We start from the raw sequence: 57,671 nt of genomic DNA on the forward strand, positions 1-57,671 counted from the left end.
TACGGATTTTCATTGGCATCCAAAAAAATCATTTCTGCTGTATCAAAATCTTCAAACTCATCTCTCGCAGAAGAATAGGGTTTTAACGATTTTACGTTTTCTCTTGTTATTGTGTTTATATCGAATATGTTCATTTGTTGTTGTTTTTTTGGACTATTAGAAACAAGAAACAAGAGAAAAGACTTCTTATCTTACCCACTCAATATCTTTCTTCTTGCTTCTTTTCTCTTTCTTATTCTAAACTCTTTAATCTCAGCGTCACAGCATTCTTATGCGCTTGTAACCCTTCGGCTTCAGCCATTAATTCTATAGCTTTTCCAATGTTTTGAATTCCTTTTTCTGAAATTTTCTGGAATGTCATTGATTTCATAAAACTGTCTAGATTTACACCGCTGTAATTCTTCGCATAACCATTTGTTGGCAATGTGTGATTGGTTCCTGAAGCATAATCTCCAGCACTTTCAGGAGTATAATTCCCTATGAAGACAGAACCTGCATTTACAATTCCGTTGCAATAGAAATCATCATATTCTGAGCAGATTATAAAGTGTTCTGGGCCATATTCATTGATTAAATCTAAAGCGATTTGATCATTTTCGACATAAATCAATTTTGAATTTTCAATTGCTTTTTCTGCAATCGCTTTTCTAGGAAGAACTTCCAATTGTGATTGAACTTCTTTTTCTACTTCTGCAATTAGCTTTTTTGAAGTCGAAACTAAAATTACCTGACTGTCAGTTCCGTGTTCTGCTTGAGATAATAAATCTGAAGCTACAAAAGCTGGAACCGCAGTATCATCAGCAACAATTAACAGTTCTGAAGGCCCTGCAGGCATATCAATTGCAACGCCAAATTGAGTTGCCAATTGTTTCGCAACCGTTACAAATTGATTTCCTGGCCCAAAGATTTTATATACTTTCGGAATTGATTGTGTCCCGAAAGTCATTCCTGCAATAGCTTGGATTCCACCAACTTTTAGAATTTTAGTTACACCGCATAAATTCGCTGCGTATAAAATTGCGGGATTAATTTTTCCTTTTTTATCTGGTGGAGAACACAACACAATTTCTTTACAGCCTGCAATTTCAGCAGGAACAGCCAACATTAAAACAGTCGAAAACAAAGGCGCTGTTCCTCCTGGAATGTATAAGCCTATTTTCTGAATTGGTCTTTTTTCCTGCCAACAGTTTACTCCTTCAATAGTTTCAACAGAAACACGATCTGTTTTTTGAGCGTTGTGGAACTTATAAATATTGTCTTTCGCTAACTCAATTGCCTCTTTGAGTTCAGTTGGAATCAAACTAATCGCTTCTTGAATTTCTTCTTGAGCAACTTCATAATTACCTAAAGAAATTCCGTCAAAGATTGAAGTATATTTAGCAACAGCTTCATCTCCTTTTCTTTGAACTTCTTTGAAGATTTCTTTTACCGTAAGTTCTATATCGTCTACAGTTTTAGTCGGTCTTTTTAATATTTCTGACCAGATTTCTGGTTTTGGATTATCTATTTTATTCATGCCTTTATTTTTTTAACCGCAAAGGGCGCAAGGTTTTATTATTCTCTTTGTCTTGAAAAAACGCTAAGTTCGCAAAGCTGCATCCGCAACTTGGAATTTGGACCCGAGCGATAGCGAATAGGCGAAGCAATTTTCATATTGGAATTTCTATTTTTTATAGTACCATTTTCTCAATTGGACAAACTAAAATTCCTTCTGCTCCTACTTCTTTAAGCTGATCTATTACATCCCAAAAAGTATCTTTGTCGATTACAGAGTGAACACTGCTCCAGCCTTCTTGAGCCAACGGAAGAACCGTTAAACTTCTTAAAACTGGAAGGATTTTTCCAACTGCTTCAATTTTGTCATTTGGAACGTTCATTAGAATATATTTTGAATTTCTAGCTCTTAAAACAGCTTGAATTCTGAATTTTAAAGTATCAATGTGTTTCTGGATTTCCGGAGAAACTTTTGGCGAAACAGCCAGAACTGCTTCACTTTTCAAAATAACTTCAACTTCTTTTAAGTTGTTTTTGAACAAAGTGCTTCCGCTTGAAACAATATCTACAATGGCATCTGCAAGACCAATATTTGGCGCAATTTCTACAGAACCAGAGATTTGGTGAATATCTACAGTCAGACCAAATTTATTAAAATATTCGGTAACTGTATGGGGATAAGAGGTAGCAATACGAAGATTTGCTAAATCTTGTACCGAATTGTATTCGAAGGTTTTAGGGACAGCAACAGAAACCTTGCATTTTGAAAATCCTAATTTCTGAACTACTTCGATTCCTTTTCCTTTCTCTACCAAAAGATTATCGCCAACTATAGCTAAATCTACCACTCCATCGATTAAATATTGAGGAATATCTGAATTTCTTAGATATAAAACTTCAAGAGGAAAATTTGAAGCTTCGGCTTTTAACTGGTCGATTCCGTTGTTGATTGAAATACCGCAGTCCTTTAAGATTTGAATGCTGTCTTCGTTTAAACGTCCAGATTTTTGAATTGCAATTTTTAAAGTACTCATTTTTTTAGTTGTTTGTTGAATTAATAGTTTGAGTACAAAGAGAGCTTGAATTAAAAAACCCGTTTGATGTACTCAAACGGGTTTTAAAATATGATGATTTACATGCATACCATTAACACATCGCTTGAGAGCAATAATGTAAATGATGATGATGTAATTGAATTGAAATCATGATTTGTTTTGTTTTTTACTTCTTTGATTCGGTTGCAAATATACTAGATAAAATAATTAAAAAGCAATTTTTATTTTAACTTAACGATAGTTTATTGTTAAAAATCGTTTTGAAGGGCATTTTAGTTAATGATTTTAAATTACTTTAACGAATTATCATATTCATCAAAAACCAATAAAACTCGCGTGCCTATACCAATTTCGCTTTCAATTTTAAATTTAATTTTAAGCAAATCGGTCATTCGTTTTACAATAAACAAACCAAGCCCAGTTCCTTTTATTTCTGAATGATTTAAAGAATCTGATCTGAAGAAAGGATTCAAAATAGATTCTAAATCTTTTTTTGCGATTCCAATTCCTTGATCTGAAATATTGCAGATAATTTTCTCGTTTTCTCTCGATAAGGAAATTCGAACTTCACTATCGGGTTTTGAGTATTTTATGGCATTTGAGATGATATTTCGAAGAATTGTTACCGCTAAGTAATTATCGGAATAAATATAAAACTCTTCTGAAGCGTCTAAAATCACATTTACTTTTCCTACTTTAATTTTCTCTGTATTTAATTTCAGTACATCTAAAACGACAGCATTTAAATAAACTTTTTCTTTAAGAATATTCTGTTTTTGATTCTCAAATCGAGCCATCATAAGCAGCTGATCAACAAGAGAATTCAAATGGTCTACCTCATTAATACAATAATTAATTTTTTCTTCGTATTCTTTATTGTCACGGGGTTTACGTATAAGCACTTCAAGTGTTCCTTTAATAACAGTTAAAGGTGTTCTCAATTCATGAGAAGCATCAGAAGTGAATTGTTTTTCGCGCTCTATTGCGTCTTCAATTCGATTTAATAAATTATTAATAGTCTTAGAAAGCACAAATAATTCGTCTCTTGTTTTTGGAAGCGGAATACGTGCTTTCAGATTGTCTTTTGTAATAATCTTAGAAGTCTGAATAATATTATTTATCGGCTTTATGCTTCTTCCAGCATAAAATCTTGCTAAGAAAAAAAGAATTAAAAGAATGATTGGAAAAGTAATTAATAAGGTATCCATCAAATTATCCAATACTTTTGAAGAATCTGAAAGTGACATGGCAATAATCAAATATCCAACTTTTTTGGAGTGCACGTGAAGCGGAACTTGGATTTGGCGAATTTTATTGTCCAACAATTGTGCATCAAAAAGCTGAAAATGATCTTTATTCTCATGAAAAACGAGTTTTTCATTTTTTAAGTTCGGAGACTTTTCTATTATTTTTTTATTTAAATCTAAAAACTGGACAAATACAGGATTTACATCAACAGAATTATGCTCTCTTTCTTCCCATTCTTCCGCATCCATAAAAACGACCCTACCTTTTTCAATTTTAATTTCCCTAAGATGATCTTGAACTTCTATGTTTAAATTTTCATCTATATGATTGTAAACAGTCAGTTTTACAATAAAATAAATAGCAGAAAAAACCGCTAAAACCAAAAGTCCAGTTCCTACGATATAATTTAGTGCTATTCTGTCTTTAAAAGATAATGATGTCATTTGTTAATCATTAGCAATATATCCAATGCCTCGGATGGTTTTAATATAGTCTTCCTCGATTTTAAGGTTCAGTTTTTTTCTAATGGCATTCATGAAAACATCAATAACGCCTGTATCGTACTCAAAATTAATTTCCCAGACGTCTCGCAAAATCTGGTTTCTGGTACAGACTTTTCCTTTATGCTGTATTAAATAAGCTAGTAATTCAAATTCGCGTTGGGTCAACGAAATTTCTTCATCTCCTTTCAATACAATATGTCTGGACAAATCCATCGTAATATTTCCGAGATTTAGGGTTTCAGTTTGTTTTTTATTTCTAAAGTGAACTTTAATTCGCTCCACCAATTCTTCAAAACTAAAAGGCTTTTTGATATAATCGTTTGCGCCAGCTTTCAGCCCTTCAATAGTTTCTTGGACTGTGTCTTTTGCAGTTAAAAAAATAATTGGAGTAAAATGATCTTTAACTCTAATAGCTTTGCACAAATCTAGGCCGTTTATTTTTGGCAACATCCAATCTAAAAGAATCAAATCAAATTTTTGTTCCTGAACCAGTTCAAAACCTTTAGAACCATCAGCAGCTGTAGTAATTTGATACCCTTCTTCTTGCAAACCTTGTTTTAGAAATTGAACAATTCCTACTTCGTCTTCAACTATTAAAATATGCATTTATCGTATCTGATTAAATTTGAATTTCATTTTATCAATTCAAAGATAGATAATTTAGCTCTCAGAAATAATCCTTATCATTAATAAAAAAGGCAATCAACTTCTTAAGCAAACATTAAGTCAATGTTAAGTAAGGTAAAAGTGGAACTTAATCTGGCGTTAATCATTCGAAATTAATTTTGTAAAAAAATAAGTCCGATGAATTTTTACAAAAAACTTTCGCCTTTCTATTACCTTGCTCTACTATATTTTATTGTAAGTTTTACGCTTAGAATGGTATTGCTTTTTCATCCCATTACACAAAGTTCTTTTACTTTTGCAGAGAGTGTAAAAATATTCTCACTTGGCTTACTATCAGATACTTTTGTGTTCGTATTAGCTTCAGGCTTTTTGTGGCTTTATCTTATTTTTATTTCGAACTCTAAATATAACAAGCCTTACGGTTATATTATACTAGCAGGCTTTATAGGATTTCTAATCTATGTAGCCTCTGGAAAAAGCATTTTTGACGAATACGGTGGCGCTTTGCCAAAAATCGTTTTGATTTTTGTTTCTTTAAAAACACTTTTGTTTTCGCTTTTCCTTTTCCTTCCAAAATACAGAGATAAAATCAGATTTTGGCTTTTTGCTTTTGTGATTTTTCTATATGTTTTATTGATTCTTCAAAATGCAATCAGCGAATTTTTCTTCTGGAACGAATTTGGAGTAAAATACAATTTCATTGCTGTTAACTATCTCATTTACACTAATGAAGTTATCGGAAACATTATGCAGTCGTATCCTGTAATCCCGATATTTTCTGCTTTGTTCATTGTTACAGCAATTATCACTTATTTTATTATCAAGAAATCAAGAAATTATATAGATGAGATTCCGAGTTTTAATGAAAAAATAAAAATTACATCGCTTTATGCTGTTTTATTTATTGCTTCATTGTTGGCTGTTCCTGGATTAGCCAAAACTGAAAACTCTAAAAATGTCTTTGTTAATGAACTGCAATCAAATGGAATCTACAAATTCTATTTGGCTTTTCAGAACAACAAATTGGATTATTTTAAATTCTACAAAACAATTCCGAACGAAAAGGCATTTGCTTTGTTAAAACAGGATTTACCTGCTATTTCTGGTAAAAATACATTATACGAAATAAAAGACGATTCTCTTGAACAGCATAAAAATGTGGTATTAATTACTATTGAAAGCTTAAGCGCCGATTTTATGAAAATGTATGGAAACGAACAAAATATTACGCCATTTTTAGACAGTCTTGCACAAAAAAGTTTACTCTTTACAAATGTGTATGCAGCAGGAAACCGCACAGTTCGTGGACTTGAAGCTGTAACTTTATGCCTTCCTCCTACAGCTGGCGAAAGTGTGGTTAAAAGAGAAGACAACAAAAACAAGTTCTCGACTGGATCTGTATTCCTTAAAAAAGGGTATAATGTGAAATTCATGTACGGTGGAGATGCTTTTTTTGACAATATGCAGGATTTTTATACTGGAAACGGCTATCAAATTATTGACAAATCGAGTTTTGCTGAAAATGAAGTTACTTTTTCGAACGTGTGGGGAGTTTGCGATGAAGACATGTATAACAAAGCAATCAAAGTTATGAATGCTGAGGCTAAACAAAATAAGCCTTTCTTCAATCATATCATGACTGTTAGCAACCATAGACCTTTTACTTATCCAAACAATAAAATTGACATTCCCGGAAATATCAAATCACGAGACGGAGGCGTGAAATATACTGATTACGCACTTAAACAATTCTTTAAACAGGCAGAAAAACAGCCTTGGTTTAAAAATACTGTTTTTGTAATTGTAGCCGATCACTGTGCTTCTAGTGCAGGAAAAACAGAACTTCCGTTGGATAAATACAGAATTCCAGCTCTAATATACTCTTCAGATATAAAACCTGAAAAATACACCAAATTAATGTCGCAGATTGATCTCATGCCAACATTATTTGGACTTTTAAATTTTGACTACGAAAGCAAATTCTTTGGCCGTGATGTATTTAAACCAGATTATCAGCCTAGAGCTTTTATAGCAACTTATCAAGATCTTGGTTTAATAAAAGATAATGTTTTGACAATTTTATCTCCAAAGCAACAGATAAAACAGTTTCAATTGAAACTTAACGAAAGGGCCGGAATCTCTCCAGAATTTCAAATCCATTATGATGAAATTCCGCTGAAAACTGAAAACAAGAACTTGGTCGACGAAACTATTTCTTACTATCAATCAGCTTCATATGTTTTAAAAGAGAAAGAATATCAGTTTAAAGATTTAGCCGATAAGCATAAAAAATTATATGCAAACATTCATCATTAAAAAGAAAAACAAAAGCCTCAAAAACGTAAAGAATTTGAGGCTTTTGCTTATAGTTTCAGCTTAACTTGAAACATGAAACTTTAAAACTTGAAACAAAAATTAGTCGTTCTGATTTTTCATTCCAAATAAATTTCCTTTCTGGTATAATTTTAAATCATCCTGCAAAAATTGGTAGTTTCTTTGAGTAACAGCTGGCGAATCCAAATCGCTCAAATCTGGTTTTCCTGCATTTACCCAAGCAGTATACCAAAAACTTGCCGTTGCAGAAATTGCTTTTCTCATTTGACTTTCAACCATTCCGTTTAATTCTGCATGCAATTTCCCAGCATATTCATCAGAAAACTTAGAAGTATTGTATTTTGTTTTAGCAATTTTACCATCAGCATCCATTTCAAAAACTTTGTTTTCAGGAGTTGCAGTTCTTAGCTTTTTATCAATGTCCAATAAAGGCTGTGCAAAACTGTGAGTATCATTGATCATATCCCAAATGGCTTTATGAACATCGGCATAATACTGAGCTTCTGGAACATTTAATTTGTAATTCTTAACAAATAATTCTGGCAATCTACTTTCCCAAAGCGAATGAATTCCTTTTTGATCAGTCAATTGTCCATCGTGGTTTTTAGAAGTATGCAAAGGCATGTGTGCATCACCAATGTAATGACCTAAATCTGCTGCAAGAAATAAAATTTCAGCTCTATTTTTTTCTTTAAAAGCCTTTGTCAATTTTGCCATCATATCTTCAATATACCAAGGCAGAATTCCATTATCGCTCAAAAATTTAGCATCGTACTTTTGTTTTGCTTCTTCTAATGTTTGTGGATATGTGTCAGCAGATCCAAAGTTTTCCATATCGAAATAGTGCCTTGGGCCCTCTTCTTTATAATTTAAAGCATACTTACGGATATCTGGAACCGAAGCTTCTTGTGTAATAAAATCAATGTGGTTGTAAAAAAAGATCTGTAATTGTTTTGGTAAAGCCATTACAGCTGCTTTGTTAATACGCTCATGGCCAACATTTCCCCATGACAGCATAATAAACCCAATAACTAAAGCTCCGAAAGCTATTAATTTTGGTCTCATTTGGATTTTCTTCATTTGTTTTTTTATTAGAGGGAGCAAATTTAGCTTTAATTAAAGAATACGCAAAAAATACTGTAATTAAGATTTCCTAAATTTAGATTTTTGAGATTTTCCACTCCAAAAGCAACAGAAGTTTATATTAACAATAGTTTTCTTTATATATTTGTTTTTATAATTAATATACTTTTATGCGCCAGATTATCTTAAATCTCTTCTTGCTTACCTCCTCCTTCTGCTTGGCACAAGAAACTGACATTCAACTAAAAAATATCAGCGACACTATATTAAACCCAAAAAGGATTCTTAAAGTTTCTGAACCGCTTGATGGCATAAAAACAATGCAAAAGCTATTTCCTGGCAATCCCTATCATTTTGCCGATAAAAATAATTTTATTAGCTGGAAATGTAAAGCATGCAAACCAGCTCCTTTTTTGGACGTAAATGGTGTCGAAGGCGACCAATTATTTCCATATACCGAAGGTGTTGCAACAAGACTTTTAGCAAATATTGATTATAAAGATTCAAAAGGAAATCAATTTAAAATACTAGCTTTTAATCACTCTGTCCATGATGAAAACGGATTGCAGACTGGGCGTTTTTCTGGAGGATTGCTAGGTTTGGCAAAATTTGCAAAAAATGGCAATTTGTGGGAAATGCGATCTTTCCAGCCAGCAGTTGCTGCATTTGGAGCTTTTGCGCAATGCCCAACTCCAAAATTGATTGAAATTGGGGAGGATCAGTTTGCTTTTACATTGCTGCATGTTAATGGTGGCGCAGGCGGCCCTTTTGAAGGATGGCTATACTTGGTTGCTGGTTTTGACGGAAAATATCAGCCGATAATGGAAGTCGACAATTATCAACTTACAAACGTCCAAAGTATACAGTGGTCTGGAACATATACAGTTATGAATGATAATGCAAAAAAGCATTTTAGAGATATTATTGTCAAAACAACAGGCACGTTTAATAAAGCTTTAAAAGCTCAAGACGAATTCGAAACAAATGTTCCTGAAGAAATTGCAGTAATGGCTAAAACGAAAAAGTCATTTAATTTTGAGATTGAAAGACGTTATGCTTTCAAAGGAAAATTCTACAAAATGATTGACAAACCAATTGTAAAATTCTCCAATGTAAAATAATAGTTGAAAAACTTTGAGAATAGTTTTACCGCAAGGAACGCAAAGTTTTTTGCTTAAAATTTTGAATAAAACGCAAAGTTCGCAAAGCTTTGTTCAAAAAACTTTGCGAACTTTGCGTAACTCCTTGCGCTCTTTGCCGTTAAAAAAACACTAGCCCAAATAAAGAATTGACAACAAAGCTAAAACGGCTATAAAAATCCAAAGAAAAATTCCTTGAAGCAAAGGCTTTACTCCTACTGTTTTTAAAGTGGCAAAATTTAAAGTTGCTCCAATCAAAAACAAAGTTATGGTTAAACCAATTTTGGCAATCCCAACGAGATGACCAGTAAAAAAGGCTGTTGACGGAGCGTAAGTATTTACTAGCATCGCCACAACAAACAAACCGATAAAATAAGGTATTTTGATTTTTGAGTTCTTACTTTTAAAAAGAAAAGCAGTCAAAATTGAAATTGGAATAATCCATAAAGCTCTTGCTAATTTTACTGTTGTAGCAACTTGTAAGGCTTCTGCGCCATATTTATTTGCCGCTCCGACTACCGAACTTGTGTCATGAATGGCAATGGCGCACCATAAACCAAAATCTTTTTGCGATAAATCCAATTGATGTCCGATAAATGGAAAAATAAACAAGGCAATTGAATTGAGTATAAAAATAACACCCAAAGCAATTGAAGTTTGATTTTCGTTTGACTTGATTACTGGCGAAATTGCCGCGATAGCGCTTCCTCCGCAGATTGCTGTTCCACAAGAAATCAAATTAGAAGTTTTTTTCTCTGTTTTAAGCCATTTTCCTAACAGAAACCCGAAGAGTAAAGTACTAAAAATTGAAAAAACAGTTAAAACAAATCCTTCTTTTCCCGCAGAAACTGCATTATTGGCATTCATTCCGAATCCTAAACCAACCACAGAAAACTGCAATAAAAATGTAATGGCTTTATGATTGAATTCTACAAATGGATTTCCGAAAAGATTCACAATCAAAACACCTAACAAAAGTGCAATTGGCGGGGAAATAATTGAAAATAAACATAAAAGAATTACAGCGAGAAATAAAACTTGCTGCAATGACTGATTAATTTCAAATAATTGTGCTGTGCTTTGTTCTTTTGTTTTCAAAATAAATGGGTATTGATATTATGTCGCAAAGTTCTACCGTTTATATTAAAAACACCAATCGCAAATTACAATAGGCTATAACTTCAGGTTATAATGATTTGCTAAATTTTGAATAAATAATTCTGACAAAGCGTCTGATTTTCCTTGTAAAGTGGCAATATAAAAATATCTTTCTATTGACAACTTTTCTACATCTAAAACAATTAATTCTTTGTTTTTCAATTCCTTATTTACAGCATGAATAGACATAAAGGCAAAACAATCTGAATTTAATAAATACGATTTTATACTTTCTGTGCTCCCAAGCTGCATTTCGATTTGTAAATCTGAAAATTTTAAACCTGCTTTTTTCAAAGCAAATTCTATAACTTCAAGTGTTCCAGATCCACGCTCTCGAGTTATGAATTTCATTGATTTTAAATCATTTACTGAAATTTCGTTTTGTTTCGCTAAAGGATTATTGCTCTTGCAGACCAAAACCAATTCGTCTTTTAAAAACGGAATGTATTTTATGGATTGATTTTTTGATTGCCCTTCTACAATTCCAATTTCGATTTCTTTATTGATTAAAGCTGTTTCGATTTGTTCTGTATTTCCATTCAGCAGATTGACTTTTATGTCTTTTTGTTTCTGATGAAAACTAGCTAAAACTGGAGAGATAATATATTGCGAAATGGTTGTGCTTGCTCCTAGCCTAAGTAAACCCTGGCGTTCTGCATTAAACGAACTCATTTCAAAATCTATTTCGCGATAAATATCAAAAATACTTTTAGTATACTTTAGAAGTATTTTTCCCGCTGGGGTTAAAGCGATTTTAGAACCGTTTCGCTCGAAAAGTTTGGTTTTATAAGTTTCTTCTAATTCTTGAATATGCTTAGAAACGGCCGGCTGAGTAATATACAATTCTGTTGCCGCTTTAGTAAAATTAAGGCGGAGCGCAACTGTGTAGAAAACTTTTAGCCTGAAGTCCATTTTTATTTATTTAATATTTCCCAATCGCTTCAACAGCTGTTTCTGAAAATTTTAAAATTTCTGTCGTAATTGGATATCCCGAGTTATTATATTCATCAAGAACAACAGAACCTAGACGTTGAGAAAAATATTCAAAATCTTCTTCGGCAAAAATGTAACAAAAATCATTTACAGGAATTACAGCATAAAAAGGAAAACCAATATTATTTTCAACTAGATCTCTTATTTTTGAAGAAAAAAGACAAGAACTTTTAAGCGATACTTCTTCAAGATTAATCATTCCAAGTTTATGATTATCTATATCTTCAAATTCTATCTTTACTTTCTCCAATAAAATTCCTAAATTTAAATCGGCTTGTTTTTCTAATTCTGTAACGTCTATTTTCCAATCTGATAAATCGTCATTAGTTATAAACGAAAAACCATTATTAAGGTTTAATGCAAAGACTTTACTAAATTCATTAGTAATCTTTTCATTTATAATATTTTCAAATTCAAAGTCATTTGGAACAAATTGTAAATATATTTTGTCTTTTACTTGTTCCCAATCTTCAATTTTAAATGAATGTTGCACAATTACTTCTACTAAATCAGCAATATGTCTTTCATCAAAATCTCTTTCATAATTTCGTCTAACATTCTCTAAACTAACTTTCAGATCAGTTTCTCCGATATTGACATAAATAAATCCATCTGCATCAATTGACTCAATACTTAATCCGATTTTTTCAAGTTGCTTTTTAAATTTATTAAAAACAACATCTTCTTTCTGATTATTATTTGCGGAAAAGTTAGTCATATTATAAAATTATTTTAATTTAAAAAACTATAAAAGTCCATTATACTTCCTAACAAACCATTCTGTAGTCAGTAAAGCAACAATTAAAATTAACAACCAAACCCAGTCGATAATTGGAGTTTTACTTGAAACATTTTTCTCGATCGATTTGTATTCTTTGTTTTCCAAAAGTGTATTTATCAATTGATCGGCTTGATCTTCGAAGAAAGCTTTTCCGCCGGTCTGTTGCGCTAATTGCTGTAATTTTTGAACATCTGGATTTACGAATTGTTTTTCGATATCAAAATCTAAAATTTCAAAATGGCCTGCGTACGACGTATTTGAGTTTAATTCTTTTACTGTAAAATTATATTTTCCAGCTGGAAGTCCTTCCAAATTAGCTGAGAAAGAATTACTTCCTTTTAGTAAATCGTAATTTTTGGTTTGCTTGGTTGCTGCATTTACAACACTAATTGTAAGTCGCGCTTTTTCATCAAACTCGTAATTTTTATTGAAATACTGTGCATTGATGATAATTTCTTCTCCAGAATTATAAAAGCTTTCATGTGTTACTACCAAAGATTTTTTTGAAGCCGATGACGCTAGATATTGAACGATTTTATCAATAAAAACGTCATATTTTTCAAAAGACTGGTTGTCAACATGGCTTTGCAAACGCCATTTCCAGCTATTTTCTCCTAAAAGAAAAGCAGTTCTTTTGCCTTGGTTTTCGGCGAAAGCCAATAATGGAGCATTTGTAGAAACGTTTCTTATTTTTGATGAAAGCAAAACAGACACATTTCCATTTGTACTTATATTCCCAAACGGATTCTGTAAAGGCGGGAAATTTTCAAAACCAATATCATCAATTGCAAACAGATTAAAATCTGAATGGAATTCGTTAAGGAAATCTTCTCGCTGATTGCTCATTTTAAAAATCAGATTGTTTTGCTGCTGATTTAAAAAATTGAAATCGGTATTGTTTCCTGTTATAATAAAAGTGTTTGTGCCTTTTAATTTATTATTGTCAAATATCGGTTTGAAAGCCGTTGTTGGCTGGTATAAAACCAAAACAGAAACATCCTGTAAGTCGTTAATATGATTTGGCTTAACTAATATTACTTTACGCTGTGCATTAACTTCTATCGAGCGTTTTAAAGATGCAATATCTGGATGATTAATTGCTGAAACAATAGCAATTGTCGACTTTTGGTCGATAATTTCAACTGCAAAATTTTTGATATTGTTGTAGCTGTTTTTTTCTTTTGCCGAAGATTGAATACTCGCTTTATAAATCTGTAATCCTACTTTATCTGCAGGCAACAATAAATTTAAAGAAGCTGTTTTTTTAGAAGGCGAAAACGAAAGCTTTTCTTTTGCCACAACGGTATTTCCCTGCGAAATAGTAAATTCTGCATTGGCAGTTTTGGTGCCAGCATATTGCAGAAAAACTTCTACAGGAAATTTATTTTTATGAAACGCGTATTTATTTACGTTCAATTGATTGATTTTTAAATCAAAAAAAGTGGTTGTATCTCCCACAACCAAAGGATAAACTTTATTTACAGGATCGAATCTATACACATAGTCGTTTCCTGTAGTTTGATTTCCGTCAGTAATAATTACTGTCGGGAAAATCAGATTTTTGTTGATGCTTTTTAAATTCTTTGCTGCTTCGTCTAAATTGGTTTGATTTCCCTTAAAATCAAATTTATCTGAAGTTTTAAAATCGTTGTCAAACTGATAAGACTGAATTTCGAATTTTTCTTTTAACGCAGGATTTGAAACCAGTTTTTGATATAATTCTACCGCTTTTTTATCTGATTTTAAAGCTGCGATTGAGCTTGAGTTATCAACTACAATCGCCAAAGGCGTTTTAGTAATCTCTAAAGAATTTTTAGAAATTATCGGATTGATCAATAAAACTAATAATCCGAAAATGGCTAGAAAACGTAAAAAAGCCAAAAGTATAATCACGTTGGATTTACTTTTGGCTTTGAAAAAATATTGAAAGTACGATAAACCACCAGCAATTACTAAAGAAAGCAATAATAAAAGAATCGTGTTTGTCGTCATATTTATTTTAAGTTTATGGTTTTTAGCTTAAAGTTTATGGTTGTGAACTATAAACAACAAACCATCAACAATCAACTTATTAGGTAAGCATTCCTCCGCAAACGTTAAGAACTTGTCCTGTTACGTAAGCACTCATATCAGAAGCTAAGAAAAGGCAAGCATTTGCTACGTCTTCTGGAGTTCCTCCGCGTTTCAATGGAATACCTTCTCTCCATCCTTTTACTACATCTTCACTTAATTTTGCAGTCATTTCAGTTTCGATAAAACCTGGCGCAATTGCATTGCAACGAATGTTACGAGAACCTAATTCTAATGCTACCGATTTAGTAAATCCGATTGCACCAGCTTTAGAAGCTGCATAGTTGGTTTGACCTGCGTTTCCAGAAACTCCAACAACAGAACTAATGTTGATGATAGATCCAGCTCTTTGTTTTAAGAAAGTTTTCTGAATCGCTTTTGTCATATTGAAAACCGATTTCAAGTTTACATCAATTACTTGGTCAAAATCTGCCTCAGACATACGCATTAAAAGGTTGTCTTTTGTAATTCCAGCATTATTGATTAAGATATCTACAGTTCCAAAATCTGCTAAAACAGCGTCAACAAAAGTTTGAGCTTCGTTAAAATCTGCTGCATTAGATTGGTATCCTTTTGCTTTAACGCCTAAACTATTTAATTCTGCTTCCAAAGCCTCTGCAGATGCTGCAGATGAGCTGTATGTAAAAGCAACGTTTGCTCCATGTTTAGCAAAAACTTCAGCAATTCCTTTTCCAATTCCACGGCTTGCACCAGTAATAATTGCAACTTTTCCTTCTAGTAATTTCATATTAAGGTATTCGTTTTTATTTTTTGAATTACAAATATAGATTATTTGGGCGTTTAATAAAATTTGTAATACAAAATTTGGCTTAAGAATTTTCGATGTCAACAAAACAAAAAAAACAGCTCACAAAATGAGCTGTTTTCCCCCAAAATAAAAAAACAAAACTAAAAAAGTTTAAATGTGATTTTGTTTCGTAATAAAAAATATAACAATCATGACTACCGCCATAATTAGCATTCTGAAAATCGAAGGTTTAAATTCTTTTGTTTCCTCAACTTTATCTTTTTTCCATTGTTTGATAAGATTCCAAATCATGATTGGAAAAATTACGATTATGGAGATATACAAATAATATCTAACGTATTCGTAGTAATATTGATTTATAAGTAAGAGAATAGATCCCCATAAGAAAATCGCAATAGTCGCTGGTGTCAATATTTTTTTTATCATAATATTCATTAATAAAAGTTAGATTGTTTTAATGCAGAAATTATCTTTGGTAAAAGAGCAACTCAATTTGAGTTGCTCTTTTTAAAATAAAAACCATTCAAAATTATTTAACTAACTATTGGAATGCGTAAGTAGTGATTCTAAAACTGCTTGATGCGCCAGCAAAGGTATATATTGTATTACTGTAAGTTATTCTGAAGCTTTCTTTTGTAACATACAAACCTTTTGGATCCATTAATTTATCATCAAGATTTTTCACCAATGGATCTGCAGCAATAACTGCAGTTCCGTTATGCCATAATGAATGTTTTAAAATAATAGTTTTATTTACAGCATCTTCTGTAACGGTTGCTCTGTGGTATACAGTTGCTTTTCCTCCTGTGAAACTGTACATGATATCAACTGTACGATTATTGTAAAAAGTAAACTGTACTCTATTTACCTTTGCAGCTGACGCATTGTTAATTTCATTTAATAAATAATTGCACAACTGAGAATTTGTTGGAGCATTTGCTAGATTCGCAGCAATATAACCATAAGCAGTAGAAGGAGCTCCAGCCGCTGGTAATGTTACTTTGTAATCATCTGTAAGTCTAGGTGGTGCATTTGTGTATTTAATGGTTGCTTTTACACCATCTTTACCAGTAGCAACAAAAGCATTGGTGGCGCTATCATAAACATAATCGGTAAGTTTCTGACCTTTCACTTCTAATGGAAGTTTTGAATAAGCTCCTAAAGGATTAAATGAGAGTGCAAGATCATAACTTGTATTAACACCAGATTCTAAAGAATAACCTGTACCAAAACGAGCACTAGGATTATAGCTAAAATCATAATTTTTAGTTGTCGTACCATCATTTATTTCTAATATTCTAAATAATGGACTATTCATGTCGCCTGTTATAGCCTTGATAATTGGAACATTACCTGGCAAATCGGCCCAATCTTTTGGTGTGGCTTTTACGAAACGAAGAAAATGGCTATTTCTATTAGTTCTGAAAATAATGTCACCATTTTTTTGTCCATAGTAGTAAAACTGAAAATCTCCTAAATACCCTTTTGCAAGAAGTGCTGCCGTAGGATAATTGCTTGCATCAGATAAAAGGTGTATTCTATTTTGTGTCGTAAAAACTAAGCTTACTGTACTTCCCACCTGAATATCATACTGACTTTGATAGGTTTTTGTATCAATTGAACCATCCTTACCTGTAAAATCTGATGCCATATTTACTTTTCCATCTGGCAAAAATTTAAATAAATGTGTCCATCCTCCTAATTGTGTACTATCAGTATAATAAACAGCTTTCCAGCCATCTGCAGACGAAAGCAGCAAATCGTTTAATTCTTTTTGACGTCCGCTTAATCGATCTGTAGCATTTTGATCAAATTTCGCATCTACCTCTGGACTTGAGCATGATCCCAAAAGCAAAGCTGCAAAAGCGACCATTAAGCACTTATATATATATTTTACTTTCATAATATTGATTTTTATAAAAAATTTATGTCCTTAATTGTTTATTACAGCATCTGTATTTTTTTGAGCTTCGTCTCTTAATGTGTAAAAGTCTATATTGAAAGAATCTTTATAATATTTAACTACCAAAGCTTCTTTCGCCTTAATATTAGCTTTCGCATTTGCATCTGTAATACTTGCTAAAATGGCATCATACTCTGCCTTTGAACTAGTTAAGATTGTAGCTGCAGTTTCTGCGAAATCTTCATATATATTTAATCTCGCATAACTTGTAATGAAACCTAATGATCTAGAAGTCGCGATTGGCTCTACATACCAACTTGTAGTATATCCAGATGGTGTCAGCTTAGCCCAAGCTTGCTCGTCAAAAGGTTTAGTCTGGTTTAAAATATGTACATACTCATGCTGAATAGTATGAATAAATTGCGTTATACTAGCTCTGCTCTTTCTATTAAGATTATCCACTTGGAAAAGAGATACTCTTTGACCGGCTTCTGCAAGACCTAGTGTCACAGTCCCATTTGTATTTAGGTTTACCCCTCCAACTAGTACAAATTCTCTCGGGGCAATCTTTTTAACAAAATCTGCTCCTCCAATAGTAGTGTAACTATCAATCCATATTTTCTTTACAACTTCCATGGCTGGCTGTACTTTGTCGACCATGGGCGGATATAGGTATCTATTGTTGTCTACCAAATTCTGGTTCCATTCATAATACACATTGATATTAAAAGGATTTAAGAAATTTGTACCAATCCAATTATCTAGTTCTGTTTTTGCCGGTGTAGTAAAATCTAACTGGCTTTCTTTTGGCTGATCTTCGTGTGCGCATGAAGCAAGTAACAAGGCACCTGCAATTACTACTGTTTTATATGTTTTGAATATCTTCATAATACTTTCTAATTAAAAATTTACCTAGGATTTTTTTCAATACCATTATCTGAAGCTCTAAGCGGTATTTGCAGCGCTCTTCTTTTGTCATCTTTTACTAAGACGTTATTTTTTACCACTTTTCCATATTCAAGAGTATTATGTGTCACAACAAGGTTAAAACGCTTAACGTCAAACCATCTTAACCCTTCGCGGATGAAATCTCTTCTTCTTGCTTCGGCAATTGCTTTGATATAAGACTTTTGAAGATCTGTAAGTGCATAAAATGGCGTAAATTCATCTGCAACAGGAGGATATTTCGCTGTAACAACCGTTTCGTTCAAAATATCTGTTGTTGCATTGTATCCTGAAGTTCTAGTTCCTAAAAAATATCCTAATTCTGTATTAGCTTCAGCTATTCTGTTTTTCATCACCAATGCTTCAATGCGGTTCAAATACATTTCATCATTACTAAATAGTACAGTAGCTGTGTAAGGTACACCTACACCTGATGTTAAATTTGTGTATTTAAAATATTCATAAAGCTTTGGAACAAATACATTAGTACCTCCAAAATACTGGCCATTTGCTCTAATTAAATTAGGTTTTGCCCACATATTGGTTTGTGTTCCAAATATTTCATCAGATCTGTTTCCAGGAAGCGCAAATCTATATGCAGCCGATCTGTTAGCAATTGAGTTTGGATAAGCCACCAATAAATTAGTTTCTTGTTCAACTCTTGAATACTCAATTGGCATTTGAGCAAAAGCTACAGCATTAAAAGCTGTATAATTTCTAATTTTTGTCGGTTTAGAACCAAGTCCTTCAGAATACTCTAATACCTTATCCCAATCTCCTTTTATTAAATAGAAACGACATGCAAATGCTTTAGCGGCATCTATGTTAAAATGGTATTTAGGTTCTTTATACTCATTAGTAACATATTTCATCCCTTCATTGATATCCTGCTCAATAAAGTCAAATACTTCTTTTACTGTATTACGTTTGTATTTTACCAATAATTCTGTTTCAGGTTTAGTGATATAAGGAACTCCTAAATCTGTTGCTGCTGTCGCAGGATTGTAACGGTTTGCCCATAGTGAAACCAGCATAAAGTGATTGTATGCTCGCGCTATTAAAGCTTCTCCTTTTTGAGGATTCAAGCTAGCCTTACCGCCAAGTTTTTCAATTGCATCTAAAGCTTGATTTGCTGCTGCAATTGCTTCGTAAGATGCCATCCAAAATGCATTTTCACTATCATTCCCGATTTGAGTGTGCATTTCCCAATTGTAGCTCTCCTCATTAATTATGCTGACAGATTGTAGTGATTCAGTATCAAAAACATTATCTGACATTACCTCCGCAATTGGAAAGTATGATCTGTCTGGATAAGCGGTAACTAACAATTCTGATATTTTTTCTGGAGTATCTATCTGTGTTCTATTATCTGGCACCTCTGAAAGAAAATCATCACAACTGCTAATAGTAACCAGTAATAATAATGACAGTGCTATTTTTATATTTTTCATAATCAATTTAGTATTAGAATGAAATATTAATTGCAAAAGTATATTGTGACGTAATAGGGAAAGCTACCCCTCCTGTGTTACGGAATTCAGGATCTTGTCCGTTCAATTTTTTATCTGAATAAATCAGCCAAGGGTTAACTGCCGAAGCTTTCAAGTTGAAAGTTGTTAATCCTAATTTTCTCTTATAATCACTTGGGAATTCCCAACCTAAAGAGATGTTTTTTAAACGTACGAAATCACCGCTTGCAATTCTAACATCAGAGAAATTATAAGTATTATAAGCAATCTGTAAGTCATTTGCACCATAATTTCTATTCAATAATTTATCTGCAATAACAGGAACGTTAGTGTAGTTTTCGTCTCCTGGATTAATCCATCTGTTTGCAAAGTCTTTTGTGAAAACCGTCTGATCATTATAAGTATTGCTATATACAGGGTTTAATCTTACTTTGTTTCCTCCTGATCCAACAATAAACACGTATAACGACAAGTTTTTATAAGTAAATGTATTAGCAAAACCGATAGATTTATTAGGCTCTACAGATCCTTCATACTTCAAATACTTTGTCACATCATTTGTATCTTGGAAATTAGCTTCTGTAATATTGTTTTCTGCACCATCTTGCAAAATAAAAGTTGGAAGCCCTTCATTATTTAAACCTGTAAATTGGTAAGAATATAATGAGTTTCTTGGATGTCCTACAGTATTCCCTCCATTTGTAGCAATCAAATCAAACACAGCCGGTTTGTTAGCTAATTTTGTGATTTTTTGATCATAAATAGAGAAGTTTACTGTAGAAGACCATTTAAAATCTTTTGAAACAATGTTTTGAGTAGTAAAACCAATTTCAAGACCTTTAGTTTCCATATCTGCATTATTACCTTGCTTAACAGATTGTCCTCCTACTCCCGATGTAATTACGTAATCAATCAAATCGAATGCTTTACGGCTGTAAACATCTGTTGTAAATTGTACTCGGTTTCTAAACATTCCAAGATCCACACCAATATTTGTTTCATATTGTTTCTCCCATGTCAAATCCTTATTCTGTAAATCTTCTATACGGATTGCATTCTCTCTATCTCCAACCGCAAAACGATCGGTAATAAAACTTTTATAAATTGCTAGTGAGTTTGTTGCTGGTCCAGCAGTAGCAGTTAAACCATAAGATGCTCTAAGTGCCAATGTATTTACTGATTCAACATCTTTCATAAAGCTTTCCTCTTTGATGTTCCACTTACCGCTCACAGTATAAGTTGGCAACCATCTAGAAGAACCTGTATCTCCTTGTCTGTTTGATCCATCATAACGACCTGTAACAGAAGCTGTATAACGACGATCGTAAGTATATCCAACCTTACCAAAGAAACCTACAGTACGCTCTCTTTCTGCCCCAAAATCATAATAAGAGTTTCCTTCATTTACTAATTTTTCAATCAATTTAGGATCGATAAAAGCAGTAAGTCCTTTTTCGAACTGGATACCAGCAGCTGTAAAATTGTCATTATTTCTATCTACAGATCTAAACTCTGTACCGAAGAATCCTTCTAATTCGTGTTTTTCGTTAAATGTATTTCTATATGTAATACTATTTCTAACATTGTAAGAAGTCATGTCGTTTGTATACTTTCTCAAAAATCCTCCATTTGGTAATACAGAAACCTTTGGTGCAGTCAAATCATTCGGATTTTGATACAAAAACACGTTGTCTTTTTGAATTTGAGTATTTAAAGTTTCACCAACTCCTGCATTATATGCCCCAACTACGTTTGAATTTTCGTAGATTTTATGCTCTCTTGAAGTATTAGCATAACGAGCAGATGCAGTAAGGTTGTAGGTTAAATTTTTATTGATTTTATAATCTAAATCAGTTTGAAAACGAATATCATTTACTTTAATATCTAAAGTATTATTTTCTAATTCGTTAAGAATATTCATTGGTGCCCAGTTATTTTGATAATATTCCAAATTACCATTTTCATCGTAAGGTCTTAGCGTTCTACTTGTGCTCAATACGTAATTGAATGGGTTAATATCAAAATCTCTAGTTACCTTACCAAATACAACATCATTTTTACTTTCATAAGTACCTGGTGCTTCTTGGTCACGAACTGAACCTAAAGTTGATAAAGTAATATTTAACTTGTCATTGATATAAAATGTACCTTTAATATTAGCCGATAATTGTTTTACATTATCTGCAACAGTCCATCCTGGATCTGTATAATATCCTAGAGAAGCATAAAAAGTATTATTTTTTCCTCCACCTGAAAAGCTTAAAGAGTGATTTTGAGTAATTGACGGTCTAAATAAAACTTTGAACCAATCTGTATTTGCCAATTCATATTTTTTCAAAAATTGGTTAATATATGGCTGTTCGTTTCTAACTCCAAACTGCCCGTTAGAACTATCATATAAATTAATCTGTTTTGCCAAAATACCGTAAACACCACTAAATCTTGATGTTAAAGAAGAACTTTGATCCAAATATCCTTTTGTTCTCATTTCTTGAAAAACACTCATAGATTCTTGAGAGTTTAAGATATCAAATTGAGTATAACTTGGCACAGTTCTCACCGTATTTTCTACAGAATAGTTTATTTTTAAAGGAGAATCTCTGCGACCTTGTTTTGTAGTAACGACAACAACTCCGTTTAACGATCTTGAACCATAAATTGAAGTAGCAGAAGCATCTTTAAGAATTTCAATACTTTGAATGTCATTTGCATTTAAACCAGCAACTGCAGAACTTAATAACGTAGCAGAGTTTCCAGATGCTAAATCTGCAAATGTTACATTAATAATATCCTCTTGAACCACACCATCAATAACCCATAATGGTTTTGTATCTCCAAAGATAGAAGAAGATCCACGAACCGTTATTTTTGGAGTAGCACCAAAAGATCCTGTAACGTTTTGTACTGTAACCCCTGCCGCTTTTCCTTCAATCATTCTACTAACATCTACAACACCATCCACTTTTAACTCAGCTCCAGAAATTTTACTGATTGCTCCAGTAAATGTTCTTTTTGAGGTTTTTTCATATCCAGTTGTAACGACAACTTCTTTAAGATTTTGTCCTGCTTCTGTTAAAACTACGGTTGGTGTAGGATTGCTAATTCCTATTTCTTTTGTCTCCATACCAACATAAGAAATAACCAAACGGTCTACGTTTGCAGGCATTTCAATAGAGAAATTTCCATCAAAATCTGTTAATACAGCAGTTTTTGTTCCTTTTGCTAAAACAGTGGCTCCAGGAAGAGGCGATCCGCTTTGATCTGTCACTTTTCCTTTGATGATTGGTCCGAAAGCCAAAATTTCAAACAAAGAATCATGATTATTTGAATTTGAAAAAGAAACAGCACTTTTTTGAAGCACAATCTGATTACTCACTTCAGAAAAAGTAATATTAAAAGGAACCAATATTCTGCTCAAAATACTAGAGAGAGTTTCTTGGTTTGCTTCAATACTTACCTTCTCTCCAAGCTGAGGAAGTCTTGAGTTATAGGAAAATTTTACATGAGCAGACTTTTCGATTTTCGATAAAGCATTGTCTAAAGTTAGGTTATCAACTGTAATAGTTACTTTAGTATCTAATTTTTTCTGCCCATTTACATTATTTGCGAGAGTAACGCTCGAAAACACAAGCGCTAACACAAACTGAAACAGCGTTATTTTCATGATTTGGTGAAGTAATCGTTGCTTGACAACAGGTTTTTTCATAATTTTGGTTTGTTTTGATTAATACTATTCGAGTGTATTTTAAGAAACATCATAAATTACCCTTTACAGAGAAGTAATTTATTCAGATTTAAGTGTCGATAATGTTACAGCATTCTCGGCACTTTTTTTATGTATTAGTTTTTTACATAGGCACTTACAAATTATTTTTTAGTTTTTTAATTAGTTTAATTTTGGATTTTCTTTTTTTTATTTTAATTGAATTGAGAATTCTAGTTACAGCCAGAAGTCGTAATTACAATCTGATTTCCATTCATTTCATAATTAGTATCGTTACCAATACTTTTACAAATTATTTTTAGCTTTTCCGCCAGTGGCTGATCGCTTAATGAAGTAGTTAATCGGCAATCTTTCAATTTGTCGTGAGGAAAATCTATATCTACCAAATAAGCCTGTTCAATGGTTTCAAGAATTTGCGCTACAGGTATATCTGTAAATTCGAAGCTTAATTGCTCTATATTTCCAACACTGCTAACTAAAATCGGATCCTGCGTAATATTTGTTATTTTGTTAAATAGCAATTCTTTACGAACAAAACGCAATGCTTGATTAGGAAGAAGAACAATTTCCTCGTTTTCAACATTATGAACTAAATTGTTGGATTTTACCTTAACTTTACCGGTGCGAACAAGAACTTCGACATTTTGCTGATCTGGATAAGCCTTTATTCTAAAGCTAGTACCAACAACACGAGTTACGATCTCGTTAGCGTAAACAAAAAAAGGCTTTTTAGGATTTTTACTAATTTCAAAGAAACCTTCGCCGGATAAATACACCTTTCTTTCGTTTCCGGTAAAGATTTTAGGGTAACTTAATTTACTATTGGGCTGTAATAAGACCGAACTTCCATCAGACAAAGTAATTATCTGCGATTTTTCAGTATTGTTGGTTTGTTCTACTAAACCTTCATTATTGTCCTGAATAAGTTCGTTATAAGTAACTACGTTATCAGTAGTTGTTATGTTAGTTTTAAAAAACCATACAGAAAATATACCAACCAAAATAGCGGCAGCAACACCACTAATCCAGTATCTTTGTATTTTTAGCTTCTTAATTTTTGAAGTTTCTTGAGAAAGTTCTTCTCTCTGTTCAATTTTACGCCAAGTTTGCTGCAAGGCTTCATGAACTTCATTTGAAGAAAGATTAGACTCTGGAACTCGCATTGCCAACAACACAAGTCTCGCGTCTTCGACAAGCTTAGCTCTCTGAAGATTTTCTAAAGTCCATTCTTCCCAGCCTTGTTCATCAACTTTTGATAAAATCCATAGTTGAAAAGATTCATCAGCTAAGAAGTCTTCTATTTCGATATAATTGTTACGTTTTTGCATCTTACTATTAAGGTTACAAAAACATAGAGGACAGTTTTTATATTATATACTCACTTATTTAAGATTTTTTTTTGATTTTTTCTTAAATTTTTAAAAAACACCTGAGGATATAAGGACTAGAAGCGGAATACTGCTCTTCCATTCTTTACGAAGAGTTAGCAAACCACGGTGTAAAAGGTTGCTAGCTGATTGATAGTTTACATCTAACAAATCTGCTATCTGATCTACACTTAAACCTTGATGATAGCGTAAATACAAGGCTTCTTTCTGGCGGCCTGGCAAATCGTTTAATAATTTATTTAAAAGAAGAACACGTTCGGCAGTTACTTCATCTTCTACCAAATTATTTTCTATAGAAAAGTCAAAAAGAAACTCCAAAACGTCTGTTGTGGTGGTTTTTCTAAACACATGATCTCTTTCATGCAAACGCGCAATTCTCTTTCTAACACTAGAAAGCAAATAGGCCTTAACTATAACATTATCTTGAAGAGAATCTCGATAAAGCCAAATATCAGCAAAAACATCTTGAATACAATCTTGCACTTTTTCAGTATACGGGCAAAGTGAATTACCATAACTGATTAAGTCTCTATAATATTTTTCAAAAAGTAAAGAAAATGATTTCTCATTACCATTTTTCAAATTGTTCCATAGAATAAAATCGTCTAAAACCTTGTTCTTTAAAATTTGGCTCATACAAAAATACTTAGGTGCGCAAAAAATCGAATCAATTTAAATCAATCGTAAAAAGGGATTAATTGCAAAGGGTTAATATTGCTTTTAAAATTTGATTCTTAACGATTATAATGAATCTGTAACAAACTATAATTTAACAAAAAGTTAAGCAATCACCTTACATTCTATCAAACCTTATCTATCACAAAAGAACCATATTTTAACATTATTTTTTGTTTTTGTGTGATAAATATAGAAAAGCAAATGATTAAAACCCAATAATTCGCTAAAATTTGCTCATTTTTCCAAATTCATCAGTATTTACCCTACTTTTTTAATTAAACTTAAAATTTACTATAATTTAAATTTTAATTAACAGATTGCATAAATAATCCCTCACAACAAAAAATTAATTAATCCAATAAAAAAGAGCCTTATGTAAGTAAGACTCTTTTTTGCTATCTATAGAAAGTCATTTAAATTTTAATAAACTTCGTTGATAAGTTTCCAGTGGCAGTTTTAACTTGAAGAATGTAATTTCCAGATTTAAATTTTGAAACATCAATTTTTGAAATATTCTGAGCATTCGGAATCACTTGAATCAATTGCCCCAGAACATTATAAACATAGACTGACTCTATTTCAACGAAATCTTTTGAATCTATTTGAAGATAATTTTGAACTGGATTTGGATAAACACTAAAAGAAGATGAAAGCTCAAAATCTTGTCTCCTTAAAGTTTTAAAAGTAGACGTCTCTTTGTTTGTCAAAATTGGAAAATTATAGTCAAAATAAATATTGGCTTCATTTTCAAAAGTATCTCCAACAACTAAAGTAGGCAATGTTTTGATTTTAAAAGCGATATAACCATCATTATTCTCATCATCAAAAGCAAGATTTATTTTTTCGAAGATAAATTCTACTTTATTTCCTTCTGAAATTTTAGTTATGTAAGAATGGCTCGAACTAGTAGGAACTAAAGTCGAAACATCAAATTTTGAAGTGTCAATTATATCTTTAATTACAACATTTTCAGCATTATAAGTCCCTGTATTTTCAAAACGAATTAGATAGTGAACATATTGACCAATAAGTTCAGGTTTAATGACTTTTCCTTCTAAACAGGTTTTATCATTTGGATCATAAGAACCCACAACGGTTTGAGGAAATTCAAAAACATTATCATCAGGTGTTTCATCAGTTTCTGCAGAATTAATGATAACTTTATACTTTAATATATCTCCGTTATTTACTGCTGGAGTTTCAACCGGAGAATTCACGTTTAAAACTAAATCAATTTCTCTGCTTTCAAATGGTTTTAGATTTAAAAAATTCCAAACTAATTTACCAGAGCTTTGATTAGAAACCACAGAGTTTGAAGAAACAAAATCCAAAATTGAATCGTCAAAACTAAGATTTAAAGTTCCTGATTGAACAGTAGTTCCTTTATTTTTATAAACCAATTTATACTTTGCATCAAAACCCGGTCTCGCAGCATCAATAGGTATTACTGCAATTTCTAAATCGTTATGCGATCCGTTTGGAACAATGCAAAAATTTTGATTGAAGGGACTTATTTGTGCAGGAAAAACGATATCGATAGACGACGGCGTAACTGTAAAATAATTTGGATCTTCTACAATAGGGATTATTTTATAAGAACCTGGAGGAACCTTTAAAGAATAATCGCCATTTGAATCTGCAGCAAAATTCTGCAACTTCGTACCATCAAAAATTGAAAACTTTAAGTGCGATGCTCCAATATCACCAGCATCACAGCCATTACTATCAACATCAATCTGGCTTTTGCCTTTTATAGTGTAGTTTGTTCCGCCTGGCTCAAATGAGCAATAATTTCCAACTAAGCAATTTTCATATTTATATGGTGCTATTTTTTCTGTAACCAATGCCAGATTAAAATCGTCATCGCAGATATATTGCAGATTAGGACAATTTGAAAAATTAAGGCCATTATAACCTAATGTATTCAAAGGTGTCTCTAAAAAACTCAAATTTTTACTAGCTCCATTCTTAATATTAAGGAATTCTAAATTTGGACAATCTGATATATTTAACTCTTTTAAGTTTTTCGAACTACTAATATCTAAGGTTTTAATTAATGTATGTCCAATCCATAAAGTCTCTAAAAGCACTTGATTTGATAAATCAATAGATTCAATTGGATTTGCCCCACCGTAACAATCTGTTATTTTTTTAGAATTTGAAAAATCGAGAAAGGTTATTTTATTATCCCAAAAATCAAAATACTCAAGCCCAGGCAATTTTGCGATATCTAAGCTTGGCAATAAATTTTGGGCACATTTAAAAAACCATAATACTGTTGAATTAGGGAGCTTTAACTCAGTAAGCTTATTTTTGTAGCAAACGAGTTCTCGCAAATGCGAACTATTCGAAACATCCAGAGATTGCAAATCATTATTGTTGCATTCTATAATTCTTAACTCTGTTAAGTTACTGACATTTAAAGAGGTTAACTTGTTTTGTCCGCAAATAAGCGAGGTCAGTTTACTTAAATTTGAAAGGTTTAAATCAGTAATCAAATTTGAAGAGCATGATAACCCAGTGAGCTTTTTTAAATTACTGACATCCAATATTTCTAAATTATTATTAGAGCAATAAAGGCCAATTAAATTAGAAAAGTTTGACAATTGATCCAGCGATGAAATATTAGATTCTCTTAAATCTAAATAGCTCACATTTAAAGCTTCAGATATTTCAATTTCACCATTGTTGTTAGAATCAATTTTAAAGTAATTTGAATTTAAATCTTGTGCGATTGTGTTAGAACCATTTGCTTGAAGCAATTTTGCCTTGAAATTGGCATCTGGAAAAGTAATTATTTGCGCTTTTGATGAAGAAAAAAAGCACAAAGCCAGTAATAGCAGGTAGTTTTTTATCATAGGTTTTATAAGTTTTTGGTGTTTAAATATATAAAACCCAAAAATAAAAACCTATAACTTCATAAAAAAAACCTTACTAATTTACTTAATAAGGTTTTTTATAATCTGATGTTTAAAAGTAACTTAAAAAGCTACATTCCATCTTGGCAATTTACCATTTTCATCCAAGAAATTTTGCAAAACCTGACCTTCAACAGCAGTTGGAATTGCTTTTGCATCACCCGCAAAAGTTTCATACCAAACTACTTCAAGCTCAGAAATATTCTCTAATTTCATTTGAGCTGGCCAAGAATATTTTCTTCCTGTTTTCGCAAACTGATGTCCGTTTACGATTTTATCATAAAGTCCACCATTTTTGCTTTTTAAAGTTCCGTCATTCTGAACAGTTCCTGTAGAACCAACCATAATCAGTTCTTTTGTATCACCTTCAACAGCATATACGATAAAGATTCCAGCGCTTCCTTCTGGCGCGTTGCAAGCTTCTTCTAAACTATCATTTACAGTAAAAGTAAAACTGTTTGTTGATTTAAATTTTTCTAATTCTTTGTACATAATTCTTTTTTAAGCTTCTAAGATACTGTCCCGATAGCTATCGGGATCGATGCTGAGTTTTATTTTATTTATGCCTCAGCCTTTAAAATGTAAAAAAGTCTCAACAAGAAATTGAGACTTTTTTTTAAAATTTGTTATTTTGAGACTTGAAAATTATCCAAGTACTTCTTTTACTTTTTTACCAATTTCAGCTGGTGAATCAACAACATGAATTCCGTTCTCTCTCATGATTTGTTTTTTAGCAGCAGCTGTATCATCAGAACCACCAACGATTGCACCTGCGTGACCCATTGTTCTACCAGCAGGAGCAGTTTCTCCAGCGATAAAACCAATAACTGGTTTACGGTTACCATCAGCTTTTACCCATCTTGCAGCGTCTGCTTCAAGTTGGCCACCGATTTCACCAATCATGATGATAGCTTCAGTTTCTGGATCGTTCATTAATAATTCAACAGCTTCTTTAGTAGTAGTTCCAATAATTGGATCTCCACCAATTCCGATAGCTGTAGTGATTCCTAATCCTTGTTTTACAACTTGGTCAGCAGCTTCGTAAGTTAAAGTTCCAGATTTAGAAACGATACCAACTGTTCCTTTTTTGAAAACGAAACCTGGCATAATACCAACTTTAGCTTCACCTGGAGTAATTACACCTGGACAGTTTGGACCAATTAATCTTGAATTTCTTTCTTTAACATAATTATTTGCTTTAATCATATCTGCTACAGGAATTCCTTCTGTAATAGCAATAATTACTTTAATTCCAGCATCAGCAGCTTCCATAATTGCATCAGCAGCAAAAGCTGGCGGAACAAAAATGATAGAAGTATCAGCACCAGCTTGGTCAACAGCATCTTTTACTGTATTAAAAACTGGACGATCTAAATGGCTAGTACCACCTTTTCCTGGAGTTACACCTCCAACAACATTAGTACCGTACTCAATCATTTGAGAAGCGTGGAAAGTTCCTTCACTTCCTGTAAATCCCTGAACAATTATTTTGGAATCTTTATTAACTAAAACACTCATGATATATATTTTATGTAGTTTTTAAATTTGTGTTGCAAAAATAAGGTTTTGTAATGTATTTTGACTCTTTTATTGTCAAAAAAATATTAAGAAAATTGACTCATTTGATAACCTCTATAAAGTTTATCATCTTTTATTTGCCAAATGGTTGCAAAATGCGCTAAAAGCATCTCCTCTCTCGGATTCTCAATTGTTTTTACAAAATGAGAGTAACGCACTGATACTAAATCATCTTCACTAATAATATGACTAATTCTAACCTTAGAACGTACATAGGCGCGGCTAAGCTCATTGGCCATTTCAATTATCGAATCATAATCCATCTGAATAAAACCTTTGCTGCTGTTCCATTCAAGCGTTACATCAGGATGCAGATATGTTTTTAAAATTTCGCTATCAATTAGGGCATCTGACTTATAAAATTTCTGAACAAATTCTTTAATAGACATATTACTTCAATTTACTTAAAATTTCAGGAATCTTCTTGATATTGGCTAATTGTTTCAATTTCTCTCTAGACTCTTCAATTGGGGTTCCAAAATATGATTTTCCTCCCTCAACTGATTTTGTTACACCCGTTTGCCCCATAACAACTGCTTTTGCTCCAATTGTTATACCGCTTGTTGTACCAACTTGACCCCATAAGGTCACTTCATCTTCTATAATCACGCAACCTGCAATACCAGTTTGCGAAGCAATCAGACATTTTTTTCCAATTACGGTATCATGGCCAACATGTACTTGATTATCTAATTTAGAACCTGCACCGATAGTTGTATCTCCAGTAACTCCTTTATCGATTGTACATAAAGCACCAATACCAACATTATCTTCAATAACAACTCTTCCGCCAGAAACTAATTGGTCAAAACCTTCAGGACGTTTTTTATAATAAAAAGCATCAGCTCCTAGAATAGTACCAGCATGTATAATAACATTGTCGCCGATTACAGTATAATCATAGATAGAAACATTAGAATGTATCAAACAGTTTTTACCTATTTTCACATGATTTCCAACAAATGTATTTGGCTGAATTACAGTACCCTCTCCTATTTCTGCAGAAGGTGCAATGGCAACATTAGCAAATTGAAACGGTTTAAAATGTTTGGTAAGAATATTGAAATCTCTAAACGGGTCGTCAGATATTAAAAGGGCTTTACCTTCTGGACATTCCACTTCTTTGTTTATCAAAACAATTGTCGCTGCCGATTGTAAAGCTTTATCATAGTATTTTGGGTGGTCAACAAAAACAATGTCTCCAGGCTCCACAACGTGTATCTCGTTCATGCCTAAAACTTGAAAGTCTTTGTCGCCAATAAATTTGCAATTAAGCAAATTGGCAATTTCTTGTAAAGAATGACTCTTTGGAAATTTCATATAGTATAATTAGAAAATTTGTCAATTAGAAAATGAGTCAATTAGAATGTGAATATACAAAATTATGTCGATTCACTTATTATCTAATTGACTCATTGTCAAATTTATCTTAATCAAAAAGACTACTCTTTTACACGCTCCATATAAGAACCTGTAGCTGTATCAATTTTAATTTTATCACCTTCGTTGATAAACAAAGGAACATTGATGTTCGCTCCTGTTTCTACTGTAGCATTTTTAGTAGCGTTTGTTGCAGTATTTCCTTTTACACCTGGTTCAGCGTAAGTTACTTCAAGAATAACAGATGCTGGCATATCTACCGATAAAGGCAAATCAGTTTCTGTATTGATTTGAACCATTACGTTTGTACCTTCTTTTAATAATTCTGGAGCATCCAAAATATTTTTGTTTAAAGAAATCTGCTCAAACGTTTCAGCATTCATGAAGTGAAATTCATCTCCCTCTGGATATAAAAACTGGAATGTATGTGTTTCAACACGAATAACGTCAATCTTGTGTCCTGCAGAAAATGTGTTATCTAATACTTTTCCAGAAGTTAAACTTTTCAATTTAGTTCTTACGAAAGCTGGTCCTTTTCCAGGTTTTACGTGAAGAAATTCAATAATTTTATAGATATCGTGATTAAATTTAATACACAATCCGTTTCTAATATCTGATGTAGATGCCATTTTGTTTTTTTATTTTAGATTTTATAATGTAGATTTCAGATTCTTTAAATAGAATCAATCTTCATTTTATTTAATGTTTATTTCAAATTCTTTTCAAAGTTCAGAAATCTATCCGATAGCTATAGGAACTAAAATAATTAGTAGTTCCCTGAATAACCTTTCATAATTCCTCTAGATGAATTTCTAATAAAATCTAGAATTTCATCTCTTTCTGGAGTTGCTTCCATTTCAGCTTCAATAATACTTAAAGCCTGAGTTGTATTATAATTCTTTTGATATAAAATTCTATAGATCTCCTGAATTTCTCTAATCTTTTCAGTTGTAAAACCTCTTCTTCTTAAACCAACAGAGTTAATACCAACATATGATAATGGTTCTTTTGCAGCTTTTGTGTATGGCGGAACGTCTTTTCTAACCAAAGACCCACCAGAAATCATAGCGTGATCTCCAATATGGATAAATTGGTGAATTGCAGCCAAACCTCCGATAACAGCATGGTTTCCAACAACCACGTGACCTGCTAAAGCAACACCATTTACAATAATTGCATTGTTTCCAATCTCGCAATCGTGAGCAATGTGCGCGTAAGCCATTACTAAACAATTGTTACCAATTACAGTCTGACCAGAAGCAATTGTTCCTCTGTTTATGGTTACACATTCTCTAATTGTACAATTATCACCAATAATGGCAAGAGAATCCTCACCTCCGAATTTTAAATCTTGTGGTACCGCAGAAATGACAGCCCCTGGAAAAATATTACAATTTTTTCCAATTCGAGCACCTTCCATGATCGTCACGTTTGAACCAATCCAAGTACCATCACCAATAACAACATTATTGTGGATTGTTGTAAATGGCTCTATTACAACATTTTTAGCGATTTTTGCGCCTGGATGAACATATGCTAATGGTTGATTCATCTGTATGTTTTATATTTTTAATTAAAATATTCTAATTTGAAACAACAAACCTAAACAATAAATTTGATAATTTATTATTGTTTTCTTGCTATTTGTGCCATTAATTCTGCTTCAGTTACTAATTTACCATTTGCATAAGCGTTAGCCTGCATATGACAAATTCCTCTTCTGATAGGAGAAATTAACTCACATTTAAAGATTAAAGTATCACCTGGCAATACTTTGTGTTTAAATTTAACATTATCAATTTTCATGAAATATGTCAAATAATTTTCAGGATCTGGAACAGTGCTTAATACCAATATTCCACCTGTTTGCGCCATTGCTTCTACAATTAATACACCTGGCATAACTGGAGCTTCAGGGAAGTGACCAACAAAGAAATTCTCATTCATAGTAACATTTTTCAATCCCACTACGTGACGATCAGACATTTCGATAATTCTGTCAATCAACAAGAATGGCGGTCTGTGAGGCAGCATAGACATGATTTTATGAATATCCATCAATGGCTCTTGATGTAAATCATAAGTAGGAACATGATTTCTCTGCTCTATTTTGATAATTTTTGCCAATTTCTTTGCAAATTGAGTATTTACAAAGTGTCCTGGTTTATTAGCAATAATTTTTCCTTGAATACGAACTCCAATTAAAGATAAATCTCCAATTACGTCAAGCAATTTGTGTCTTGCAGCTTCGTTTGGATAGTGTAAAGTCAAGTTATCCAAAACTCCGTTTGGCTTAACAGAAATCTCTTCTTTACCAAAAGCTTTCTTTAAATTCTCCATTGTAGACTCAGAGATTTCTTTATCTACATAAACAATTGCATTATTTAAATCTCCTCCTTTAATAAGTCCGTGTTCCAACAATGACTCTAATTCATGAAGGAAGCTGAAAGTTCTAGAACTTGCAATTTCAGATTTAAAGTCTGCTAAACTTTTAAGAGTAGCATTTTGAGTACCTAAAACTTTTGTACCAAAATCTACCATTGTTGTAACTTGATATTCATCGCTTGGCATAACAAGAATCTCGCTTCCTGTTGCTTCATCAGTAAAAGAGATTACTTCTTTTACTACGTAAACATTACGTTGCGCATCTTGTTCTTCGATTCCAGCTTTTTCAATCGCTTCAACAAAATATTTTGATGAACCATCCATAATAGGAAGTTCAGAGGCATTCAATTCAATAATAATGTTATCCAAATCGCAGCCAACTACTGCAGCTAAAACGTGTTCTGGTGTTTGAATTTTTACTCCTAATTTCTCAAGATTTGTTCCTCTTTGAGTATTAACAACATAATTAGCATCAGCCTCAATGACTGGTTGACCTTGCAAATCTACTCTTACAAAAGTGAAACCATTATTAACGGGTGCAGGTTTAAAAGTCATTGTAACTTCTTTTCCAGTGTGTAAACCAACTCCTGTTAGCGAAATTTCATTTTTGATGGTCTTCTGTTTAACCATTATTTCCATTTTTTGGGTTTATTATTTGTTTTTTTAATTCTTCAACTTCAGCCACAATTTTAGGCAGATTCTTAAAATGAACGTACGATTTATTAAAATCCGTATATCCAAGAGATGGCGTCCCCTGCAGAACTTCATCATCTTTAATGTTTCTAGCTACACCTGACTGCGCTTGAAGCCTAACATTATTTCCTATTGTTAAGTGACCTGCAATACCTACTTGCCCACCAATCATACAGTTTTCGCCGATTTTTGTAGAACCTGCCACACCAGTTTGAGCTGCTATCACAGTATTTTTACCAATTTCTACATTATGGGCAATCTGAATTTGATTGTCTAATTTAACTCCTTTTCTAATAATTGTAGAACCAAGAGTTGCTCTGTCAATTGTAGTATTAGCACCAATATCTACATTATCTTCAATGATAACATTTCCAATCTGAGGTACTTTACTGTATTCTCCATTTTCGTTTGGAGCAAAACCAAAACCATCTGCACCTATAATAACGCCAGAATGCACTGTGCAATTATTACCGATTACAGTTTCAGAATAGATCTTTGCACCAGCAAAGATGAATACATTATCTCCAATAACAACGTTATCACCAATAAAGCTATTTGGGTAAATTTTCACATTATTCCCTAAAACCACATTTTGCCCGATATAACTAAAACTTCCTAAATATAAATTCTCGCCATATTTAGTTCCTTCAGACATATACGACTGAGGTTCGATACCGTTTTTGTTTAATTTTACCTGATTATAAAAATGCAAAAGTTTAGAAAACGCTGCATAAGCATCTTCTACCTTTATAAGTGTAGTACTAATTTCCTGTTCAGGAATAAAGCTATCATTAACAATTGTTACTGTCGCTTTTGTAGTATATATATAATTGATATACTTCGGGTTAGCCAAAAAAGTAAGCGATCCTTCGTCACCTTCTTCGATCTTAGAAAGCTTAGAAACTTCTGCATTGGGATTCCCAACAACTTCTCCTTCTAAAATTCCTGCTATTTGTTCTGCTGTAAATTTCATCGCGACAAAAATATAAAAAATAGGATTTAAATGTTAATTTTATATAAGTTGTTTTGGGAAACAGATATAATATTTTGTTACCAATTTAGATAACGATTTCAAATTCAGCTGGTCAGAAGCTTCAACAACATCTTCAATTGTTTTATCTTTTTTCAAAATACGAATAGGTTCTGCTTCTTTGCTGTAAGCTTGGTTTTTAATTTTTCCTCTAAAAATAAAATACCCCGCATCTACAGCCGAAATTTGATGCGCTTCTGCAAACTCCTCTTTTAAAGATTGCGATTCTTCCATCGGAATTTTCTCTGCGCTAAGCTTAATTTTCAGCAAATCTCTGTTAATGATCATTTTACTTAAAGTAGAAAGTATAAAATCATTGTGCCTTTGCCAAGCTTTTAATGCGCTTATAATATCAAAATCATCTAATTGTGAAAACAAGTCTAATTTCTCTGCATCAAAATCTTCAAGCGTAATTTTATTTTGCATAAAATACATTAGAGGTTCACTGCAAGGTAGTTTAACACCTTTTAAAGTCAGCTCTTTTGCTCTTTTTAAAACTTTCATTAAAATTAATTCTGCCACCAAGCTTGTTTTGTGCAAGTAAGCCTGCCAGTACATTAATCTTCTGGAAAGCAGAAATTTCTCGACAGAATAAATTCCTTTTTCTTCAATGACCAAAACATCGTTTTCTACGTTCATCATCTGAATCAATCGTTCAGAATTTACATTTCCTTCTGCAACACCTGTATAAAAACTATCTCGTTTTAAATAATCCATTCGATCCATATCCAATTGACTCGAAATCAATTGCAACATGAATTTTCTGTGATATTCTCCTTTAAATACCTGAATCGCCAAACTTAATCTTCCGCCAAATTCTTCGTTAAGCTGATTCATAAACAATTGCGAAATGGCTTCATGATGCACATCTTCAACAATGCTTTTTTCCATTGCATGCGAAAATGGCCCATGTCCTATATCATGAAGCAAAATTGCTATTAAAAGCGCATTTTCTTCTTCTTCAGAAATAACTACATCTTTAAAACGAAGCGTATCAATGGCCTTCTTCATTAAATGCATACATCCTAAGGCATGATGAAAACGGGTATGATTGGCTCCTGGATACACCAAATATGATAATCCCATCTGTGAAATACGGCGCAAACGTTGAAAATAAGGATGCTGAATTAAGTCGTAAACCAGCTCATTCGGAATCGTAATGAAGCCATATATAGGATCGTTGAATATTTTTAATTTATTGATCTGAGTCACAGTGTGGTCATTTTTTAGGTCAACAAATATAAGTAAATAAGTATAAAGAGCTTGGTGTTTTTTATTTAAAAATCACAATCGAAATTGTAATGATTATCAATAAAATACATTTAAAAATGTTAAATTTCAAAATAAAATCATGCTTCATCTTTGGTAATTTTATACTATTTTTAATACTTTTTAAGTTCTATAACTTTAAATTGCAGTAAAATTAAATTGATTTATGGATAAGATAAAAATACTTTGGGTCGACGATGAAATCGATCTTTTAAAGCCTCACATATTATTTTTAGAAAAAAAGAATTACGAAGTTACGACTTGTAATAACGGACTCGATGCGATTGCGCTATTTGAAGAAGATAATTTTGATATTGTTTTTCTAGATGAAAACATGCCTGGAATGAGCGGATTGGAAACACTTTCTGAAATGAAAGAGAAAAAATCGGCCATCCCTATGATTATGATTACCAAAAGCGAGGAAGAATACATTATGGAAGAAGCCATTGGTTCTAAAATCGCTGATTATCTGATTAAACCAGTAAATCCGAATCAGATTTTATTGAGTTTGAAGAAAAATCTGGATGATTCGAGATTAATTACAGAAAAAACAACCTTAGATTACCAGAAAGAATTCAGAAAAATTTCGATGGAATTGGCAATGGTTAATTCATATGAAGACTGGATTGAACTGTATAAAAAATTGCTTTTTTGGGAACTAAAACTAGAAGACATCAACGATACAGCGATGATTGAAATTCTAGAATCTCAAAAAGTCGAAGCGAATTCTCAATTCGGAAAATATATCGAGAGAAATTACGAAGACTGGTTCGCTCCAAAAGCAGATAAACCAATTCAATCCAATACTTTATTTAAAGAATTAGTGGTTCCGGAAATAAAAAAGAAAGACAAACCCATTCTTTTTGTAGTAATTGATAATCTACGTTACGACCAATGGAAAGCTTTTGAAGGCGTTATTTCAAACTATTACAAACTCGAAAAAGAAGTTCCGTACTACTCTATTCTTCCTACTGCTACTCAATATGCACGAAACGCAATTTTTTCTGGATTAATGCCTTTAGAAATGGAAAAACAGTTTCCTGAATATTGGAAAAATGATGTGGAAGATGGCGGTAAAAACCTTTACGAAGCAGAATTTTTATCAGCTCAATTGAAACGTTTAGGCTTAAACATTAAGGAAGATTATTTTAAAATCACGAATTATGCTGGAGGAAAAAAACTGGCAGAAAACTTTAAGGCTTTAAAAGGAAACGACTTAGTAACGGTAGTTTACAACTTTGTTGATATGCTTTCGCACGCTAAAACCGAAATGGAAGTGGTAAAAGAATTGGCTTCAGATGACAAAGCATATCGTTCTTTGACTTTAAGCTGGTTTAAAAATTCACCTTTGTTAGAAATCATTCAACAAGCGCAACTTTTAGGCTTCAAGCTGATTCTAACAACTGACCACGGAACAATAAATGTAAAAAATCCGTCGAAAGTTGTGGGAGATAAAAATACAAGTCTAAATTTGCGTTACAAAACTGGACGCAGCTTAACATATGAGCAAAAAGACGTTTATGTAGTAAAAGAACCTAAAACTATTGGTTTGCCGGCTATAAACATGAGCAGTTCGTTTATTTTTGCCAAAAATGATTTCTTTTTGGCTTACGTAAACAACTACAATCATTATGTGAGTTATTACAAAAACACCTACCAGCACGGCGGAATTTCGTTAGAAGAAATGATTATTCCGTTCTTGGTATTTAATCCGAAATAAAAAGTTTTCAGTCGCGGTTGTCAGTCACAGTAATACTGAAAGCTGCGACTGAGACTAAATTAAATAAGTAATTAAAAATGAATATCGTTTTTTCATTAGATCAAATTCAAGAAGTTGCAGAGCAGATTATAGCTTCAAATCCTAATAAAATTATCCTTTTTAATGGAGAAATGGGAGTTGGAAAAACTACTTTGATCAAACAGCTTTGCAAAAGTCTTGGAATTACTGACGCAACTAGTAGCCCAACTTTTTCTTTAGTAAACGAATATCAAATTCCAAGCGGAAAAAAAGTCTATCATTTTGACTTTTACAGAATAAAACAAGAAACAGAAGCGCTAGATATGGGAGTTGATGATTACCTATATTCTGGAAATTGGTGTTTTATTGAATGGTCTGAAAAAATCGAAAGTTTAATTCCAGAAGAACATTCTACAATAAACATCAAATTACTTTCTGACGGTAAAAGAGAGTTAGAATTGGTCTAAAAATATTCAATCAGTACTTTTAATTGAGGGATATTATATTTCTTAACTTTTCGCTTTGAGTATTAGCAGAATTTTTACACTAATTTTAAAACTTTTTACGTAATTTGTACTCTTAATTTTTTGCACAATCCATGTCAATCACGTTAACTCCATTTACAAAACAACAATTAATACCACAGGAAGAAAAACTTGAGGTTGGTCGTTTTAAAAGAGAACTTTTTATAGGAATCCCTAAAGAAACAAGTTATCAGGAACGTCGTATCTGTCTTACGCCCGATGCAGTCGCTTCCTTAACTTATGAAGGACATCGCGTTATGATAGAATCTGGCGCTGGAGAAAGTTCGAGTTATACTGATAAAGAATACGCCGATGCAGGCGCAGAAATTACAAAAGATACTAAAAGAGTTTTTGGCTGTCCGTTTCTATTAAAAGTAGAACCGCCAACTTTAACTGAAATAGAAATGATAAATCCTGAAACAGTTATTATTTCTGCTATTCAGCTAAAAACCAAAAAGAAAGAATATTTCGAAGCTTTAGCAAAAAAGAAAATCACTGCCTTAGCTTTTGAATATATAAAAGATGAAGACGGATCTTATCCTGCCGTAAAATCCCTAAGCGAAATTGCTGGAACAGCTTCAATCTTAATTGCAGCCGAATTAATGATTACAAACGAATTCGGGAAAGGACTTTTATTCGGAAACATAACTGGCGTTCCTCCTACCGAAGTTGTAATACTTGGTGCTGGAACTGTTGGTGAATTTGCCGCTAAAACAGCAATTGGATTAGGAGCCAATGTAAAAGTTTTCGATAATTCGATCACTAAATTACGTCGTCTGCAGAACAATTTAAATCAAAGAATTTTTACTTCAACCATACAGCAAAAAGGTTTATTAAAAGCTTTAAGACGCTGTGATGTCGCAATTGGCGCCATGCGTGGTAAAGAACGCTGTCCGATTGTGGTTAATGAAACAATGGTTGAACACATGAAAAAAGGTGCTGTAATTGTTGACGTCAGCATTGATACTGGCGGTTGTTTTGAAACATCTGAAGTTACGACTCATGAAAAACCAACATTCATAAAAAACAATGTTTTACACTATTGTGTGCCAAATATCCCTTCAAGATATTCTAAAACTGCTTCATTATCAATCAGTAACATTTTAACACCTTATTTACATCAGATAGCCGAAGATGGTGGTATTGAAAGTGCCATTCGATGTAACAAAGGCCTTAAAAACGGAATTTATCTTTATCACGGAATCCTAACAAATAAAGCTATTGGTGACTGGTTCGATCTTCCGGATAACGATATTAATTTACTTGTATTTTAAGGGAACTTTAGTGTACCTTTGCAAAAAATTTATTTCATGAAGTTCGTACATCGTTTTGCATATTACCTGATTGGTCTCGTTATGGGATGTTTTATTGTATCAGGATTTTTTATCGGAAAAGACACCCGATGCAATTATTTTCCAAATGCCAGAGTTTTAAACAATCTTAGAACAAAACCATTTCAATATTCTCCAAAAGCTGTTCAGACTTTAAACGAAAAATGGGTTGACACAGCAGATATCAAAAACACCTTAACTTACGGAGATGTGGATTTTGACCAAAGTAACATTCCGTTCAAAAAAGGAAAACTTTATATCATTGAAGGAAAAACAGTAAAAAATCAAGAAATTATTCTGAAAGTGGTTAATTATGAAAACAAAGCCGTTTTAGAAGAAATCGTAAAAAAGTAAAAAGAAACCCAATAACAAAACAGTTATTGGGTTTTCTTTTATAAATATATTTCTCAAAAATCACAAAGCCAAAAAGTTTTTTCTCTTTGTCACTTTGCAATTCTGAACCTTTGTAACTCTAAAAAATTACCATTCAATTTCTTTCAATCCTTTTGATTTCAAGAAATCATTGGTCTGACTGAAATGTTTATTTCCAAACCAAAAACCTCTATTGGCGCTCAAAGGCGAAGGATGTCCCGATTTTAAAATATGATGTTTTGAAGCATCAATCAAAGAAGCTTTCTTTTGAGCAAAACCGCCCCAAAGCAAGAAAACAACATTTTCTTTTTCAGCAGAAATTTGTTTAATCACGGCATCAGTAAATTTTTCCCAGCCTTTTCCCTGATGACTTCCTGCCTCAGATTGTCTTACTGTTAAAGTTGCATTTAGAAGAAAAACACCTTGGTCTGCCCAACGCTCCAAGTTTCCAGTTTTTGGCAGCGGTTTACCCAAATCCGTTTCGATTTCTCTAAAGATATTATATAACGAAGGTGGAAAAGGAATTCCGTCATTCACAGAAAAACACAAACCATTTGCTTGATTTGGTCCGTGATAAGGATCTTGCCCAATAATAACCACTTTTACTTCATCAAAATGGCAATGATCAAAAGCAGAAAAAATCTGGCTCCCTTTTGGGTAGCAAACTTTTGTCGCATATTCCGATTTCACAAATTCAATTAAATCTTTGAAATATGGTTTTTCGAATTCTTCATTCAAAACAGGCTTCCAAGAAGAATGCATTTTTACGTCCATAATTTTTTTTTATGCGAATTTCAGAAATAAATACTTAAAATCAAAAAAGTCCAAAGTCTAAAGCTAAGTAAACTAAAAACTATAATTCATAATTCACAATTCATAACTCATAATTCATTATTGTTTTCGTACTTTTGTCTTTGCTTTCATAAAGAAATTAAATGATCAGTATTACCGAAAAAACGTTACAAGACTTACAATTTCCAACCGTTCTCGAAACCATTTCTGATGGTTGCAACACCGACATTGGAAAAGAAAAGGCTTTACAAATAAAACCATTTAGAGATAAGGAAGAATTAATGCAAGCTTTGATGCAGACGTCAGAGTACGTGTCTTCTTTTCAAAATAATAACGCCATTCCGAATCACGGATTTGATGCCATAACGCATGAAATTAAGTTTCTTGCCATAGAAGACAGTTTTCTGGAAGTAGGGAGTTTTAGAAAAATCGCCAATCTTTCTGCGACTACAAATGTCTTGTTGAATTTCTTAAAAAAGTTTGATGATTATTATCCAAACTTAAACGCAAGAGCTTCTCGAGTAGAATTAACCAAAGATATTATAACAGCAATTGATGCGATTGTAGATAAGTACGGAGAAATAAAAGACAATGCTTCTCCTACTCTGTCTGGAATTCGTCAGAATATGAATTTGGTTCGCGGAAAAGTAAACCAAAGTTTTGGCGTGGCTTTAACTCAATACAATAGCTTGGGTTATTTGGACGACATTAAAGAGAGTTTTGTACAAAACCGTAGAGTTTTAGCGGTATTAGCTATGTATCGCCGTAAAGTGAAAGGCTCAATTTTAGGAAGTTCTAAAACTGGAAGCATTGCTTACATTGAACCTGAAGCGACTCTAAAATATTCTCGTGAATTAGCGAATTTAGAATATGAAGAGAAAGAAGAAATTACGAGAATTTTGAAGAATTTATCAAACGTAATTCGTCCTTATCTTCCTTTATTAATTGAATATCAAGACTTTTTAAGTGATATTGATGTTGTTGCTGGAAAAGCAAAGTATGCAAATCGCATTAACGGAATCTTACCAGCAATTACAGAAGAAAGAAGATTGTTTTTTAGAGAAGCCTATCATCCGATTTTGTATTTGACTAACAAACAAAAACAAGAAGTTACGCATCCGCAGACGATTGAACTGAAACAAGAAAACAGAATTATTGTAATCTCTGGCCCAAATGCTGGAGGAAAAACTATTTCTTTAAAAACAGTTGGATTATTGCAATTAATGCTGCAATCAGGAATATTAATTCCGGTTCATGAAAGAAGCGAAACTTTCTTGTTCGACAGAATCTTAACCGATATTGGAGACAACCAATCTATTGAAAATCATTTAAGTACTTATTCCTATCGTTTAAAAAACATGAATTACTTTTTAAAGAAATGTAATCGAAAAACCATGTTTTTGATTGATGAATTTGGTACAGGTTCTGATCCTGAACTGGGTGGTGCTTTGGCTGAAATTTTCCTTGAAGAATTTTATCATCGTGAAGCTTTCGGAATTATCACAACGCATTATGCGAATTTAAAAATTTTGGCAAACGAGTTGCCTTATGCAACAAATGCCAACATGATGTTTGATGAAAAAACTCTTGAACCAATGTACAAACTGGCTCTTGGCCAGGCAGGAAGTTCTTTCACTTTTGAAGTGGCGCAAAAAAATGGAATTCCATTTGGATTGATTAATCGCGCAAAAAAGAAAATCGAAGTTGGAAAAGTCCGTTTTGATAAAACTATTGCCAATCTTCAAAAAGAGAGATCGAAGCTTGAAAAAACTTCTCTCAATTTAAAAGAAGAAGAAACTCGTGCACGTGAGGAAAGCAAAAAGATGGAAACCATCAATACCAAGATTCAGCAAAAACTGGAAAGCTATCAGGAACTATACGATAGCAATCAGAAGATTATATATATAGGACAAAAAATTGATGATATTGCTGAGAAGTATTTCAACAACAAAAACAAAAAAGAACTTATCGGCGAATTTTTGAAAATTGTTGAGATAGAAAATTCAAAACGTAAAAAAGCTACTCCGAAAGAAGTCAAAGCAAAAGTTGAAAAGCAAAAAGAAATTATTGCCGAAGTTCAGGTAAAAGTTGAAGAAATTCGAAAAGAGAAAAAAGAGAAAAAACTTAAACCTGTCGTAGAAAAACCTAAACCAATTTTAAAAGTTGGTGACCGAGTAAGAATGCTCGATGGTAGATCGGTTGGAAGCATAGACTTAATCGAAAAAAATAAAGCAACTGTAAATTATGGCATTTTTACTTCGAAAGTAAGTTTGGACGAATTGGAATTGGTAGAAGCTATTAAGAAATAAAGTTTTAAGTCGCAGTGACAGTTTTCACTATAAAAAATTGATCAAAAAACGCCAAAATTAAAATAAAGCGATTTAAGCGATTGTTTTAAAAATTACACAAAAGAAGGTCAGCATTATTTTTAAATCGATTTAGAGTAATTTATGAAAGCTGTTTTCGATTTACTAAATTTATACAAAAATAAAATTCGATAGATAAAATTAATTTATTGATATTATATATAACTTTTATAAAGTTTTAATTTTAAAGCCATATAATGGAAAGCCTTCCCATAAATAAAAAAATTGTTCTTTTTGACGGAGTTTGTAATCTCTGCAGTTCCGCTGTACAATTTATTATAAAACATGACCGAAAAGACATTTTTAGATTTGTCGCATTACAATCAGACTTAGGAATTTCGATTTGCAAACATTTAGGGATCAGTTTTTCAAAAATGGACAGTATTATTTTATATGATCCTGGAACAGCTTATTTTTATAAATCTTCTGCAATTATTGAAATTGCTAAAAATTTCGGAGGCTTTTGGAAACTCACTCCAATTTTTAGAATCGTGCCCATTTTTATAAGTGACAAAATTTACGATTATGTTGCGAAGAATCGATACAATTGGTATGGCAAAAAAGAAAGCTGCATGATTCCAACTCCGGAGCTGAAAGAGAAGTTTCTTTAAGAAAAATTTCAAATTCTGAAATTCCAATTTTCCACAATATTATCATTTCGACGAAGTAGAAATCTTCGCAAGTAACTCCGTAACGAAAACCCAATCTTCGAGCTTCTCTTGGAGATTTCTCCTTCGTAGAAAAGACATACTATGTATTAACAAAAATCCCAAATTCACAATAATTGGAATTTGGGATTTTTAAAAATTGGAAATTAATTAAAGTTATCTAATCAATTTTCTGTATTTCAAACGTTTTGGAGTTAAGTCACCACCTAGACGTTTCTTTTTGTTTTCTTCGTAATCAGAGAAACTTCCTTCAAAGAAATAAACTTCAGAATTTCCTTCAAAAGCTAGAATATGTGTACAAATTCTATCCAAGAACCATCTATCGTGAGAAATAATTACGGCACAACCTGCAAAATTCTCCAAACCTTCTTCAAGTGCACGAAGTGTATTTACGTCAAGGTCGTTCGTAGGCTCATCCAGTAAAAGGACGTTTCCTTCTTCTTTCAAAGTCATAGCTAAGTGTAAACGGTTACGTTCTCCACCAGATAGCATTGACACTTTTTTGTTTTGCTCTCCGCCACCAAAGTTGAAACGAGATAAGTAAGCTCTAGAATTTACTTGCTTTCCTCCCATCATAATTAATTCTTGACCATCTGCAAAGTTTTCCCAAATAGATTTATTCGGATCAATATTGGCGTGAGACTGATCGACGTAAGCGATTTTTACAGTTTCACCAACCGTAAATTCTCCGCTGTCAGTTTGTTCTTCTCCCATAATCATTTTAAAAATGGTAGATTTACCAGCACCATTTGGTCCAATAATTCCAACAATACCTGCTTGTGGCAAAGTAAAATTCAGATTATCATATAATAATTTATCGCCAAAAGCTTTAGCAACATTTTTAGCTTCAATAACATTTGTTCCTAAACGAGGACCATTCGGGATGTAGATCTCTAATTTCTCATCCAATTGTTTTTGATCTTCATTCAATAATTTGTCGTAGTTCTGCAAACGCGCTTTTTGTTTTGTCTGACGACCTTTAGCACCTTGACGAACCCACTCCAGCTCACGCTCTAAAGTTTTTCTACGTTTAGAAGCCACTTTTTCTTCTTGAGCCAAACGGTTTGATTTTTGATCCAACCAAGAAGAATAGTTTCCTTTCCATGGAATACCTTCTCCTCTATCTAACTCAAGAATCCAACCTGCCACATTATCAAGGAAATAACGGTCGTGCGTTACAGCAATTACAGTTCCAGAATATTGTGCTAAGTGTTGCTCTAACCAAAGAACTGACTCAGCGTCAAGGTGGTTGGTAGGCTCATCTAATAACAATACATCTGGTTGCTGTAATAACAAACGACATAAAGCTACACGACGACGCTCTCCTCCTGAAAGATTTTTAATTGGCGTATCACCTTCTGGAGTACGCAACGCATCCATTGCGATTTCTAATTTTGTATCGATTTCCCAAGCACCAAGCGCATCAATTTTGTCTTGTAATGCTGCTTGACGGTCCATCAATTTATCCATTTTATCTTGATCTTCGTAATACTCTGGAAGACCAAATAAGTCATTAATTTGATTGTATTCTTCTAAAACCGCCATAGTTTCAGCAGCTCCTTCACGAACAATTTCGATAACTGTCTTAGAATCATCAAGAATTGGTTCTTGCTCCAAGTATCCAACTGTATAACCAGGTTGAAAAACTACGTCTCCTTGATAGTTCTTATCAACTCCAGCAATGATTTTCAAAAGTGAAGATTTCCCAGAACCATTTAAACCTAAAATACCAATTTTCGCTCCGTAAAAGAAACTCAAATAAATATTCTTAAGAATCGGTTTGTCTGCTCCTTGATAGGTTTTACTCAATTTCTGCATTGAGAAAATTACTTTCTTATCGTCTGACATTTTTTATATTTTATTTTAATTATTTAATTAGATTTGAGATTAATATTGCCGCTATTTAAATTAAACCCTGCCTTTTAAAGCATTGAATACCCAGGCATTTGCAAAAAAACCAACTCCAACAGCACCAAATCCCCAGCCTGAAACATCACTGTACCTAAAGATTCCAAGACCTATAAGCAACAATCCCATAAGGACCATTATTAAAGTAGCCCATCCTAAAATGGTATTTTTATTCATTCCCATAGTTTATAAATATTTTAATGCAATTTTTTTAGAAAGGCAAATATCGTGAATTTTAACGGCTTAATTAAAAATTTTATAAAGCATTTCTTTTAACAAATCAGATTGAGGTAAAGCATTAGCTCCCACACCTTTACTCTTAACATCAATATCTCGTAAAGCACCAACAATCTGACTTACTTTTCGCATTGGATAATTTTTTACTGCCAAATCATATTCTTTTAAGAAATACGGATTCACTCCAAGTGCTGATGCCACATTTTTAGGACTCTTATCTTTTAATCCATGGTATTTTAGAAGCTGAACAAAAAAACCGAATACCAATCCTGTAGTCATAACAAGAGGATATTCTTTCGGATTATGGGCAAAATTTTCCGCTATCTTATAAGCTTTCAATTGATTGCGTTCTCCAATAGCTTTTCTAAGTTCGAATACATTGTAATCTTTACTGAAACCTATATTTTCTTCAATGTGCTCGGCTGTAATCATTGTTCCCTGTGGTAAAATAATCTGCAGTTTCTCCAGCTCATTATTGATTTTACTCAAATCGGTCCCTAAAAATTCTACAAGCATAGCATTTGCTTTGGGATCAATCGTATATTTTTTTCCAGCTAAAACACGTTTAATCCAGTCTCCAACCTGATTTTCGTATAATTTTTTGCTTTCATAAACAACGCCTTTCTGACCTAAAAGTTTAGTAACTTTTTTACGCTTGTCCAGCGTTTTATATTTATAGCAAAAGACCAAAACAGTAGTCTGCATCGGGTTTTCGACATAAGATTCGATTTTATCAATTGTTCTAGATAAATCCTGCGCCTCTTTTACTATAACAACTTGACGTTCAGCCATCATAGGATAGCGCTTGGCCGTTGAAATTATATCATCAACAGACACATCTCTTCCATACAAAACTGTCTGATTAAAGCCTCTCTCTTCTTCAGCCAAAACATTCTCTTCAATATACTCCGAAAGCTTATCTATATAATAAGGTTCTTCACCCATTAAAAAATAAATCGGTTTAATATCTCCGGCTTTTATATCATTAACAATTTTTACTACTTCGTCCATTTAAAATTTGTTTCAAGTTTAAAGTTTCAAGTTGATACGAAACCTCAAACTATTTTTTATTTTTGCTTTATGCTTAAACTAAATTTCCCAACTTACACTTTCCGATTCAAAAATAGCGAAAATAAAGTGTCTATTTTTGATGAAATCAGGAAAAAATTTATAATTCTTACTCCAGAAGAATGGGTTCGTCAGCACGTTGTTCATTATCTGATGCATGAAAAAAAATATCCAAAATCACTCATTAATGTAGAGAAAGTTTTAACGGTCAATGGATTACGAAAACGATATGATGTTGTTGTGTTTAACTCAGATGGTTCTATACATATATTGGTAGAATGTAAAGCACCTGAAGTCAAAATCTCTCAAGCAACTTTTGATCAAATTGCGCGTTACAATATGACAATGCAGGCACGGTTTTTGAAAGTCACAAACGGACTAAGTCATTTTTACTGTCAGATGGATTTTGAAAACGAACGATATGAGTTTTTAAGAAGTCTGCCCGACTATAAAGAAAACCATTTATAAAGAATAAATAATTAGAATACTTTTGGATAAGATAGCAGTTGTCATTTTAAATTGGAACGGAGTAAAATTGCTTGAGCAATTTTTACCTTCTGTTATTCAGTTTTCAGAAGGCTCAACAATTTATGTTGCCGACAATGATTCTACGGATAATTCTGTTGCATTTGTTACAGAGAATTTCCCTACCGTAAAAATTGTAAAGAACTCAGGCAATCATGGTTTTGCAAAAGGCTATAATGATGCCTTAAAACATATTGATGCAGAAATATACGCATTGGTAAATTCAGATATCGAAGTTACCGAAAACTGGCTGAAACCAATACTTGATACTTTCGAAAAAGAAAAACAAACTGCCATTATTCAGCCTAAAATTCTTGATTTTAAAAACAAGGAATATTTTGAATATGCAGGAGCCGCTGGTGGTTTTATTGATAAATACGGCTTTCCTTTCTGTAGAGGGAGAATATTTGACACAGTCGAAAAAGATAACGGACAATATAACGACAACATCGAACTATTCTGGGCTTCAGGCGCTTGTTTCTTTATCAGAAAAAATGTTTACCACGAGTTAGGTGGATTTGACGAAAGCTTCTTTGCGCATCAGGAAGAAATAGATTTATGCTGGAGAGCTGCAAATGAAGGACATATTATAAAATACAATTCGCAAACTGTTGTTTACCACGTTGGCGGCGCAACATTACAGCAAGGAAATCCGAAGAAAACCTATTTGAATTTTAGAAATTCATTGTTAATGATGGTCAAAAATCTGCCAAAAAGAGGATTATTCTGGGTGATTTTCTTCCGCATGATTTTGGATGGAGTTGCCGGTATACGTTTTCTTACACAAGGCAAGTTTGGGCATACTTTTGCCATTTTAAAGGCACATTTTTCATTTTATTGCTTATCTTTAAAATATCTCGGAAAAAGAAAAGATTTTCAAATACAGCAATACTATATGGTAAAAAGCATCGTTTTCCTTTACTATATAAGAAAATTGACCTTATTTAAAGAAATCTTTAACAGTATTCAAAATATTAAAAACTAAATTTGTAATTCAAGTCTAATTAAAATTAAATTTATGAGAAAAATAGTTATCGCACTATCAGTATTAATGGCCCTAACATCATGTGTTTCTAAAAAGAAATATGCTGAGTTGGAAGCTAAAAACAAAGAGACTCAAGATTTGTTAAACTCATGTACTGTAAAATTAAATACGTGCTTAGAAGAAAAAGCTGGATTAGCTGCTACAGCTGAAAGCTACAAACAACATAATCAAGATCTAATCAATAGTTCTAAAGATTTAACTATCTTAACTACTAAAGGTGCTGAAAACCTTGAAAAATCTCTTGAAAGTTTAAAAGAAAAAGATTTAAAAATCGCTAGACTTCAAGACGCCTTAACTAAAAAAGACAGCGTTACTTTAGCATTGGTTACAAGCTTAAAAGGAGCAGTTGGAATCAACGACCCAGACATCGAAATCAATGTTGAAAAAGGAGTTGTATTTATTTCTATCGCTGATAAATTATTATTCAAAAGCGGTAGCTATGAAGTAAGCGACAAAGCGAAAACAGTTTTAGGAAAAGTTGCTAAAGTGGTTAACGATAAACCTGATTTCGAATGTATGGTTGAAGGCCACACTGATAACGTACCATACAAAAGCAACGGTATTATCTTAGACAACTGGGATCTGAGCGTTAAACGTTCTACTTCTATCGTACGTGTATTAACAAACGATCTTGGTGTTAACCCAGCTAAATTAATTGCCGCTGGTAGAAGCTCTTACGTTCCATTAGTTTCTAATGATACCGCTGAAGATAGAGCTCGTAACAGAAGAACTCGTATCGTAGTTATGCCAAAAATCGATCAATTCTATGATATGATTGAAAAAGAAATGAAAAAACAAGCAAAATAAACCTTGGTTTTACATACTATAAAACAGAAAAAGCAGGTCAATTGACCTGCTTTTATGTATTCTTAATTCTTATTTTAATTAATCAATTAAACGCAAAATCAAGAATAACATTATCTTTAAGTAACTAACTAAATTTTAACATAATAAAGTTACTCATTATTTTTTGTACTTTTATACTTTTAGTGTATTTTTTTACAAAATATCAATATCACCCTTACCTTCTCTTACTATAACTGGTTCATGTTCAGAAAGATCAATAATTGTTGATCCCACATTATCTCCGTAGCCACCATCTATCACCATATCTACAAGATGTTGCCACTTTTCAAAAATTAACTCTGGATCTGTGGTATATTCTATTACATCATCTTCATCGCGAATAGAAGTTGAAACCACAGGATTTCCTAACTGGCGAACAATTTCTAATATGATATTGTTATCTGGAACACGAATACCTACCGTAGTTTTCTTTTTAAATTCTTTTGGTAGATTATTATTACCAGGCAGAATAAAAGTATATGGCCCCGGCAATGCTCTTTTCAAGATTTTAAAAGTTGATGTATTAATCTGACGAACATAATCTGATAAATTGCTCAAATCATGGCAAATAAAAGAAAAATTGGCTTTCTCTAATTTTACTCCCTTTATTTTAGCAATTTTCTCCAATGCTCGTGAATTGGTAATATCACAACCTAAACCATAAACTGTATCTGTTGGATAAATTACCAAACCTCCATTGTGAAGCACTTTTACCACTTTGGCAATTGCGGCTTCACTAGGTTTGTCTGGGTATATTTTTATAAATTCTGCCATATCTTTTTGTTTCAAGTTTTTGTTTGTTTCATGTTTCAAGTTTGTCAGACTGAGCGGAGTCGAAGTCCTCTAGTTGAAAAGCTCTTTGACTCCGCTCAGAGTGACAAATGTTTTCGAAACTTGAAACAATATTTTTATCCTACGACATCTAATTTAGCAAATCTTAACAACAATTTCTTAATTCCGCCTACTTCAAATTTAATTTCTGCTTTTCTGTCTGCACCTGCTCCTTCAAGATTAATTACTTCACCTTTTCCAAAACGTTCGTGCATTACAATATTTCCAACGGTAAGCTTACTATCAAATAAATTCGAATTGCCATTACTTGGTGCATTTCCAGAAACAGGTTTTAATTTACGAATATTCAAATCTGGTTTAGGCTCATTTTTAGTAATATGAGCAGGAGGAGTTCCTCCAACCGGTTTGCTTAGTCTTAGTTTTGATTTATCGACGTCTCCAAAGATATCACCATCAATTGGCGATTTATAACGGTAACTTGTTTCGGCAGGTGTCAAATACTCTAAATATTGCCCATCAATTTCTTCAATAAAACGAGATGGTTCACTGTCTGTCAGTTTTCCCCAACGGTAACGAGATTGCGCATAGGTTAAATAAGCCTGATGTTCTGCACGAGTTAAGGCCACATAAAACAATCGACGCTCTTCTTCTAGTTCACTTCTAGTGCTCATACTCATAGCACTTGGAAACAAATCTTCTTCCATTCCCACCACAAAAACGTGAGGAAACTCTAATCCTTTTGCCAAGTGAATAGTCATTAAAGCTACACGATCCTCGTCATTTGTATCTTTATCCAAATCTGTTGCCAGAGCCACATCTTCCATAAATTCAGAAAGTGCGCCTCTTGCCCCATCAATTTCTCTTTGTCCCTCAGTAAAATCTTTAATACCGTTTAATAGCTCTTCGATATTCTGAATTTTTGACATTCCTTCAGGAGTAGCGTCTTTCTTCAATTCCTGAACTAATCCTGTCTTTTTAGCGACGTGATCTGTCAAATAAAAAGCATCCTGATTCTGATCGATAACCTGAAAACTCTGAATCATCGTTACAAAATCTTTCAGTTTATTCTTTGTACCAGCATTCAGTTTCAAATCGATTTTATCAATATTCACCATCACTTCCCAAATCGAACGTTTGTAATGATTGGCAGCAATAGTCAATTTTTCAATAGTAGTATCTCCAATTCCGCGAGCAGGATAATTGATAACACGAATCAAAGCCTCTTCGTCTTTCGGATTTAGAACCAAACGCAAATAGCATAAAACGTCTTTAATTTCCTTGCGCTGGTAGAATGATAATCCTCCATAAATTCTATACGGAATGTCGCGCTTTCTCAACGCATCCTCCATGGCACGCGATTGCGCATTGGTACGATACAAAATCGCGAATGAACCATTATGCAATTGATGCTGCATTTTCTGTTCAAAAATAGTGCTGGCTACAAAACGACCTTCTTCTGCGTCGGTCAAGCTCCTATGAACCTTAATTTTTGGTCCAAATTCGTTTGCTGTCCAAACCACTTTATCCAGTTTCGTTTTGTTGTGATCCATAACCGTATTGGCGGCTTCCACAATATTTCTTGTAGAACGGTAATTTTGCTCCAGACGAAACATCACTACACCTTCGTAATCTTTCTGGAAGTTTAGAATGTTATTGATATTCGCACCACGGAAAGCATAAATACTCTGTGCATCATCTCCAACCACACAAATATTCTGAAACTTATCAGACAAAGCTCTAACAATCAAATACTGAGAGTGATTTGTATCTTGGTACTCATCAACCAGAATATAACGGAAACGATTTTGATATTTTGCTAAAACCTCTGGAAAACGGGTCAATAATTCGTTGGTTTTCAATAACAAATCATCAAAATCCATTGCACCGGCTTTGAAACAGCGCTCCACATACTGCTGATAAATTTCTCCCAATCTAGGCTTTTTAGACATCGCATCTGCTTCCTGCAATTCAGGATTATTGAAATACGCTTTTACTGTAATCAGGCTGTTTTTGTAACTTGATATACGTCCTAAAACTTGTTTTGGTTTATAAATATCACGATCCAGCTGCATTTCTTTGATAATCGAAGAAATCAATCGCGCCGAATCCTGAGAATCGTAAATGGTAAAATTGGAAGGATATCCCAAAAGTTCTGATTCTGCACGAAGAATGCGCGCAAATATAGAGTGAAACGTTCCCATCCAAAGATTTTTAGCCTCAGATGCTCCCACAATATCTGCAATTCTATGCTTCATTTCTCTTGCCGCTTTGTTGGTAAAAGTAAGCGACAGAATATTAAATGCATCAATTCCCTGATGCATCAAATAAGCAATTCTAATTGTTAAAACACGGGTTTTTCCCGAACCTGCACCAGCAATAATAATCATTGGCCCGTCTTTTTTTAGAACAGGCGCTCTCTGCGCTTCGTTGAGCTGGTCAATATATTTCTGCATGTAATTTTCTCCTTTTAGGCAAAAATAAGAATTAATACTTTAAATAGCTACTAAGATACTGAGGTTCTAAGATGCTAAGTTTTTTGTTTTTTTGAAGCCAAACAATAGGCATTTTATTAAACATAGGTTCCCGCTTTCGGCTATATCTCTCCGCTCCGCTGCGAGGATACCGCCTCAATCGGGGCTAGAAAACAAACAGTTTTTTTGAGATGTTAAGCTACTTAAGGTTGTGAAATAGTAAGTTCTTCATCAGACAAAAGAGAGAAAACTTAGAACCTTAGCAACTCAGAATCTTACTTAAAAAACACATCGTAAGCAAATCGAATTAATGTTCCGACAACCACAATCAAAAAGAAAATTCTAATAAATCCGTTGCCTTTATTTATCGCTAATTTTGCTCCAAGCCAACCACCAAGTCCGTTGCTAATTGCCATTGGAATAGCGATTGCCCAAATGATTTTTCCTTTTATCATAAACAAACAAATCGAACCGAAATTGGTTGCCAGATTTACCATTTTAGCATTCGCGGAAGCGTGAAGAAAATCGAAACCTAGAAGTGCAATAAAAGCGACAACAAAGAAACTTCCTGTTCCTGGACCAATAAATCCGTCATAAAATCCAACAATCATACTGATCACTACTGCATAAAATATTTGAGTCGTTTCTGAATGATCTTTTGCAACATGTTGTCCGAAATTTTTCTTTGCATACGTATATACAAACAGCAGAGACAAAACCACCAATAAAAGCGGCTTCATAAAATCATTGCTTACTAAGGTCAAAATCGTAGAACCTAAAAATGCAGAAGGAACGGCCAGACACATCATTATAATTAACAATTTCCATTGAATAACAACTTTTTTCAAATATTGAAAAGCGGCAAATGCAGTTCCACTAAAAGCTGGAATTTTTAAAGTCCCGATTACAGTCGAAACTGGAAGATTTGGCAGTAAAATTAACCCCATAGGTGTTTGTATTAATCCACCTCCGCCAACAATTGCATCAATAAAACCAGCGGCAAAAGCCGCCAAACAAAGAAAAAGTATTATGTATGAATCCATTAAAAAGATATTTCGGTCTCAGTAAAAAACAAGTTGCAAAAGTACGTCTTCCTTTTTGTTTATTACTATAAATTTAAAGTTGATTTTTGATCAAAAAGTATATTTTTGCTTAAAAATTATTCCAATGGATTTCAACAAAATTATAGAACTTGCGAGTTATACTTTACCAGCCTTAGTTACAGGAGTCGTAGCGTATCGTTTCTTTGAATTACACATTAAAAACAATGACAGAAAGCGTGCTTTTTTATTAAACAAACAAGCACATAAAGAATCTCTTCCTGTGCGTTTACAGGCATACGAGCGTATGACTTTGTTTTTAGAACGTATTAACTTGACAAAATTGCTAATTAGACTTTCTCCTATTTCTCAGAATAAACACGATTACGAAAATTACGTAATTGACCAAATCGAACAGGAATTTGAGCACAATCTAACACAGCAGATTTATATGTCTGAAGAATGCTGGACTATCATTACAACTGCAAAAAATGCAACAATCCAAATGATTCGTAAAGCGGCCATGAGCGATAAAGTAGAAAATGCTGATAAACTTCGCGAAGTAATCTTAAATGATTTACTAGAAAAACAATCACCAAGCAATGCAGCTTTGAGTTTTATTAAATCTGAGGTTGCTGAACTTTGGTATTAAATAAATATTGCAGATTTTAGATTGTAGATTTTAGAGTTCAGATTTAAAACATTCAATCTAAAATCTAAAATCTGCATTCTAAAATATCAAATCAATATCTTATTATCACTCATAACCTCTGATTTATTCTGAGCATATTCATAACCTTGCTCCCACCAATCTTTCATTACCTCTTTATTAAAAATCAGAGCATTATCGGTTAGTTTTATTGGCGTGTAATATAAGTTTAGTTTCACATTCTTATTATTTGCCATAAGTTTTCCTATAGCAATATCATGTTTTTCTACTTGATCTAAGGCGATTCGGAACAAATCGATCATTAATGAAAACGGATTCTTTCCAATTACTGTTTTCGTCGTATTAACCTCCGTTTCAAGTATAATTACATCTATTTCAGTTGCTCCTCTATTGATTGCTTCACGAATTGGCACTAAACTTGAAAATCCGCCATCGCCATATTCACAGTTATTTTTTTCAACCAAACTCATAAAAGGAACATAATTACTGGATATCCAAGACCATTCGCAAAATTCCTCGTAAGTACAATCTTTTACCGATTTATATTCCGATTCGTTTTTAGTAAAATTGGTTACCGTAACGATAACGTCGGTTTTTAGTTTTTTTAGTTTATTAAAATCAGAAAGAGAAAAATTATTCTGAATATACTTTTTCAGCCCTTTGCTTTCGCCAAAAGTACGTTTTCCTTTAAAGAATTGACGCAGTACATTAAAGTGATTAATAGTCACAATATCAACTCCATCTTTCGTTTTTACCACAAACGGACAAATATTAAAAATGCTTGACATGGTAACATTGGTATAAACAGAATGGATTTTTTTGATATGACCAAGAGCCAAATGCGGAATAAGCAAACTTCCTGTTGAAGTTCCTATAAACAAATCGTATTCGTGTTTTTTTTCTTCTATTAAATATTGGGCAACACCGCCAGCAAATGCGCCTTTACTGCCACCACCTGAAATAACCAATGCTCTCATAAATTGTAATGTAGGTTTTGTTTTTTTGGGATATTTTTTTTTGACTTAAATAAGAGGAAAGAAGCAAGAAGAAAGACCTTTTATATTCTTTGCTATGAATTCTTGACTCTTGCTTCTTGCCTCTTTCTACTCTAATTTACTCCTTCAACAAACGATTCAATTGGAACTGTTCATCGGGTGTCAAATTAGGCAAAATTCTATTAAAAGAAGCACGCATTTCAGGATTTTTTAACAGAAGTCTTATAGTATCTCTACCAAATTTCGAAAACTGCCACATATGATGCGTTGTAGCGCCAACTAAATTACTCAAAACCTGATCATTAATAATTTTAAAAGCTATTAATTTTTCTAACGCGTTTTGACGTGTTGTAGCTTCGTATTTTGAAGATGAAAATGCGATTAGTTCATTTATCAAATCATCTTTTTTATTGGTATAGTTTGGCGTCGACAAAGCAAGAGAAAGCCATAAAGTCCTCAAATTATAATCGTTGAAGCCAATCCAACTTTTAGATTTATCCAAGTATTCTGTTCTATGATCTGGAAAATTTCTCCATAGCCAATAAAGCGCTATTTCTTGTGTTTGATATGATTTATCATCCAAAAGCGTTTCATAATTTGCTCTAAAATCTTCAGGAATTTTAGTTAGAGATCCAGCCAGATTTTGACGTACTCTGATGTTATTAGTCTGCAATGCCAAAAGCAGAAGAGCTTTTTTGTCTTCGTATTTTTCATTTTCCAATTGATCGACAACAGCTTCTTTTACCGATTGATAAACATCCGATTCTAAAGTAGATTTCAAACTATCTTTTTTTTCTGCAAAAGGTGTTTTTTTCAGCTTATCGATTTCTAGTCGCTTTTGAATTGCTTTGTTTTTGCTCAATAATGCATTTGCTGTCGGCGTATCAAAAACGGTCGATTCCAGCCATGTTTTCTGAAATTTCTCCAAATCAAAATCGGAAACTTTTTTAATTTCATCAAAGAAATTCTGTGTGTTTACAGTTTGATAAGCATATTTATTCAGATAGCTTTTAATTGCTTTTTTAAACGCTTTATCGCCAATTGATTCATGCAAAACAAACAATGCCCAAGCGCCTTTTTCGTAAAATGTAAGCGAACTTGCTTTTGCGTTCAAAACAGGAATCGTGTCAGTTCGAGACGCAAACTTTATTTGTTGCGCTGTGTCGTATAATTTAGAGTAAAAATAATCTTCTCCATAAATGTCTTTTTCAGCAAGCAACGCAAAATAAGTGGCAAAACCTTCTTGAAGCCAATGATGCGTGCTGCTTTCGGCGGTAATAAGATCTCCAAACCAATGATGCGCTAATTCATGAGCGTCTACATTGGTATAATTTCGATCACAAAAACCAGTTGAATCTACCACATAACGGGTTGCAAAAAGAGTCGAAGTTGTATTTTCCATTCCGGCATACAAAAAGTCTCGTACAGGGATCTGTCTATTGATTTTCCAAGGATATTTTACGCCGATTTCTTTTTCAAGGAAATCAAAAATGCATTTCGAGTAACGATACGTTGGCTCAAAACGATCTGTATCTTTGGGTTCGTAATAATATTCTAAAGGAATTCTACTCTTAGATTTAAATTCTTTTTTATCAAATTTCCCAATAGCCAGCATCAATAAATACGAACTCATTGGTTTTTCCATTTCAAATTGCCAATGATCCAGATT

General features: G+C 32.9%; 48 protein-coding genes (2 of these 48 running past the window's edge). 12 read left to right on the forward strand and 36 right to left on the reverse strand.

Annotated elements, in window-relative coordinates; all coding sequences use genetic code 11:
• The 5 genes from hisC to BLP44_RS08735 all read right to left on the reverse strand — a co-directional run.
• Positions 1-134: the 5' end (the start) of a histidinol-phosphate transaminase gene (gene hisC, locus BLP44_RS08715; RefSeq protein ID WP_091131773.1), read on the reverse strand. Its footprint begins 913 nt before the window's first position; only the first 134 of its 1,047 coding nucleotides appear in the window; it begins with the start codon at positions 132-134; its stop codon lies off the left edge, out of view.
• A 98-nt stretch (positions 135-232) separates the two neighbouring features.
• A complete protein-coding gene (gene hisD / locus BLP44_RS08720) occupies positions 233-1,516 on the reverse strand; it encodes a histidinol dehydrogenase (RefSeq protein ID WP_091131776.1) in 1,284 nt (427 codons plus the stop codon).
• Positions 1,517-1,670: 154 nt separating this feature from the next.
• Positions 1,671-2,528, reverse strand: a complete 858-nt coding sequence (gene hisG, locus BLP44_RS08725) for an ATP phosphoribosyltransferase (RefSeq protein WP_091131779.1) — start codon at positions 2,526-2,528, stop codon at positions 1,671-1,673.
• 311 nt (positions 2,529-2,839) lie between these two features.
• Positions 2,840-4,240, reverse strand: coding sequence for a sensor histidine kinase (locus tag BLP44_RS08730; protein ID WP_066034658.1), 1,401 nt, complete (start codon positions 4,238-4,240; stop codon positions 2,840-2,842).
• Positions 4,241-4,243: 3 nt separating this feature from the next.
• Positions 4,244-4,906, reverse strand: coding sequence for a response regulator transcription factor (locus BLP44_RS08735; RefSeq protein ID WP_091131781.1), 663 nt, complete (start codon positions 4,904-4,906; stop codon positions 4,244-4,246).
• A gap of 198 nt (positions 4,907-5,104) precedes the next feature.
• Between BLP44_RS08735 and BLP44_RS08740 the strand changes: the two genes are divergently transcribed.
• Positions 5,105-7,243: an LTA synthase family protein gene (locus tag BLP44_RS08740; protein ID WP_091131785.1), complete on the forward strand. Its 2,139-nt coding sequence runs from the start codon at positions 5,105-5,107 to the stop codon at positions 7,241-7,243.
• Between the two features lie 99 nt (positions 7,244-7,342).
• Here the strand turns inward: BLP44_RS08740 and BLP44_RS08745 are convergent, their stop codons facing one another.
• Positions 7,343-8,341 (reverse strand): zinc dependent phospholipase C family protein, encoded by a 999-nt coding sequence (locus BLP44_RS08745; RefSeq protein WP_008464073.1) that lies wholly within the window; start codon positions 8,339-8,341, stop codon positions 7,343-7,345.
• Positions 8,342-8,664: 323 nt separating this feature from the next.
• Here BLP44_RS08745 and BLP44_RS08750 point away from each other — a divergent pair, with 323 nt between their 5' ends.
• Positions 8,665-9,465, forward strand: coding sequence for a hypothetical protein (locus tag BLP44_RS08750; RefSeq protein ID WP_244511708.1), 801 nt, complete (start codon positions 8,665-8,667; stop codon positions 9,463-9,465).
• A 150-nt stretch (positions 9,466-9,615) separates the two neighbouring features.
• Here BLP44_RS08750 and BLP44_RS08755 read toward each other — a convergent pair whose 3' ends face one another.
• From BLP44_RS08755 to BLP44_RS08860, 21 genes are all read right to left on the reverse strand, one after another.
• Positions 9,616-10,581 carry a YeiH family protein gene (locus BLP44_RS08755; protein WP_091131791.1) on the reverse strand — a complete coding sequence of 322 codons (966 nt, stop codon included), beginning with the start codon at positions 10,579-10,581 and terminating at the stop codon, positions 9,616-9,618.
• A gap of 75 nt (positions 10,582-10,656) precedes the next feature.
• Positions 10,657-11,553 (reverse strand): LysR family transcriptional regulator, encoded by an 897-nt coding sequence (locus tag BLP44_RS08760; RefSeq protein ID WP_091131794.1) that lies wholly within the window; start codon positions 11,551-11,553, stop codon positions 10,657-10,659.
• 10 nt (positions 11,554-11,563) lie between these two features.
• On the reverse strand, positions 11,564-12,352 hold the full coding sequence (locus BLP44_RS08765) for a hypothetical protein (RefSeq protein ID WP_091131798.1): 789 nt from the start codon (positions 12,350-12,352) through the stop codon (positions 11,564-11,566).
• Positions 12,353-12,379: 27 nt separating this feature from the next.
• A complete protein-coding gene (locus BLP44_RS08770; RefSeq protein ID WP_091131801.1) occupies positions 12,380-14,407 on the reverse strand; it encodes a hypothetical protein in 2,028 nt (675 codons plus the stop codon).
• Between the two features lie 79 nt (positions 14,408-14,486).
• Positions 14,487-15,233: a 3-oxoacyl-[acyl-carrier-protein] reductase gene (gene fabG, locus BLP44_RS08775; RefSeq protein ID WP_008464066.1), complete on the reverse strand. Its 747-nt coding sequence runs from the start codon at positions 15,231-15,233 to the stop codon at positions 14,487-14,489.
• A 562-nt stretch (positions 15,234-15,795) separates the two neighbouring features.
• The gene (locus tag BLP44_RS08785; RefSeq protein ID WP_091131807.1) at positions 15,796-17,157 is read right to left on the reverse strand and encodes a DUF4302 domain-containing protein; all 1,362 of its coding nucleotides are present in this window, start codon (positions 17,155-17,157) and stop codon (positions 15,796-15,798) included.
• Positions 17,158-17,187: 30 nt separating this feature from the next.
• The gene (locus BLP44_RS08790) at positions 17,188-18,045 is read right to left on the reverse strand and encodes a zinc-binding metallopeptidase (protein WP_066034667.1); all 858 of its coding nucleotides are present in this window, start codon (positions 18,043-18,045) and stop codon (positions 17,188-17,190) included.
• 20 nt (positions 18,046-18,065) lie between these two features.
• Positions 18,066-19,553, reverse strand: coding sequence for a RagB/SusD family nutrient uptake outer membrane protein (locus tag BLP44_RS08795; protein ID WP_066034668.1), 1,488 nt, complete (start codon positions 19,551-19,553; stop codon positions 18,066-18,068).
• Between the two features lie 13 nt (positions 19,554-19,566).
• Positions 19,567-23,277: a SusC/RagA family TonB-linked outer membrane protein gene (locus BLP44_RS08800; RefSeq protein ID WP_091131810.1), complete on the reverse strand. Its 3,711-nt coding sequence runs from the start codon at positions 23,275-23,277 to the stop codon at positions 19,567-19,569.
• A 230-nt stretch (positions 23,278-23,507) separates the two neighbouring features.
• A complete protein-coding gene (locus BLP44_RS08805; RefSeq protein WP_091131814.1) occupies positions 23,508-24,623 on the reverse strand; it encodes a FecR family protein in 1,116 nt (371 codons plus the stop codon).
• 90 nt (positions 24,624-24,713) lie between these two features.
• Positions 24,714-25,319: an RNA polymerase sigma factor gene (locus BLP44_RS08810; RefSeq protein ID WP_091131817.1), complete on the reverse strand. Its 606-nt coding sequence runs from the start codon at positions 25,317-25,319 to the stop codon at positions 24,714-24,716.
• A 455-nt stretch (positions 25,320-25,774) separates the two neighbouring features.
• The gene (locus tag BLP44_RS08815) at positions 25,775-28,219 is read right to left on the reverse strand and encodes a DUF7619 domain-containing protein (protein ID WP_091131821.1); all 2,445 of its coding nucleotides are present in this window, start codon (positions 28,217-28,219) and stop codon (positions 25,775-25,777) included.
• A gap of 123 nt (positions 28,220-28,342) precedes the next feature.
• On the reverse strand, positions 28,343-28,771 hold the full coding sequence (locus BLP44_RS08820) for a hypothetical protein (RefSeq protein WP_091131824.1): 429 nt from the start codon (positions 28,769-28,771) through the stop codon (positions 28,343-28,345).
• Between the two features lie 153 nt (positions 28,772-28,924).
• The gene (gene sucD / locus BLP44_RS08825; protein WP_008464045.1) at positions 28,925-29,797 is read right to left on the reverse strand and encodes a succinate--CoA ligase subunit alpha; all 873 of its coding nucleotides are present in this window, start codon (positions 29,795-29,797) and stop codon (positions 28,925-28,927) included.
• Between the two features lie 86 nt (positions 29,798-29,883).
• Positions 29,884-30,246, reverse strand: coding sequence for a nuclear transport factor 2 family protein (locus BLP44_RS08830; RefSeq protein WP_008464044.1), 363 nt, complete (start codon positions 30,244-30,246; stop codon positions 29,884-29,886).
• 1 nt (position 30,247) lies between these two features.
• The gene (locus BLP44_RS08835; protein ID WP_091131828.1) at positions 30,248-31,177 is read right to left on the reverse strand and encodes a UDP-3-O-(3-hydroxymyristoyl)glucosamine N-acyltransferase; all 930 of its coding nucleotides are present in this window, start codon (positions 31,175-31,177) and stop codon (positions 30,248-30,250) included.
• Positions 31,178-31,299: 122 nt separating this feature from the next.
• A complete protein-coding gene (gene efp, locus BLP44_RS08840; protein ID WP_008464042.1) occupies positions 31,300-31,866 on the reverse strand; it encodes an elongation factor P in 567 nt (188 codons plus the stop codon).
• Positions 31,867-32,003: 137 nt separating this feature from the next.
• A complete protein-coding gene (gene lpxA, locus BLP44_RS08845) occupies positions 32,004-32,789 on the reverse strand; it encodes an acyl-ACP--UDP-N-acetylglucosamine O-acyltransferase (RefSeq protein WP_008464041.1) in 786 nt (261 codons plus the stop codon).
• A gap of 74 nt (positions 32,790-32,863) precedes the next feature.
• A complete protein-coding gene (locus BLP44_RS08850) occupies positions 32,864-34,252 on the reverse strand; it encodes a bifunctional UDP-3-O-[3-hydroxymyristoyl] N-acetylglucosamine deacetylase/3-hydroxyacyl-ACP dehydratase (RefSeq protein ID WP_008464039.1) in 1,389 nt (462 codons plus the stop codon).
• Positions 34,245-35,288 carry a UDP-3-O-(3-hydroxymyristoyl)glucosamine N-acyltransferase gene (gene lpxD, locus BLP44_RS08855; protein WP_008464038.1) on the reverse strand — a complete coding sequence of 348 codons (1,044 nt, stop codon included), beginning with the start codon at positions 35,286-35,288 and terminating at the stop codon, positions 34,245-34,247. Before lpxD ends, BLP44_RS08850 begins: the two co-directional genes overlap by 8 nt.
• Before the next feature lie 39 nt (positions 35,289-35,327).
• Entirely contained in the window at positions 35,328-36,557 is a 1,230-nt protein-coding gene (locus BLP44_RS08860; RefSeq protein ID WP_091131831.1) for an HD domain-containing protein, read from the reverse strand.
• A gap of 223 nt (positions 36,558-36,780) precedes the next feature.
• On the opposite strand from BLP44_RS08860, the gene porX reads away from it, so the two are divergent.
• The 4 genes from porX to BLP44_RS08880 all read left to right on the forward strand — a co-directional run bounded on the left by porX (position 36,781) and on the right by BLP44_RS08880 (position 40,561).
• Entirely contained in the window at positions 36,781-38,334 is a 1,554-nt protein-coding gene (gene porX, locus BLP44_RS08865) for a T9SS response regulator signal transducer PorX (RefSeq protein WP_008464034.1), read from the forward strand.
• A gap of 77 nt (positions 38,335-38,411) precedes the next feature.
• On the forward strand, positions 38,412-38,819 hold the full coding sequence (tsaE, locus tag BLP44_RS08870; RefSeq protein ID WP_091131835.1) for a tRNA (adenosine(37)-N6)-threonylcarbamoyltransferase complex ATPase subunit type 1 TsaE: 408 nt from the start codon (positions 38,412-38,414) through the stop codon (positions 38,817-38,819).
• A 131-nt stretch (positions 38,820-38,950) separates the two neighbouring features.
• Entirely contained in the window at positions 38,951-40,150 is a 1,200-nt protein-coding gene (locus BLP44_RS08875; RefSeq protein ID WP_008464031.1) for an alanine dehydrogenase, read from the forward strand.
• A gap of 36 nt (positions 40,151-40,186) precedes the next feature.
• Positions 40,187-40,561 carry a DUF4258 domain-containing protein gene (locus BLP44_RS08880; protein ID WP_008464030.1) on the forward strand — a complete coding sequence of 125 codons (375 nt, stop codon included), beginning with the start codon at positions 40,187-40,189 and terminating at the stop codon, positions 40,559-40,561.
• A 126-nt stretch (positions 40,562-40,687) separates the two neighbouring features.
• On the opposite strand, the gene BLP44_RS08885 is transcribed toward BLP44_RS08880, so the two are convergent.
• Entirely contained in the window at positions 40,688-41,353 is a 666-nt protein-coding gene (locus BLP44_RS08885) for a uracil-DNA glycosylase (protein ID WP_008464029.1), read from the reverse strand.
• A gap of 161 nt (positions 41,354-41,514) precedes the next feature.
• On the opposite strand from BLP44_RS08885, the gene BLP44_RS08890 reads away from it, so the two are divergent.
• Positions 41,515-43,680: an endonuclease MutS2 gene (locus BLP44_RS08890; RefSeq protein WP_066034678.1), complete on the forward strand. Its 2,166-nt coding sequence runs from the start codon at positions 41,515-41,517 to the stop codon at positions 43,678-43,680.
• Between the two features lie 254 nt (positions 43,681-43,934).
• A complete protein-coding gene (locus BLP44_RS08895; RefSeq protein ID WP_035691022.1) occupies positions 43,935-44,348 on the forward strand; it encodes a thiol-disulfide oxidoreductase DCC family protein in 414 nt (137 codons plus the stop codon).
• 213 nt (positions 44,349-44,561) lie between these two features.
• Here the strand turns inward: BLP44_RS08895 and ettA are convergent, their stop codons facing one another.
• The 3 genes from ettA to holA are packed head-to-tail and all read right to left on the reverse strand — an operon-like array spanning position 44,562 to position 47,561.
• Entirely contained in the window at positions 44,562-46,253 is a 1,692-nt protein-coding gene (gene ettA / locus BLP44_RS08900) for an energy-dependent translational throttle protein EttA (RefSeq protein ID WP_091131839.1), read from the reverse strand.
• Between the two features lie 60 nt (positions 46,254-46,313).
• Positions 46,314-46,496: a CAL67264 family membrane protein gene (locus BLP44_RS08905; RefSeq protein WP_008464023.1), complete on the reverse strand. Its 183-nt coding sequence runs from the start codon at positions 46,494-46,496 to the stop codon at positions 46,314-46,316.
• A gap of 60 nt (positions 46,497-46,556) precedes the next feature.
• Positions 46,557-47,561, reverse strand: a complete 1,005-nt coding sequence (gene holA / locus BLP44_RS08910; protein WP_008464021.1) for a DNA polymerase III subunit delta — start codon at positions 47,559-47,561, stop codon at positions 46,557-46,559.
• Positions 47,562-47,630: 69 nt separating this feature from the next.
• Here holA and BLP44_RS08915 point away from each other — a divergent pair, with 69 nt between their 5' ends.
• From BLP44_RS08915 to BLP44_RS08925, 3 genes are read left to right on the forward strand one after another with little or no spacing between them, the layout of a single operon-like run.
• Positions 47,631-48,086 (forward strand): type I restriction enzyme HsdR N-terminal domain-containing protein, encoded by a 456-nt coding sequence (locus BLP44_RS08915; protein WP_091131843.1) that lies wholly within the window; start codon positions 47,631-47,633, stop codon positions 48,084-48,086.
• A 22-nt stretch (positions 48,087-48,108) separates the two neighbouring features.
• Positions 48,109-49,128 carry a glycosyltransferase family 2 protein gene (locus BLP44_RS08920; protein WP_091131847.1) on the forward strand — a complete coding sequence of 340 codons (1,020 nt, stop codon included), beginning with the start codon at positions 48,109-48,111 and terminating at the stop codon, positions 49,126-49,128.
• A 33-nt stretch (positions 49,129-49,161) separates the two neighbouring features.
• Positions 49,162-49,995, forward strand: a complete 834-nt coding sequence (locus BLP44_RS08925; protein ID WP_008464017.1) for an OmpA/MotB family protein — start codon at positions 49,162-49,164, stop codon at positions 49,993-49,995.
• A gap of 192 nt (positions 49,996-50,187) precedes the next feature.
• Here the strand turns inward: BLP44_RS08925 and BLP44_RS08930 are convergent, their stop codons facing one another.
• The 3 genes from BLP44_RS08930 to BLP44_RS08940 all read right to left on the reverse strand — a co-directional run bounded on the left by BLP44_RS08930 (position 50,188) and on the right by BLP44_RS08940 (position 54,340).
• Positions 50,188-50,808 carry an L-threonylcarbamoyladenylate synthase gene (locus BLP44_RS08930; RefSeq protein ID WP_091132858.1) on the reverse strand — a complete coding sequence of 207 codons (621 nt, stop codon included), beginning with the start codon at positions 50,806-50,808 and terminating at the stop codon, positions 50,188-50,190.
• A gap of 134 nt (positions 50,809-50,942) precedes the next feature.
• Complete coding sequence (locus tag BLP44_RS08935; RefSeq protein ID WP_091131850.1) at positions 50,943-53,279, reverse strand: ATP-dependent helicase; 2,337 nt, start codon at positions 53,277-53,279, stop codon at positions 50,943-50,945.
• Positions 53,280-53,572: 293 nt separating this feature from the next.
• Positions 53,573-54,340 carry a sulfite exporter TauE/SafE family protein gene (locus BLP44_RS08940; RefSeq protein WP_091131855.1) on the reverse strand — a complete coding sequence of 256 codons (768 nt, stop codon included), beginning with the start codon at positions 54,338-54,340 and terminating at the stop codon, positions 53,573-53,575.
• Positions 54,341-54,464: 124 nt separating this feature from the next.
• On the opposite strand from BLP44_RS08940, the gene BLP44_RS08945 reads away from it, so the two are divergent.
• Positions 54,465-54,989 (forward strand): DUF7935 family protein, encoded by a 525-nt coding sequence (locus BLP44_RS08945; protein WP_008464010.1) that lies wholly within the window; start codon positions 54,465-54,467, stop codon positions 54,987-54,989.
• 86 nt (positions 54,990-55,075) lie between these two features.
• On the opposite strand, the gene BLP44_RS08950 is transcribed toward BLP44_RS08945, so the two are convergent.
• Together BLP44_RS08950 and BLP44_RS08955 are read right to left on the reverse strand one after the other, a co-directional pair.
• Positions 55,076-55,984, reverse strand: coding sequence for a patatin-like phospholipase family protein (locus BLP44_RS08950; RefSeq protein ID WP_066034683.1), 909 nt, complete (start codon positions 55,982-55,984; stop codon positions 55,076-55,078).
• Positions 55,985-56,120: 136 nt separating this feature from the next.
• Positions 56,121-57,671 carry the 3' portion of a M1 family metallopeptidase gene (locus tag BLP44_RS08955; RefSeq protein ID WP_091131859.1) on the reverse strand. Its footprint extends 510 nt past the window's final position, so 1,551 of the gene's 2,061 nt are visible here — the last part of the coding sequence; its start codon lies off the right edge, out of view; its stop codon occupies positions 56,121-56,123.

The organism is Flavobacterium anhuiense (assembly GCF_900101855.1).
GTDB classification, from domain to species: Bacteria; Bacteroidota; Bacteroidia; order Flavobacteriales; family Flavobacteriaceae; genus Flavobacterium; species Flavobacterium anhuiense.

What these genes read in the sequence shown, in the direction of transcription:
- holA (WP_008464021.1), bottom strand. Translation starts at nt 47,561, where the DNA reads ATGGACGAAGTAGTAAAAATTGTTAATGATATAAAAGCCGGAGATATT.
- BLP44_RS08880 (WP_008464030.1), top strand. Translation starts at nt 40,187, where the DNA reads ATGAAGTTCGTACATCGTTTTGCATATTACCTGATTGGTCTCGTTATG.
- BLP44_RS08805 (WP_091131814.1), bottom strand. Translation starts at nt 24,623, where the DNA reads ATGCAAAAACGTAACAATTATATCGAAATAGAAGACTTCTTAGCTGAT.
- BLP44_RS08760 (WP_091131794.1), bottom strand. Translation starts at nt 11,553, where the DNA reads ATGGACTTCAGGCTAAAAGTTTTCTACACAGTTGCGCTCCGCCTTAAT.
- BLP44_RS08895 (WP_035691022.1), top strand. Translation starts at nt 43,935, where the DNA reads ATGGAAAGCCTTCCCATAAATAAAAAAATTGTTCTTTTTGACGGAGTT.
- BLP44_RS08785 (WP_091131807.1), bottom strand. Translation starts at nt 17,157, where the DNA reads ATGAAAGTAAAATATATATATAAGTGCTTAATGGTCGCTTTTGCAGCT.
- BLP44_RS08915 (WP_091131843.1), top strand. Translation starts at nt 47,631, where the DNA reads ATGCTTAAACTAAATTTCCCAACTTACACTTTCCGATTCAAAAATAGC.
- BLP44_RS08735 (WP_091131781.1), bottom strand. Translation starts at nt 4,906, where the DNA reads ATGCATATTTTAATAGTTGAAGACGAAGTAGGAATTGTTCAATTTCTA.
- BLP44_RS08940 (WP_091131855.1), bottom strand. Translation starts at nt 54,340, where the DNA reads ATGGATTCATACATAATACTTTTTCTTTGTTTGGCGGCTTTTGCCGCT.
- BLP44_RS08790 (WP_066034667.1), bottom strand. Translation starts at nt 18,045, where the DNA reads ATGAAGATATTCAAAACATATAAAACAGTAGTAATTGCAGGTGCCTTG.
- BLP44_RS08830 (WP_008464044.1), bottom strand. Translation starts at nt 30,246, where the DNA reads ATGTCTATTAAAGAATTTGTTCAGAAATTTTATAAGTCAGATGCCCTA.
- BLP44_RS08850 (WP_008464039.1), bottom strand. Translation starts at nt 34,252, where the DNA reads ATGGTTAAACAGAAGACCATCAAAAATGAAATTTCGCTAACAGGAGTT.
- BLP44_RS08815 (WP_091131821.1), bottom strand. Translation starts at nt 28,219, where the DNA reads ATGATAAAAAACTACCTGCTATTACTGGCTTTGTGCTTTTTTTCTTCA.
- BLP44_RS08740 (WP_091131785.1), top strand. Translation starts at nt 5,105, where the DNA reads ATGAATTTTTACAAAAAACTTTCGCCTTTCTATTACCTTGCTCTACTA.
- tsaE (WP_091131835.1), top strand. Translation starts at nt 38,412, where the DNA reads ATGAATATCGTTTTTTCATTAGATCAAATTCAAGAAGTTGCAGAGCAG.
- efp (WP_008464042.1), bottom strand. Translation starts at nt 31,866, where the DNA reads ATGGCATCTACATCAGATATTAGAAACGGATTGTGTATTAAATTTAAT.
- BLP44_RS08745 (WP_008464073.1), bottom strand. Translation starts at nt 8,341, where the DNA reads ATGAAGAAAATCCAAATGAGACCAAAATTAATAGCTTTCGGAGCTTTA.
- BLP44_RS08730 (WP_066034658.1), bottom strand. Translation starts at nt 4,240, where the DNA reads ATGACATCATTATCTTTTAAAGACAGAATAGCACTAAATTATATCGTA.
- BLP44_RS08810 (WP_091131817.1), bottom strand. Translation starts at nt 25,319, where the DNA reads ATGAGCCAAATTTTAAAGAACAAGGTTTTAGACGATTTTATTCTATGG.
- BLP44_RS08935 (WP_091131850.1), bottom strand. Translation starts at nt 53,279, where the DNA reads ATGCAGAAATATATTGACCAGCTCAACGAAGCGCAGAGAGCGCCTGTT.
- hisG (WP_091131779.1), bottom strand. Translation starts at nt 2,528, where the DNA reads ATGAGTACTTTAAAAATTGCAATTCAAAAATCTGGACGTTTAAACGAA.
- BLP44_RS08820 (WP_091131824.1), bottom strand. Translation starts at nt 28,771, where the DNA reads ATGTACAAAGAATTAGAAAAATTTAAATCAACAAACAGTTTTACTTTT.
- lpxD (WP_008464038.1), bottom strand. Translation starts at nt 35,288, where the DNA reads ATGAAATTTACAGCAGAACAAATAGCAGGAATTTTAGAAGGAGAAGTT.
- BLP44_RS08905 (WP_008464023.1), bottom strand. Translation starts at nt 46,496, where the DNA reads ATGGGAATGAATAAAAATACCATTTTAGGATGGGCTACTTTAATAATG.
- BLP44_RS08930 (WP_091132858.1), bottom strand. Translation starts at nt 50,808, where the DNA reads ATGGCAGAATTTATAAAAATATACCCAGACAAACCTAGTGAAGCCGCA.
- fabG (WP_008464066.1), bottom strand. Translation starts at nt 15,233, where the DNA reads ATGAAATTACTAGAAGGAAAAGTTGCAATTATTACTGGTGCAAGCCGT.
- porX (WP_008464034.1), top strand. Translation starts at nt 36,781, where the DNA reads ATGGATAAGATAAAAATACTTTGGGTCGACGATGAAATCGATCTTTTA.
- BLP44_RS08750 (WP_244511708.1), top strand. Translation starts at nt 8,665, where the DNA reads ATGCAAAAGCTATTTCCTGGCAATCCCTATCATTTTGCCGATAAAAAT.
- ettA (WP_091131839.1), bottom strand. Translation starts at nt 46,253, where the DNA reads ATGTCAGACGATAAGAAAGTAATTTTCTCAATGCAGAAATTGAGTAAA.
- BLP44_RS08765 (WP_091131798.1), bottom strand. Translation starts at nt 12,352, where the DNA reads ATGACTAACTTTTCCGCAAATAATAATCAGAAAGAAGATGTTGTTTTT.
- BLP44_RS08885 (WP_008464029.1), bottom strand. Translation starts at nt 41,353, where the DNA reads ATGGACGTAAAAATGCATTCTTCTTGGAAGCCTGTTTTGAATGAAGAA.
- BLP44_RS08950 (WP_066034683.1), bottom strand. Translation starts at nt 55,984, where the DNA reads ATGAGAGCATTGGTTATTTCAGGTGGTGGCAGTAAAGGCGCATTTGCT.
- BLP44_RS08890 (WP_066034678.1), top strand. Translation starts at nt 41,515, where the DNA reads ATGATCAGTATTACCGAAAAAACGTTACAAGACTTACAATTTCCAACC.
- sucD (WP_008464045.1), bottom strand. Translation starts at nt 29,797, where the DNA reads ATGAGTGTTTTAGTTAATAAAGATTCCAAAATAATTGTTCAGGGATTT.
- BLP44_RS08835 (WP_091131828.1), bottom strand. Translation starts at nt 31,177, where the DNA reads ATGAAATTTCCAAAGAGTCATTCTTTACAAGAAATTGCCAATTTGCTT.
- BLP44_RS08795 (WP_066034668.1), bottom strand. Translation starts at nt 19,553, where the DNA reads ATGAAAAATATAAAAATAGCACTGTCATTATTATTACTGGTTACTATT.
- BLP44_RS08875 (WP_008464031.1), top strand. Translation starts at nt 38,951, where the DNA reads ATGTCAATCACGTTAACTCCATTTACAAAACAACAATTAATACCACAG.
- BLP44_RS08945 (WP_008464010.1), top strand. Translation starts at nt 54,465, where the DNA reads ATGGATTTCAACAAAATTATAGAACTTGCGAGTTATACTTTACCAGCC.
- lpxA (WP_008464041.1), bottom strand. Translation starts at nt 32,789, where the DNA reads ATGAATCAACCATTAGCATATGTTCATCCAGGCGCAAAAATCGCTAAA.
- BLP44_RS08925 (WP_008464017.1), top strand. Translation starts at nt 49,162, where the DNA reads ATGAGAAAAATAGTTATCGCACTATCAGTATTAATGGCCCTAACATCA.
- BLP44_RS08770 (WP_091131801.1), bottom strand. Translation starts at nt 14,407, where the DNA reads ATGACGACAAACACGATTCTTTTATTATTGCTTTCTTTAGTAATTGCT.
- hisD (WP_091131776.1), bottom strand. Translation starts at nt 1,516, where the DNA reads ATGAATAAAATAGATAATCCAAAACCAGAAATCTGGTCAGAAATATTA.
- BLP44_RS08800 (WP_091131810.1), bottom strand. Translation starts at nt 23,277, where the DNA reads ATGAAAAAACCTGTTGTCAAGCAACGATTACTTCACCAAATCATGAAA.